The following is a 57,004-nucleotide window of genomic DNA, read 5'->3' on the forward strand; positions in this document are numbered from 1 at the left end:
ACCCCGGCGCCTGGATGAGCCAGCAGTTCCAGAACCCGGCGAACCCCGGCGCGCACGCGCGCGCCACGGGCCTCGAGATCCTCGAGCAGACCGGCGGCGACATCGCGGCGTTCGTCGCCGGCGTGGGCACCGGCGGCACCCTGACCGGCTGCGGGCGCGTGCTCCGGGATCGGCTCGGCAGCGCGGTCCGCATCTGCGCCGTCGAGCCGGCGAAGAGCGCCGTGCTCTCGGGCCGCGGGCCCGGCGCCCACGGCATCCAGGGCCTCGGCCCCGGCTTCGTGCCGGCGATCCTCGAGCGCTCGCTGATCGACGAGATCCTCACCGTGACCGAGGCGGCCGCGTCCCGCATGGGGCGGCGGCTCGCCCGCGAGGAGGGCCTCCTCGTCGGGCCGAGCTCGGGCGCCAACGTCCACGCCGCCGTGGAGATCGCGCGCAAGGTGCACGGCACGATCGTGACCGTCCTGCCCGACTCGGGGGAGCGCTACCTGCTCTGAGCCACGCCCGGCGCCGGCGCGCGCTGCGCGCCCGCGAGGCCCGCCCCCGCGGACGCGGAGCCCAGGCCAGAATCGGCGACGGCGCGGCGGCTCGCCGCCGCCGAGGCGCGCGCCGCCGCGGCGTGGGCGACGCCGTGGAGGACCTTGTCGACCATCGGCTCGTGCAGCGCGAGCAGCCGCCCCGGCGCTACGCCGAGCACCACGGTGAGCGCCACCGTCGCCAGCAAGAACGCCCGCTCGCGGAACAGGAGCGCCTCCACCGAAGCGCCCTGCAGGTGGCGCCGCAGCGGGCCGAGGAAGGCGCGCTGGAACGCGCGGAACAGCGTGATCCCGTTGAGCGCCGCCGCCGTCAGCGCCAGCACCGAGAGCACGGGGTGGACGTGCAAGATGCCGTGCAGGAGCAGGTCCTCGCTCACGAACGAGAGCGCCCCCGGCATGCCGATCGCCGCGCACGCGAGCAGGAAGAAGAAGGCGGCCATGCGCGGCGTCCGGGCCACGAGGCCGCCGAGCGCCCGCGTGTCGGCCGTGCCGGCGCGCGCCTCCAGCGCTCCGATGACCATCGCGAGCCCGGTGAGCGCGATCGACGAGGCGACGCTCTGGAGGAGCGCGCCGCTCACGCTCTCCCGGCTCAGCGAGGCGAGCCCGAGGAGCACGAGCCCCTTCTGGCTCGCCACGAGGTAGCCGAGCATCCGGCGCAGATCGGTCTGGACGAGCGCGAGCACGGCGCCGTGCAGGGCGCTGACCAGGCCGAGGACGGCGAGGATGGGCATGCCCTCGGCGCAGCCCGCGGGCAGGAGCGCCGCCCCGACGCGCAGGAGCACGCAGACGCCGACCTGCATCTCGGCGAGCAGGACGGTGACGCCGAGCGGCCCGCGCTCGAGCAGCACGGGCAGCCAGCCGTGGAACGGCACGGCGGCCATGCGCATCAGCACGGCGATCCCGACGAGCGCGAAGAGCGGCGACTGCCACGCCTCGGGGACGCCGGCGCGGGCGATCTCCTCGATGTCGAACGGCAGGGCCGCGCCGCGGCGCGCGGCGAGCGCGGCCATCGCGCCGATCGCGAGGGCGAGCGGCGCCGTGCCGCCCAGCAGGAAGATGCGGCAGGTGCGCCGGAGGAGCGGGTCCAGGGCGCCGCCCTTCCTGGCGATCAGGCGCTCGATCGGCACGAGCGCGGCGATCCACGCAACCGCGAGCACCGCGAGGTCGAGCGCGCAGAAGACGCCGAGGATGGCGCTCCCGGTGGCGAGCAGCGCGGTGGCGGCCGGCCGATCGACCGCGGCGCGCGGGCCCGCGGCGACCAGGGCGAGCAGGACGAAGCCGAGCAGCGGGAGCAGGGCGATGGTGTAGCCGTCGACGCCGAGCCGGAGGCGCGCGCCGAGGAGCGGCAGGGCGGGCCCCCCGGCGGCGAGCGCGACGCCGGCGCGCGAGAGCGCGAGCGGCGCGAGCGAGAGGAGCAGGGTGAGCGCCGCGCCGACGACGGCCGCGCGGCGCGCGCCCTCGTCGCTGCGCGCCCGTGAGGCGAAGAGCGCCGCGACCGCCGGCGTGAGGACGAGCGCCACGAGGAGCGGAAAGGCGCTCACGTCCGCGCCCCCTTCCGGTCGCTCGCGGCGGGCTCGAAGGCCATCGCGCGCTCGGGTGCGCCGGGCGCGTCCGGCTCCCCCGGCTCGACGGCGGCGCGCTCGGGCCAGCCGCTCAGCGCCGCCACCCACCGCCGCTCGAGCCGGTCGAGCACGCGCCCGAGGCGCATCAGCGGCGCGGCGACGAGCCGCTCCTGCAGCGCCTCGAGGTGGAAGCGATCGAGCGCGAGCCAGTACGCGCGCCGCACGAGCGCCGCCGGCAGCACGCGGGCGGCGAGCCCGAGGGGCGGCAGCGGCTCGCCAGCGTGCGCGGCCCGGATCTCCTGCGCGTCGCGGAGCGCCGACGGGGCGCGCAGCATCTGGAGGCAGCGCAGGCACGCGTGCGCGAACAGGTGGACGAGCGCGAGCCAGTAGAGCCCGAGCCCGATCTCCACGAACATGAGCCCCACCTGCGTCATCGTCGCGTGCGCCAGGGCGCTCTTCACGTCGGCCTGCACGCGCCCCACCGTCGTGCCGTAGACGGCCGTCGCCGCCCCGACGCAGGCGATCACCGCGCTCGCGGCCGGCGAGCGCTGGAGCAGCGGGGCCACGCGCAGCATCAGGTACACCCCCGCGTGCACCGAGATCGCGCCGTAGAAGAGCGCGCTCGACGGCGTCGGCCCCTCCATGGCCCGCGGCAGCCAGCTCCCCAGCGGGAACTGCGCGCTCTTGCCCATGGCGGCGAGGAACAGGCACAGCGCGAGCGCCGTGGCCGCGCCGGGGCCGAGCGACGCCGCGGCCCCGGGCCAGGGGGCGCCGCCGAACACCTCGCCCCACTGCGAGGAGTGGGCGAGATCGTGCATGAGCACCGCGCCCCCGAGCAGCCCGACGTCGCAGAGCCGGTAGGTGATGTAGACGCGCACCGCGGCCCGCGGCGGCGCCTCGCGCTCGTGGAAGAAGGCCACGAGCAGCACGCTCGTCGCGCCGACGAGCTCCCAGCCGGCGAAGAGCAGATCGACGGTGCCCGCCGACACGAGCGCCAGCATGCCCGTCGAGAACAGCGCGAGGAGCAGGAAGAACCGCGCGAACCCCGGCTCGCGGTGCAGGTACGCCACCGAGAACCGGCCGACCGTGAGCGCGATCAGCGAGACGAGCACCATCATCGTCGCCGACAGCCGATCGACGAGCAGGACGAGCTCGAACGCGTAGCTCCTGGTCGCGAACCAGTGGCCGAGCTTCACCGGGACGAACGCGTAGGGCGCCGCGACGGCCGAGCCCCAGATCGCCAGCGACGCCGCGAGCGAGACCGAGAGCGCGGACAGCACGGCGCGCGAGACGACGCGCTCGCTCGGCGTGCGGAGGAGCAGCAGGTAGGCCCCGAGCGCGGCGAAGGCCGCCGCCGGGGAGAGCACAGCAAGCGCGGCGAGCTCGCCGAGCAGCACGTCAGACAGCATGGTGGGCGACCTCGCGTGGCCGCGTGGACGCGGCGCGGATGAGCGCAGGCGGGACGAAGCCGGACCGCCCGGCGTACCAGTCGGCGGAGCGCTGGACCTCGGGCAAAGGGTCGTCCGGGGGCGAGAACGGCGCGAAGCCGTCCCCCGTGAAATGGGCGATCCGGCGCGTGTCCGGATCGACGCAGGCGAGCTGGATCCAGCCGTTGCAGATGAGCTCGCGGAGGGCCGGCTGCCGCGCGCAGAGCGCGGCGGCCGTCTCCGTGCTCGCCTCCACGACGACGAGCAGGCGCACCGGCTCGTGGATCTCGATCATCTGCTTCGGCAGCCCGGTGCGCAGGTCGCTCAGCGATCCCTCCATGACCCCGAGCAGCGAGACCAGGTTGTGCGGCAGCTTGGTGCCGGCGCCATAGCGGCGGTTGTCGACGCAGGAGAAGTAGTACTCGAGGTTGATCCCCGCCCCGACCGGGCCGACCGCGAGCAGGATGCGCTCGAGGATCGCGCCGCTCGGGTCCTGGGTCGGGTCGTACGAGACGAGGAACGCCCTGCGATCCAGGAACAGCCCGCGGGTGAGCGCGCGGCGGCCGACCACGCAGACGGCGTTGGTCACGTGCCCGAGCTCGGGCCGGGCCTCGCTGAGGTCGGCGGCGCGCGACTCGACGTGCGCGAGCGCCCGCGCGGGGCCGCCCTCGGCCGGCGCCGACGCGAAGCGACGGCAGCGCTCGTGCGCGTGCAGCGCGCGCGCCGCGTCCAGGGCGCCGGAGAGCGCCGCGAGCTCGGCGCGGTGCGACGCCGGCGCGAGGTGCTGGTCGTAGAGGACGATCTCGTCCGTCGTCGTGTTGTTCATGCCGCCGACGAAGAAGGTCCCGTCCGGGATGTCGATCCCCCGGCCGCGGAGCAGGGCGCGGACCTCCGGGTCGTTCGCCATGGACGCGAACAGCCGCGCGTTCGGGCCGCCGTGACGGCCGCCGCAGGCGCCGCAGTCGTACGCCGACTGGTGCGGGTTGTTCACGCTGGTCGATCCGTGGCCGAGCACCGCCACGATCGGCGCGAAGCCGCGGGTGAGCCCCATGTTCTCCAGCGTGACGGCCACCCGGGCCGCCTTCTCGGCGGCGGTGAACGGCCGCCCCGCGCCGGCCGCGGCGGAGCCGGCCGCGGCGGAGCCCTCGTCGTGCGGGCTGAGGAGCCGCGTCGGCACGGCCGGGAGCAGGCGCCGCTCGAGCGCGCGGCGCAGCCGCGCCGTCGCCCGAGGGAACAGGATGCGTCCGACGAGCGGGATCGTGGAGAGCAGGCCGAGGGTCGGCGTGAGGAGCACGCCGCGCGCCAGGGTGCGCGAGCCGCGCCCGAGCGTGTGCAGGAGCCGCGCCCAGCGCCTGCGGCGGGCCTGCCGTCGGCGGCCCGCCTCCTCCTCGTGCGGCCGCTCGACGATCTCGTGCGCCGGCTCCACCCCGACCGGGCAGAGGCTCGCGTGGCCGGCGTCGTCGAGCCCGCGGTAGCGGATCGGCACGCCGAAGAACCCGGCCACGCCGAGGGTCTCGTGCCGCGGAGAGAGCTCCTCGAAATGGCGCCGGAGCCCCTCGCAGCGATCGTCGATGCAGAAGGCGACCTGGAAGCGGGGCTCCTTCACCGCGCGCTCCTCCTCCGGGCGGCGCAGGCTCACGGCGATCCCGTGCAGCGCCTCGACCCGGTGGTGATGCTCGTAGGCCTCGTGCAGGACGCGGCGCCGCGCGATCGCGTCGAACGCCTCGAGCGCCGACAGCGCCCAGACGCGATCCGCCACGGGCAGCGGCGCGATCTCGGCGGCCGACAGGCCGGCGAGCTGCGCGAGCTGAAACAGGCGGAACGGCCGATCGTGGTCGGGCGAGCAGGGCGGCGGCGCCGGCGGCCGCGCGGTGCGCCGGGCGTGCTCGACGAGCCCGGCGAGGGGCCCCGCGTACCCGAGCCGCCGGCGCGCGACGTCGCGCAACGCGTACCGGGCGAGGGTCAGGCGGACGGCGAGGTACTCGACCAGCGACGCGGGCGGCGATCCCGGCGGACGATCGTCCGGGGTGTGCTCGAGGCGGTGGATCATGCCGGCCCAGCCCGGGAGCTCGAGCAGCACGCGGGTCACGTATCCCTCCCAGCGATCCTCGGGCACCCCGAGCTCTTCGAGGGCGCGGACGGCGATCGCGGGCGGCGGGAGCCCTGCCGCGTCGAGCAGGCGGAGCTCCTCGTCGAGCCCCCGGAAAGCCGGGGCAGCGAGCCGCGCGCCCTCGAGCGCCATGTCGCGGAAGCAGCGCCACAGCCCCTGCGCTCGATCGGGCATCACCCAGTGCGCGACGCCCTCGTCGAGGTAAGCGGCGAGGAGCCGGATCAGGAGCGGATCGACGAGCTCGGCCGGATCCTCGCCGGCCAGCGCGAGCAGCAGATCGCGGTGCGACCGGCCTTCGCCCACGCGGTCGACGAGCGGCGGCTCCGCGGGCGGGGCGGGCGGCAGCTGCACGGCGCGGCACGCGTCCCAGAGCGCGAGCGCGGCGCGCGACTCCGGATCGAGGCCGCCCTGGTCGCGGAGGCGCGCCGCGGTCTCGGGGCGCGCCTCGAGCCAGCGCTCCGTGCTCTCCAGGATGCGCCAGCGCCGCTCGGCGGGGACGTCGGCCCGGAGCCGCCGCGTCTCTCCCGCCTCGGCGATGCGCCACGCGAGGCCCGCCGCGGTCTCCGCCTCGATCGGATAGCGCAGCGCGATCCGCTCGATCTCGTGCCGGGACAGCGGGCCTCGCCGCTCGTCCGGGAGCGCGGAGAAGCGCGCCGCGAGGGCCGCCTCGAGGTCCTCGCCGTCGATCCGCCCCGAGGCGATGTGCGCGCGATAATCCGCCTCCGAGAGGTACGGCTCGGCCTCGAAGATGGCGCTCGCCGCGGCGAGCGCGTCGTGGAACGGCAGGTGCTGGAAGGCGTGCAGCGTGTTGTGGTGGACGAACACGCCGATGGGCCCCTGCGCTGGCAGGAAGTGCCCGGCGTGCTCGACCACGTCGCAGAGGCGCGCCTGTCGCGCGGCGCTCGCGCGGAGATCCTGAGAGAGCTCGCTGTCCATGGCGATCCCGGAGGTAAGGTGGTTCCTGGGGCGTCACCCGCGACGCGCGGCCGCGGCGGCCGTGCATCGCCTCGGCTCAGCGCTGGGCGACGGGGCTGATGATGGTCCTCTTCCTCGCCGAGAGCGGATGGGACGACAGCTGGAAGTGATCGCCGAGGCCCGAGAGGGTCAATGTCCGCCCGTCTCGCTTCATCACGGCCTCCAGCTCGTGCAGGTTGGACATGACCGTGTGATCGACGAGGCGGGCCTCGGCGAAGTCGATCTCGATGCTGGAGGCGCTCGCGTGGCTCGCGAGCTTCCGCTGGATGCTGAGATAGTTGCTGAAGACCGCTGCGTGCTTGACGCGCAGCACGACGCGCCCTCCCTCGGCGCGCTCCTCCACGTCGGGCCGGAAGAGGACGCGCAGCGGCGCGCCGTTGATCACGTGGATGAGCATCTTCACGGCGACGCCGGCCGCGACCCCGACGAGCAGATCGGAGGCGATGCAGAACGCGGCCGTGGTGCCGAAGATGATGAGCTGCTCCCTGCCGATGCGGAGCGTCCTCACGAACTCCTTGGGGGACGCGAGGCGGATGCCCGTGAACGTGAGCATGGCGGCGAGCGCGGCGAGGGGGATCCGGTGGATCAGCCCCGGCGCGAAGGCGACGAAGAGCAGGAGGAAGGTGCCGTGGAAGAAGTTCGACAGGCGGCTCCTCGCGCCGTAGCCGATGTTGGCGGAGCTGCGGACGATCTCGGAGATCATCGGCAGCCCGCCGAGCAGGCCCGCGATGAGGTTGCCGACGCCCGTGGCGAGCAGGTCCCGGTCGAGATCGGAGCGGCGCTTCGCGGGATCGAGCGAGTCGACGGCCTTCGCCGAGAGCAGCGACTCGATGCTGCCCACCAGCGAGAACATCACGATGTATTTGATTGACGCGGGCGTGCCGACGTGGCTGAAGTCGGGGAAGACGATCGCCTGGAGGAGGTTGCCCGGCAGGTTGACCAGAAAATTCGGCCCGATCGCGTACGTCGTGTGGGTCGCCGCGAGCGTGTAGGTGTGCTCGTGCTCGAGATCGAAGACGTACGCGAGCGGCACGGACAGCGCCAGCACCAGCATCGGCGCAGGGATCTTCTGCAGAAAGCGCGATCTCTTAGCGATCGCCGGATAGCCGAAGAGGATGACCAGCGAGAGGACGCCGATCAGGGCGATCTCGGGGTTCAGCCGGGACAGGCTGCGCGGGATCTCCAGGATCAGGTGGAACGGCTCTTTCGCCGCGGGCGTGACGCCGACGAGCGTGTGGATCTGTTTCGAGCAGATGATGATCCCGATGGCCGCCAGCATGCCGTGCACCACCGAGACGGGGAAGAAGTCGCCGAGCTTGCCGGCGCGCGCCAGCGCGAAGGCGATCTGTGTCAGCGCGGCGACAGCGATGCACGCGAGCGCGCGGCGGTATCCGACCGCGTTGTCGCCGCCGCCGAGCTCCTGCACGGCGCCCAGGGCGATGACGATGAGGCCCGCCGCCGGTCCCTTGATGGTCAGCGGCGCGCTGCCGAGCCAGGTGGCGACCATCCCGCCGACGACGGCGGTGAGCACGCCGGCGATGGGCGGGAACCCGCTCGCCATGGCGATGCCGAGGCAGAGCGGCAGGGCGATCAGGAAGACGAGGAAGCCTGAGACGAGGTCGTTCTTCCACGAGGCGGACGCGGGCGCCTGCGCCGGCGCGCCTGAAGAAATTATCGGGTTGGACATGGGGTGGTCGGCCCTCGGAGACGCGGGTACCCTGTGGGCCCGCTGTTCGTCAGAACACGCCCCAGGACGGGACCACTCGCCCCCAGGTTCCCGACGGGGGTGACGATTTCATGCGATGTGCAGGAACCTGCGCGGGGGCCCGTTCCGTCCTAGGGGGCGTCGATGTACAGCGCTCCCCTGCTCGAGGCGCCGCTGCTCGCCCCGCCGTGGCGCGAGCGGCGGGCTCTTCCCCGCCGTCCATTCCACGCTAGAGTTCCGGGCCTCGACGCTCCAGGCGCTCGAACGGCCCTCATGACCGAATCGCGACCCCTCCTCGGCGAATCGCGCGCGCAGTTCGAGTCGGCCGTGCGCCCGGTGCTCCCGCGCCTCTACCGATTTTGCATTTCCCTCTGCGGCACCCGGGATCAGGCGGACGATCTGTTCCAGAATGCGTTGCTCAAGGCGTACCTGAACGCGGCGTCGTTCGAGGGGCGCGCGGATCTCGGGGTGTGGCTCTGCGGGATCGCTCGGCACGAGTACCTGGAGGCCTACCGGACCGAGGCGCGGCGCCGCGGCCTGCTCGAGCGGCTCGTCGACGTCTGCACCGACGCGCTCGGCATCCTGCCTCGCGCCGATGCTTCGAGCCCGGAGGCGGCCGCGATCCTGAGCCAGGACACGGAGGTGCTCCTCGCGTGCCTTCAGGAGCTGCCCGAGGAATTCCGCACCGTGGTGGTGCTATGCGACATCGAGGAGCTCGGTTATGACAGTGTGGCCGAGCTCCTCGGAATCCCCAAGGGGACGGCGAAGAGCCGCCACGCCCGGGGGCGCGCGCGGCTGCGCGATGCATACGAGCGCGTGGCGGCGCAACTCGTCGTCGCGGCGCGAGAGGGGTCGACGTGAGCGGACAGGACCACGATGTGCCTCCGATTCCGCAGGATCTCGCGGCGAGCATGCGGGCGCTGCGCGCGATGGGCCCCCCCGAGGCGCTCGTCGAGCGCGCGCTCGGCAAGCTCCCCGAGCGGCCGGAGCGCCCGGGGGCGGAGGGCGGCAAGCGATCGCAGCGGGCGCGGAGCCCCTGGCGATGGGGAGCGATCATCGCCGCGCCGGCGCTCGCCGCGCTGGCGGCCGCCGTCGTTCTGGCGGGCGGCGGGGGCGGCGTGAGCTCTCCCGCGATCGAGCGCTCCGAGGAGCGCGCCGTCGCGTTGCCGGACGACGGTCACGCGTGGATGCACCTCGATCTGTGGACGCACCGCCACGCCGAGGAGCCGGCGGTGGTTCACCTCGAGGTCCCGGAGCACGTGCGCGTGCGGCTGCCCGACGGCGAGGGCGGGGCGCTGGAGGAGCACTGCCAGCAGGAGCGCTGCTCGCATCGGCTCACGCGCTACCGCGGCGACGCGCCGCTCAGCGTGGCCGTCGCCCAGCCGGGCCGTTACGAGATCCACGTCCTTCACGAGTCGAACGAGGCGCGCGTGCGGGAGCGCTTCGTGCTGACCGCGGTGCGTGACTGAGCCCGGGCGCGCCCGAGAGCCTGCTCGCGCAGGCTCCGCGCCGACGGGGTTGAGCTCGACGGCTTGTGGGAGCGTGTTTGTGCGGCCGCCGCGCGACCGCCGCCCGACCGGGGTTGGGCTCGACGCCAACGGCCGCCGCCCGACCCCGCCGCCACCCGGCCGCCGCCGCCCGACCGGGGTTGGGCTCGACGCCCATAGCCGCCGCCCGACCGGCGACCGGCCGCCGCCGCCCGACCGGGGTTGAGCTCGACGCCCATGGCCGCCGCCCGACCGGCCGCCGCCCGACCGGGGTTGGGCTCGACGCCCATGGCCGCCGCCCGACCGGGGTTAAGCTCGCCCCCGCCCAACCGAGGTTGAGCTCGACGCCGCGCTCAGGTCCGCCGCTCGCCGCGCTTGGCCTCGTCCCAGTAGCCGTCGAGCTCTTCCAGCGTCAGGGTGTCGTCCGACGCCTTGGCGGGCCAGCCGCCGTGCCGCTCGATGACCCGCCGCTCGACGTGCTCGAAGCGCCGGGTGAACTTGTCGATCGTGCGGCGCAGCGCCCCCTCCGCGTCGACGCCGGCGTGGCGCGCCAGGTTCCCGAGCGCGAAGAGCACGTCGCCGAGCTCCTCCTCGACGGCGGCGGGGTCGCCGCTTTCGAAGGCCCGATCCAGCTCTCCGAGCTCCTCCTCGACCTTCGCGCGCGAGCCTTGCGCGTCGGGCCAGTCGAAGCCGACGCGCGCGACCTTCTCGCCGACCCGCTGCGCCCGGGTCAGCGCCGGCAAGCTGCGGGGAACGCCGCCGAGCACCCCGCGATCATTGCCCTGCCGGGCCCGCTCCGCCGCCTTGATGCGCTCCCAGTTCTGAAGCACCTCGTCCGCGTTCTCGGCGCTCTCGTCCGCGAAGACGTGGGGGTGGCGCCGCACGAGCTTCTCGCAGATCGCGGCGACCACATCGTCGGGGCCGAACGCCCCCTCGGCCCGGGCGAGCTCGGCCTGGAAGACGACTTGGAGCAGGAGATCCCCGAGCTCGGCGCACAGCTCCTTGCGGTCGCCGCCGTCGATGGCATCGATGACCTCGCAGGCCTCCTCGAGCACGTAGCGCCGCAGCGTCGCGAAGCTCTGCTCGCGGTCCCACGGGCATCCATCGGGCGCAAGGAGCCGCTGCATCAGCTCAACGAGGCGCGGAAACGTACGGCCGGCCTGCTGCGGAAGCGGCGGCGCCTCCACAGAATCGAAGGGGCGAGGCATGCAGTGCTACTAGCGCAAACCGCCCCCGCCGCGAAAGAGCAGGCGAAGCGACGTTACGCAATGCGTCATTGTGGATTCGCGGGCGGTGCCGTGAGAAAAGTACAAACGTCGTCGAGGTTTCGGCGGCGAGGACGACCATGAAGAGCGCAGGCTATGTGGTGCTGTTCACGATCGCCGGGTGCTCGCAGGGGGTGTGTCGGAGTGTCGGGAGCGCTCTGGGCCCGGCGCCGAGTCCGGCGGCCTCTGCGGTGGGGACCGTGGGGGTGCCGACGGAGGTGCCGACCGTGGTTGAGGTCCAGGCGGCCGACGGGGGGGAGAGGGAAGCGCTTGACGAGCAGATTGCCCCGTTGCGCAAGGGCGGGCGCCACCTCATCGCAGAGCCCCCCAACGACGTGGAAGAGGCCGCTTACATCATGTGGATCGCAGCGGCGGGGGTCGCCGCCCAGAACCGGCAGCCACCTCCGGCGGCCCCACCCGGGTTCGCGCTGCGGGCGGTCCCCGGGCGCGACCTCTGGGTGCTATCCGAGAACGACTCGCGCCATCGGGGCGCGGCCGCGGTGGTGCTGCGCACAGGAGCAGCAGCGCCGCTCATCGTGGAGGCGCCGCACACCTTCTTCGACCAGGGGACGCTGCCCATCGCGCTCGCCATCTTCGAGGCGCAGCGAGCGCGGGCGCTGATCGTCAACACGTCGCACCGGTACGGCGGCGGCCCTAAGCCAAGCAACGCCGTCGGAGACGACGAAGGCGAAGGAACGGGCGGCGCCAGCGCGGATGAGGCGGCCGCCGAAACGCAGGCAACGGGGGACGGCGCTCGGACGGCGGGCAGCGGGCTGGCCGGGTCCGGCGTCACAGGCGCGGGCGGCGGCGATGGCGTCCAGGGCGCAGGCGGCGGCGCGCGGGGGGACATCGTTGCCGCCCGCGGGCGGCCGGCTGCGACGCTTGCCTTCGCAGACGTGGCGCATGCCGAGCGCTCGTTTTTCCTGTCGGCCCACCGGGCGCTGCTCCAGAGCTTCCCCGGCGTGCCGGCGGTGCAACTGCACGGTTTTCAGGACAGCTCGGCGCCAGACGCCGCCGCCATCGCAAGCGCCGTGGGGCACGGCGCCAACCTTGAGCGGCTGCTCGCCCCGTTGCGGGCGGTCGTCAGTGACGGGAAGGTCCTCGCCTACCCCGCCGACATCAAGAAGCTCGGCGGTGCCACCAACGTGCAGGCTCGGTGGTCGCGCCAGATGGGCGCGCCATTCTACCACCTCGAGCTGTCGCGAGCGTTGCGCGACAAGCTGCTCACGGACGAGGATTTGCGGCGCCGCTTCGCGGCGGCCTTCGCGGGCATCGTGGCCGGAAAAGGCCAGGAGGAGACCCGACCCGGGTTGTCGCCGTAATGGTCTTCCCGCGGATCGGGTCATTGGTTTCCAACCTGGGTTGGGTTCGTGAGTTCAACCTGGGCCGGGTTGGTAGCTGCTTGGGCCCGCAGTCATGTCGCGGAAACGACGCCCGTCACGCTGGCGCCGTGAAACGTATATATCCACCACGTTCCTGCAGGGAATAAAACGCTGCGTACGCCTGCGCGCCATCGCTCGAGCGCCGCGCGGTATGACGCGCGAAATGCCCGCACAGCTGCACCTGCCATTCGCCATGCATCACCCTGCTCACGACCGACCGCAAAAGTAGGATTGCGTTCGCGTAGCGCTTCGAAGCTTGTAGCACGTACGTAAGGGGAAATCTTACGGGCTCGCTCCGCCCCCAGAAACTTACGGCCAAGCTGCTGCATCTGCGCATGAGCCTGCGCCTCCTGCTGCTTGAGCTCGGCGGCGACCTGTTGACGAAAGCCCTCCGCGTCGTGCTCGATCGCCGGCGGCAACGAGAGCGGAAGCGTCACTTCCTCGGGCCAATGCGGGTTTTCCGGATCGAGATACGCGGAGGGGCGCGTCGCGCTCAGCACGCCTCGGCCGATCTCGTCCACCTCCACCTTGGCGCCCGGCCACTCACGCGCATGCCGTACGAGGCCAGCAGCAACCGGATTGGCGAGGACGTAGGCGATCTTCTCCACCACCGCCGCGGGCGTCAGCAGCCGCACCACGCTCGGGGCCTCGTGGTCCCACACTGGTCCTTCCCATGCGCGGATCACCTTCGTCCCGAGCGCGACGATGCGATGATAGAACTGCAGGAAGCGCGGCAATACGCCCCTCACGTCGGTCACGATCAAGTGTAGATGCGTCGACATCGCGCAGAGCGCATGGACCTGGACGCCGTAACGGCGGGCGGAGATCGCTAGGGCATAGATCAGAAGCTGATTGATGACCGCATCAGGTCGGAGGAGCAGGTGCCGACGCACGATGCGACGGGTGATCAGATACGTCGCGCCAGGAGCGATCTCGCGAGGCTGGCTCATGGTCATCGCACAAAACAAACGTCGTGCCAGGATCGTGATGAATGATTTCGATGAGTTACCACCCTCTCAGGGGTGGCGGCCGCGTTCCGCGGGTGGCGGCCGCCAGGTCCCGCGGTGACCTCAACCTGGGTCGCGTCTCCAACCTCAACGTGGGTCACCGCCGGGTGACCTCAACCTGGGTCGCGTCTCCAACCTCAACGTGGGTCGGATCGCTGGTCGCTCAACCCCGGTCCGAGGTCCCCGCAACCCGGGTCGGGTCACTGGGCCCCGCAACCCGGGTCTCCCCGCAACCCGGGTCAGGTCGCGCCAACCAAACCCGGGTCGGGTCGCCGTCGTCGCCGCCAACCCAACCCGGGTCGGGTCGCCGCCACGGGTCGGGTCGCCGCGGGTCGCCAACCCGGGTCGGGTCGCCGCGGGTCGCCGCCGCCCCCGCTACCGCGCGCCGCCCCCGTCTTCCGGCGCCGCCGCCCCCTCACCCACGCTCCACGACGGCCGGCCGTTGAGCTCCTCGACGTCGGTTCCGACCATCCTCGTGTAGCCGCGGCTCATCTCCTCCAGCTCCTCGCCGCTCAGCACGTCCTCGATCCGCACAAAACCCGCGGGCGCTCGCTGCTCCACCAGCGCGATGACCCGCTCGGCGCCCATCGCCCGGTTCGCGAGGACGAGCGCGCTCGTGGGTGGCCGGCGCGCGGCCTCATACGCGGACAGCGCCGCTTCCGGATCGCTCGCCCGGGCGAGGTGCCAGGCCAGCACGCGCGCGTCGAGGATCGCCTGGGAAGCCCCGTTGGAGCCGACCGGGAACATCGGATGAGCGGCGTCGCCGAGCAGGGTGACCCGGCCAGCGCCCCACCACGGCAGCGGGTCGCGATCGACCATCGGATATTCGAACAGGACCGGCGCCGCGGCGATGAGCGCCGGGACGTCGAGCCAAGAGAAGCGCCACGCGGCGAAATGGGGCAGCACGTCCTCCAGGCGACCTCGCCGGTCCCAGCTCGCGGGCGCGACCGTCGCCCCCTCATGCAAGCGCACCTCCGCCACCCAGTTGACCGCGGCCCGGCCGCGGAGCTCCGCGCCGCGCGAGATCGGATATGCGACGAACTTTGCGGCCCGGTTGCTGCCCGCCATGATCATGCTGCGCCCCGTGAGGAACGGCTCGGCCTCGGTCACGCCCCGCCACATGTGAATGCCGTTCCACCGCGGCGGCCCCTCCGCCGGGTGGAGCTGCGCGCGGACCGCCGAGTGAATGCCGTCCGCCCCGACGAGCACGTCCGCGGAGACCACCTCGAGCTCGCCGCTCCGCCGATCCCGCAGCGAGACCCGCACCTCCGCCCCCGTCTGCTCGAACCGCTCGACCGCGAGCCCGGTGCGCACGCCGGCGTCCCCGAGCCGCTGCCGCGCCGCCGCGAGCAGGATCGCCTGGAGCTCGCCGCGGTGGATCGAGATCTGAGGCCAGCGATACCCGGCGGCAATGCCCCGCGGCTGGGCCCAGATCCGGCCGCCGAACCGATCGTAATGCACCAGCTCGGCCGTGGGGATCCCCGTCGCCGTCAGCGCGTCCGCGAAGCCCAGCTCGGCCAGCTCTCGCACCGCATGCGGGAGCAGGTTGATGCCGACGCCCAGCGGCTTGATCTCGCGCGCTCCCTCGACGACGAACGCCTCCACGCCGGCCGATTGCAGGCTCAATGCCGCCGTCAGACCGCCGATCCCGCCGCCGGCAATCATGACACGCATGGCGCCACGGTCGCACGCCGCGAAGGACGCGGCAAGCGCGCTCGCGGGGGCAGCGACGGCGGGGCCGAACGCGGGTAAGATCCTCGAACGAGGTTGAAGCCATGAGATTGCTTGTCTCGATCGACGCTTGGGGTGCGAGGTTGCTCTCGGTGCTGGCGATCGCGCCCGCCCTGAGCTGCGGCGGCGACGTCACGGCCGAAGAGGGCTCTGGCGGCAGCGGTGGAACAGGCTCGAACGCGAGCACGGCGAGCGCGAGCACGGGGGAGGGCCCGGCCGCGAGCTCTGGCGCGGGCCCCGCGGGGAGCACGGGAAGCGGGCCGCCGGGAGGGTTCCCGTTCGCGTGCGACGATCCCGAGCCCATCCTCGTCGCAGGCCAGAACACCGGGTACGTGCGCTGTGCCGGCGGCTGGATGCACCGCGCCGAGGTCATCGCCTGCCCGAGCCCGCTCCCGCGCCCCGAGGCGTGCAAGGACACGGGCGGCGGCGCCGGCAGCTGCTCCTCGGACGCCGACTGCACCGAGCAGCCGCACGGCTTCTGCAGCCCCGGCCTCGGAGGCGAGGCGCCCCCAGGGTGCTTCTGCCACTACGGATGCACGACCGACGCCGAATGCAACGAGGGGCAGATCTGCCTGTGCGGCGATCCCGTCGGGCAGTGCGTGCAGGCGCGGTGCACCAGCGATCAGGATTGCGGCAGGGTGCTCTGCTCCAGCTATGTCCTCAACCCGGGTTGCGGCGGGACCGGCTTCGCCTGCCAGACGGCCACCGACGAGTGCGCCGGGGACGGCGACTGCCCGGGGGACCAGCAGTGCACGCTCACGGCGCTGCGCCACGCCTGCGCGGAGCCGCTCTGCGTGATCGGCCGGCCGTTCCTCGTGGCCGGGGTCGAGCGCACCGCCGAGCCCGCCGCGCGCGACGACTGGGCCGCCTCGCCGGGAGCGCCGCCTCGCCGCGACACGCTTTCGGCCGAGCAGCAGGCGGCGCTCGCCGAGCACTGGACCCGCGTCGCCCTCCTCGAGCACGCGTCGATCGCCGCGTTCGCCCGCTTCACGCTCCAGCTCCTCTCGCTCGGCGCCCCGCCGGAGCTCGTCGGCGCGGCCCAGGCGGCCATGGGCGACGAGGCCGAGCACGCGCGCCTGTGCTTCGCCCTGGCCAGCGCGTTCGCCGGACGCGGCGTCGGCCCCGGGCCTCTCGCCATCGACGGCGCCCTCGGCGGCGAAGGCGCCCGCGAGATCCTCGTGACCACCCTCCGCGAGGGGTGCATCGGCGAGACCATCGCCGCGATCGAGGCGGCAGAAGCCGCCCTCCACGCGACCGATCCCGCGGTCCGGCGCGCCCTCGAGACGATCGCCGAGGACGAGACGCGGCACGCCGAGCTCGCCTTCCGGTTCGCCGCCTGGGCCATCGAGCGCGACCCCTCCCTGGCGAGCGCGGTCGCCGACGAGCTCGCCGCCGCCGCCGCGGAGCCGGCCCCCGCAACCCCGGACGACGCCGCGCGCAGCGGCCTGCTCGGCTTCGGCGTGCTGTCTCCGGCGCACCGGCGGACGCTCCGGGAGCGCGCGCTCGCCCAGGTCGTCGCGCCGTGCGCGCGGGCGCTGCTCGCGCGCGGCGGCGAGCGCAGCGGCCCGCGCCCCGCGGCCGGCCCTCAGCGCGACGAGACCGAGAGCTTGGCGACGAACAGCTGACCGTCCTCTTCCTCGACCTTGCAGTTCAGGAGCGCGAAGTCGGCGCTGGAGGTGCCCGCCAGGTAGACGTCCGTCCCGGAGATCGCGAGCGCCTGGACCCGCTGGAGCCCGGGGCCGCCGAGCGCGCCGAGCCACTCGGTCTCGCCGCCGGAGGCCCCGAGCCGCGCGAGGAAGATGTCCCCCTCGCCGGCGTCCCCGGCGACCTCGGCGTCGTCGGTCATCAGCTGCTGCCGGAAGTGCCCGGCCACGATGACCCGCCCGAACGCGTCGACCCCGACGACCTGCGCCGACTGATCCCCGCTGCCGCCGAGGTGCTTGGCCCACGTGGCGACGCCCCGCCGGTCGAGGTGCGCGGCGAAGCCGTCCTCCTCCGTGGCGACGAGCTCGCCGGCGAGATCGATCTGCCCGTCGAACGAGCCGGCCAGGATGACGCCGGCGCCGTTCACCGCGATGGCGCCGGCGCGCTGGTCCCCGGGGAGGGAAGCGTAGTGTCGGTACCAGAGGCCGGCGCCCTCGGCGCTCGCTCCATCGCAGATCCAGGACGCCGGGAACGAGGCGAGGACGGCGTCGGTCCCCTCCGCGACCGCGTCGCCGGGCGGCAGCCCGCGCTCGGAGCCGGGGAATCCGACGTTCACGCGGCCCTCGAAATCGGCGACCACGAAGGCCTCCCCGGAGGACACGCGGAGCGCCCGGGGCCGGTAGCGCGCGCCCTGGAGACCCGAGAAGACACCGCTGCACGCGTTCGCGAGGGTCTGTCCATCGTAGCTGGAGAACCCCATGTCCGCCCCGCCCTGGAGCGACGTCAGGACGAAGACGCGATCGCCCTCCGCGGCCACCGCCCTCGCCTCGTCGGGGCCGCGCGACCCGTGCACCACGCACGCCGCGACCCCGCCCGGATCGTGCCTGTCGAGCCGCGCCACGAACGCGTCGCCGGCCCCGCCGTCCGCGGGCGCCGCGCAGTCCGCGCCGAACGACAGGCTGCCCGTGAAGTCGCCCGCGACATAGACGCTGCCCTCGCCGAGGGCGATCGACGTCGCTTGGTGCGTGTGCGTCGCGGCGTCGTTCTCCGCGTTCCCGAAGCGCTCGCTCCAGATGTGATTGCCGTCGTGCGCGAGGTGCGCCACGAAGACGTCCTTGCCGGCGCCCCCCGCCGTGAGCGCGCCGCCGGCGACGGTGAGGTCGCCCTTGAAGCCGCCCGCCAGCCACAAGGTGCCGTCGCTGTCAGCCACGAGCCCGCCGAGCGTGGTGTCGGCGTCGCCGAACGACGTCACCCACTGGCACGTGTAGCCGGGCTCGCTGAACGTCCCGCCCCCGACGCCCTGCTCGGAGATCGCCTGGATGCCGGCGATCTCCGCGCAGCCCGCGCCGCCCGCCGCGAGGAGGGCGCTCGCCAGCCAGCGCCGCGCACGCCGTTCGAGCGTCATCAGAACACCCCGAGGACAGCGCCGCCGAGGACGCCCGGCGCGATCTGCACGCCCGCGCTCGCGCGCGGGCCGTCCGGGGGCAGCGTCAGCCAGAGGACGGCCGTGCCGGCGAGCGCCGCGCCCGCGGCGATGAAGGAGAAATCGGAGACGGTCGCGTACGACATCGCCCTGCTGGCCAGATCGGGCACCGGCTGCGCGCAGTCCAGGTAACGCTCCGCGTTCCTGCACGCCGTCCCGGCGCTGTTCTCGACCTTGTCCCACGTGGAGATCGCCAGGCCCCCGAAGGTGCTCCCGAGCGCGATGCCCGCGAGCGCGAGCCCGCCCGTCACCCACATCAGGTTCCGGTGGATCGGATCCGGCCTCGGGCCGTACGGCGTCGGCCGGCGCCGCTCCAGGTCGGCGGCAGCGGGCGCCGGCGCGGCCGCGCGCGGATCGAGCGCCGTGATGCGGACCTCGACGATCTCGCCCGGCTGCCGCGCCTCGACCTCGCGCGAGAACGCCTGCCGGCCGGACGCGGTCGCGGTGACCCGGTGCTTCCCCGGCTCGACGGGGCGGGCCACCCCGACCCCCCGCGCCGCCGCGCCGTCGAGCGCCACCTCGAGCCCCGGCAGCGCCTTCACCTCGTCGGACACGAGGATCGCGAGCCTCGGCAGCCTCTGCGCGATCGCCGCCCCGCGCTCGCGCGCCTCGGCGCCCTGCTTCGCGTCGCCGCCCGCCGCCTCGACGTCGGCGTAGAGCGCCCACGCGCTGGCGAGGCGGCCGGTGCGCTCGTGGCACCGCGCCAGCTCGAGCTTCGTCTCGGTCGACGGGCGCAGCCGCTCGCTCTCCTCGAGCTTCGGACAGGCCGCGTCCGGCCGGTCGCTCGCCAGCAGCTCCTGCGCCTCCCGGCGCAGCGCGTCGGCCCGCGCGCGCTCCGCGATGGTCGGCTCGGCCCAGGCCGGGGCCGCCGCCGCCGACGCGGCCAGCGCCGCGAGGAGCCCGAGCGGGGCGCGGCCGAGGCCCCGCCGCGCCGCGCGCCGCGCGCCGCCGGCGCAGCGGCGGGGTCCTCTGCAGATCTCTTCAGGCATCGAGTCCCCTGGGCGGCCGGCGAGCAGCACCTGCGTCAGGTCCGCGCGCTGGACCGCGACGACCGATAACAGGGCACCGCGAGGAGCGCCAGGCCGAAAGGCCCGCGCTCGGGCGCCGCCGCGCCGCCGCGCCGCCGCGCCGCCGCGCCGCCGCGCCGCCGCGCCGCCGCGCGATGCCCGAGGCCCGAGCGCGGGTCCGGCGAGGCAGCCGCTCGCCCGCGTTCCGCTTCGACCCCCGCGGCCTTTGCGCTAGCTTTCCGCCTTCGATTCCGGTCTCGCCCCTGGCTCTCGCGTCATCGAGCGTACCGGCTGGAGCGCTCCCGCGAACAGGTGCCCTGATGTCCTCCGTGCCCGCCCCCAAGAAGAAGCGGTCCAAGAAGCGCGCGCCCTCCCTGCCCCGCCGGGACGAGGAGTGGATCGGCGGCTTCTTCTCCCTGCGCGCGTTCGTGCACGAGGGAGACGAGGCGTACCGCCCCGAGGCGGTCGTCTGGATGACCGAACGCGGCTTCGTGCTGAGCTGCGCCGCCCTGCGCCCCGGCGACGTCGTTGCGGGCGCGGTCGACAGCTTCGAGGCCGCCGCCACCGGCCCGCTGGAGGGGAAGCCGCGCCTGCCCGAGCGCGTGCGCGTGGCCTCGCCCGCGCTCGCGGACGCGCTGCGGGCGCGGCTCGACCCGGCCATCGAGGTCCGCGTCGCGCCGACGCCGGAGATCGACGTCGTGGCCGAGGACCTCGAGGCGCACCTCGGCGCGCGGGACGGCCGCCTGACCCCGAGCTTCCTCGGCGGCGGCATCGAGGCGCCCGCGATGGCGTCGTTCTTCCGCGCGGCGGCCGCGCTTTACCGCGCCACGCCCTGGAAGGCCGTGCCCACCGACGCGGACATCATGGCGCTGTCGATCCCGTCGCTCGGCGCGCGCGACCTCGCGCTGTGCGTCGTCGGGCAGGCCGGCCAGAGCCACGGCGTGCTCCTGTTCGAGAGCGCGCGCGGGTTCGAGCTCTACCTGGCCGAGACCGCGAAGCTCCCGGACGCGCCGCCCGCGTCGCTGCCGGCGAGCTTCTTCTCGCTGAGCTTCGACCGCGCGAGCGACCTGCACCCCGCGCTGCGCGACGAGGTCGCCGAGCAGCGCTGGGAGCTGGCCGGCCCGGACGCCTACCCCACGCTCGCGATGGTCGACGAGGACCTGATCGGCCGCAAGCCGACGCCGAAGGAGCTCACCGCCTCGGAGGCGCTCGCCCTCGGCCTCGTCGAGCTGATGAAGCGGCGCAAGGAGATCACGAGGGCCTTCCGCGGCGGCGCCCCGGTGGACGCGAGCTACGTGGTGGAGACGCACGCGGGCCCGGTGGAGGTGCTGTTCCGCGCGCCCCACCCGGAGCGGAGCTGAGCCGGCGGCCGCGCCGCGGGCGAGCGGGGGCCGGAGGGGCCCGGCGTCAGCGCGCGACGAGCCGGTAGAGATCGGCGTTCAGGATGAACTCGCAGACGACGTTGCCGAACTGGAGGATGTCGCCGCTGCGGAGCGGGGCGCCGTCCCCGGCCGGCGTGAGGAGCCGGTCGTTCAGGAACGTGCCGTTGGTGCTCTTCCTCGCGTGGAGCATCGGGGTGTCCGCGACGACGGCCGAGATGTGCGCGTGGGCCTTTGATACGGAGGGGTCGCGCAGGACGATATCGCTGTTCGGGGCGCGCCCGATGGTGATGCGATCCTGCCAGGGGCTCTCCGGGCGCTTCGTCACCGGCAGGAGCTCGCAGCCGTGGGACGCGACGCTCATCGCCGACGAGATGCGGTGACGGACCAGGGCCGGTTGGCTGTGCGAGCCGGGCGACGTGCCGGCAAAGACGGTCTTGAACGACGGAGGGGGCTGGTCCTCGGGGCCGAGCTCCCGGAGCAGCCACGCGTGCGGGTACCTCCGGTCGAAGGCCATCCGTGAGAGCGCCCGGCTCTGGGCACAAAGCGTCGCGAATGTCAACATGACAAGATCTTCCCCGGGTTCCGTGCTGTTCGAGCAGGCGGCGCCCGGCCGAGCGACGCACCGCCCGCCCGTCGGGTCCCGATAGGCCTTTATACATCAGTCCACGACGGGATCACCGGGCGCCACGCCGCGCCCCTGATTGGGACCTCCGGCGCCGCGCGGACTACACCGTCGGGGCTCGCCACACCCGTGGGCGGGACGCGCATCGACGCGGCGCCGACCACGAATCGGTGTTTCTGCGACACGACGCCTCTCGTCAAGAACCGATATCCGGGTCGAGGCGACCTCCGGCGCAACCATCTTGTGCCGGACAGGAGGACGACGCCGGCGGCGCACCGCGTTCCGCTCCAGCGAGCACCGCGTCGCGAGCCAGCGCCCCAGGCCCGACGTCTGCTCCACACCGCAGTGCCCCCCCTCCCCCCTGTCCCGCGCGCCACCCCGGCGGCGGCGCGGCCTCGCCGCCGCCGTCCGGGCCCGGGCAGCCGCCGGAGCGCCGCCCCACCTCGGCGCGCCCGCCGGGTGGTACGGAGCGACCTTTGCGACGGCGCCGCACACCGCCTCCACAGGCTCCCTCCGCGAGCGCGCTTCCCGGGAGCGCTCGGCGAGGCGGTTACGGTATGTTGCCGCCGTGACCTCCTCCTACAATGTCCAGCACGCGCCGGTCGGCGCCTTTGCCTCCTTCACGCTCGGCAGCTTCAACCGCCGGGGCGGGTTCGCCTCCCAGGTGGGCCGCCCGGGAGAGTCGAACCTCTACATCGGCTACCGCGAGGGCGACGGGGACTTCCTCTGCCTGCCCTACTTCGAGAGCCAGCGCGGCCCGGACGTCCCGTTCGGCGTCACCTTGAGCAACGACACGCGGATGCGCCGCGTCTTCGGCGATAAAGACATCCGCCGCGAGCTCGGGTGGGCGAGCGACACGATCCGCGCCGGGCGCCTGACGCTCGCGATCTACTCGCCGTTCGGCCCCATCCCCGACCCGCGCACGGCGCCGCCCGCCGAGGTCGCCGCGCGCTCGTGCCCGGCGCTCATCGCCCGCCTCGAGCTTGACAACACCGGCAGCGACAAGCCCCTGACGGGCCTCTTCGCGCTCGACGCGCCGAGCCTGCGCGACCTCGAGACCGAGAGCGACGGCCGCCTCGTCGGCGTCGCGCACGGCCGGCGCTGGGGCTTCGCCTGCCGCCCGGAGCCGGGCCTCCGCGCCTTCCAGGCCTTCACGCCCGAGCACGCGTTCGACGGCAGCGCCGACCGGCTGTTCCGCCTCGGCAAGACCGGCGGCCTGGTCATCGAGGTCCCGGCGGGGCAAAAGCGCGAGGTCTGGATCGCGCTCGGCTTCCACGACGCCGGCGCCATCACGACCGGCGTCGAGGCGCGCTACGCCTACACCCGCTACTTCCGCCGGCTCGAGGACGTCCTCGCCTCCGCGCTCGACCGCCGCGAGGCGCTCGTCCGCGAGGCGGCCCAGCGCGACGCGGAGCTCGCGCAGTCGGCGCTCAGCCCCGCGCAGAAGTGGCTGCTCGCCCAGGCGACGCACGGCTACTTCGGGTCGACCGAGTGGCTGGACACGGCGCTCGACGACGCCTCGCCGCCCGCGCCGCTGTGGGTCGTGAACGAGGGCGAGTACGAGATGATGAACACCTTCGATCTCGCGATCGATCACCTCTTCTTCGAGCTGCGTTACGCGCCCTGGGCCGTGCGCAACATCCTCGACCTCTACGTCGATCGCTACAGCTACCGCGACCAGGTGAAGCGCCCCGGCGCGGGCGGCGAGCTCCTGCCCGGCGGGGTGTCGTTCACGCACGACATGGGCGTCAGCAACCACTTCTCGCCGGCCGGCGACTCCAGCTACGAGCGCCCCAACCTCGACGCCATCTGCTTCAGCTTCATGACGCACGAGCAGCTCACGAACTGGATCTGCTGCGCCGGCGTGTACGTCGCGCGCACCGGCGACAAGGGCTTCCTCGAGCGCCACCGGGGCCTCTTCGCCGAGCTGCTCGCGAGCCTGCTCCACCGCGACGCGCCGGAGCCGGGCGCGCGGACCGGCGTCATGGCGCTCGACAGCAGCCGCTGCGGCACCGGCGCCGAGATCACCACCTACGACTCGCTCGATCACTCGCTCGGCCGCGCGCGCGGCAACCTCTACCTGGCCGGCAAGACGTGGGCGTCGTACGTCGTGCTCGCCCACCTCCTCGAGCGCTGCGGGGACGCCCCCCTCGCCGCCGAGGCCAAGGCGGCGGGCCGCAAGGCGGCGCGCGCGATCGTGTCGGCCTTCCACGAGCCGTCGGGCTACATCCCCGCCCTGCTCGACCGCAGCTCGACGAGCGCGATCATCCCCGCGATCGAGGGGCTCCTCTACCCGCACGTCATGGGCTTGCTCGACGAGGCCGAGCACGGCGAGCTCGTCCGGGTGCTCCGCCGCCACCTCCACGCCATCCTGAAGCCCGGGCTGTGCCTGTTCCCCGAGGGCGGCTGGAAGCTCTCGAGCAGCAGCGACAACTCCTGGGCGAGCAAGATCGCGCTCTGCCAGCACATCGCGCGCGCGATCTTGAAGGCCGATCTCCCCGACCCCGAGCGCCACGAGGAGGCCCACGTCCGCTGGCAGATCGAGGGCTCCGGCTACTGGGCCTACTCCGACCAGATGCAGCGGGGCGTGCCCGTCGGCAGCCGCTACTACCCGCGCGGCGTGACGGCCATCCTCTGGCTGGACGAGCCCGCGGCGGGGGCGGGGCGGAAGGCCGAGGGGTAGTCATGAGGGTCCTCATCGTCGGCGGCACCGGCCTCATCTCGACGGCCATCGTGCAGCAGCTCCTCGAGCGGGGCGATCGCGTCACCCTCTACAACCGCGGCGTGACGGCGCGGCGGTTCGAGGGGGACGTCGAGGTCATCGCCGGCGATCGCTGGAAATACGCCGAGTTCGAGCGCGAGATGCAGCAGCGCACGTTCGACGCCGTGATCGACATGGTCGCCTTCGCCCCGGAGAACGCCGACTCGCTGCTCCGGGCGTTCTCGGGCCGCGCGGGCCACCTGGTCGTCTGCTCGACCGTGTGCGTCTACGGCGGCCCGCTCACGCGCTCGCCGGCGACCGACGACGAGCCGCACCGCCCGGTGACGAAGTATGGCCAGAACAAGTCGCGCATCGAGTCGACGCTGCTCGCGGCGAACGGCCAGAGCGGGCTCAAGACCACGATCTTGCGCCCGTCGTTCACGACCGGCGAGGGGCACACCGCGCTCGGCGCGCTCTATTTCGACGACTCGATGGCCGATCGCGCCCGGCGCGGCCTCCCGCTCATCGTCCACGACGACGGCACGACGCCGTGGGCCATCGCGCACGTCTCCGACGTGGCCCGCGGGTTCGTGAACGCGCTCGGCAACGACAAGGCCTATGGGCAGGCGTACCACCTCACGAGCGACGAGCACACCACGTGGGGCGGCGTCTTCGCCGCGCAAGGAGGCCGCCGGCGGCAAGTCCCCTGTCGTCTCGATCCCGACCGACTGGCTCTACGAGGTCGCGCCGCGCCGCATGGTGGGCGTCAAGTTCATCTACCAGTACGGGTCGATCTTCGACAACGGCAAGGCGGCGCGCGACCTCGGCTTCCGGACCACGGTGCCGCTGGTCGAGACCTTCCGCCGCCAGATCGCCTGGTCGGAGCGCGCGGGGACCTACCGGCGCGCGGACGAAGAGCCGCTCCAGGACGTCCTGCTCGACGCGTTCACCCGGGGCCAGAAGCCCGCGCCGGGGCAGGTGCACGACTTCAACCCGTGGGGCAACGAGCCCGAGTCCTGATCCCTGCTGCCGCCGTCGTCCGACAGGCCGCCTCGCCGCCTCGCGGAGCCTCCCACGCGAGCTTTCGGGTGGGAGCGCTCCGGTAGCGCGGGCGCGGCCCCGGGCGGCGCTCCGGCGGGCGCCACGCCGGCCGGGGCGCCGCGCCGGCCGCCGGACGGCCCGCGTCAGGGCAGGTTCTCGAGGGGATCGATCTTGCCGACGCCCGCGTGCGCGAGGACGATCGCCTTGACGTCGGCCGACCTGTCGAGCGGGTAGTCGTACGGCGCCGCCCAGGTGCAGTCCGCGCCGGACGCCTGCGTCCCCGTGGTCTCCTCGAAGAGGTTGTCCTTGCGATCCGTGCCGCCGGCGTCGCTGTCCAGCGTGGTGATGGGGTTCTTCACCTTGTAGAAGTGGTTGCCCTCGACCCGCAGGCAGGCGCCGACGCGCGAGTTGACCCCCGACGTGGGGACGTTCTCGAAGTAGTTGTTGAACACGTGCCCGTTGCCGCCGCGATAGCTCGGGAGGCGGGAGTTCACGTTGTTGATATGGTTATGATGGAACGTGATGCGGCGATCGCTGTCGTCGTTGTCCGACGAGCCGACGAGCATGCCCTTCCAGTGATCGTGCAGGTAGGTCCACGAGATCGTGATGTTCGAGGATTCGTGGGTCACGTCGATGAGGCCGTCGTACTTGTCCTTGTCGGAGTTCACGGCGGGCGAGTCCGCCCAGAGCTCGCAGTGGTCGATCCAGACGTTGTGGCTCTCGTCCAGGTGGATGCCGTCGCCGTTGACGCTGCTGGCCAGCACGTGGTGGATCTTCAGGTTGCGGATGATGATGTTGGACGATCTCCTCAGGTTGAGCCCGATCCCCTGTATCTCTCCGCTCGACCCGACCCCCACGATGGTCTTGTTGGAGGCGACGTCCACGTCGTCGCCGCTGCCGCTGATCTTGCCGGTGATCTGGATGATCAGGGCCTCGTCCTTCGCGACCTCGGTCCGGAGCGCGTCGAGCGAGCTCACGGAGACGACCGCTCCGCCCTTGCCGCCGGTGGTGCCGCCGTCGGTCGTGGCGTAGCCGTAGAGCCTGAAGTCGGCGCCGCCGGGGCTGCTGCCGCCGGTGCCGCTGCCGCCCTCGCCGCTGCCGGAGCCGCCCTCGCCGCTGCCGGAGCCGCCCTCGCCGCTGCCCGAGCCGCCCTCGCCGCCGGAGCCGCCCTGGCCGCTGCCGGCGCCGCCCGTGCCGCTGCCGGCGCCGATCCCGCCGGAGCTGGCGCTGGTGGTGGAGCCGACGCTCCCGCTGCTCGTCGGCTGACCGTCGCTCTCTTCCGGATCCGACGCATCGGAGCCGCACCCTGCCGTTGAGAGGCCAGTGATGCCGAGCGCGATCATCGCAGCCCAAGCGACTCGAGAATCGAACTTCATGCGCAAGTTACCTTTCCGTGATGAGCCAAGCAGCGCGCGCGACGCGGTGGAGAAGCCGGACAGCGCACGGGCCGTTCGCGGGAGCTTCTCAGCAACGCATGTGCCATCAGCGCACGACGACTCGAGGCCGCCCGGATCACGACCCTTCACGGCATTTTTCCGCCGCGACAACGGCAGCGCGCTTCCGCTTCTCCGGCGGCATCCACAACGCCGCAACGAGCCTGTCAACCGCGGGTTGACACCGTGGACACGTGAGGCACCGCGTCATCGACCCTGGCGCTGACAGACGCGGTGACGCCGGGCGCCTCGTGCGCCACCCGGGCTCGCTGCCGCGGCGCTCCTCGCGGGTCTCAGGGGCCGATTGGTACGAGCTCGATCCAGTCGAGCTTGGACGCGTCCTCGCGGCACGCGAACGTGACGACGTGCATCCCGGGAGCGAGCGCGAACTCGAGCAGCGCCCCTGTATCGTCTTGCGAGTCGCGCACGTAATCTTCGTGGAAATCGGTGCCGCTGAAGTCGTACCTGTATGCGGGGTCCGGCTCGTTGTCCACGCTGACCCAGAACGAGTTGTCCACGCCGTCGGCGGGCCCCTCGGCGACCCTGGCCCTGATCCGGTAGGTGCCGGCCTCGCTGATCTCGAAGGAGCAGTCGACCCGGGAGGACTTGCAATCCTTCTCGGTCTCGGGGACGGCCACGTACTGCCCGCCGCTCGCCAGCGGGTCCTCCACACGCACGAAGAGGCCGGAGAGCTCGCATAGCGCATCGTCCTCGGCCTCGACCGTGATCCTGGGGTAGCCGCCGTCGCCGCCCCCGGTGGAGGACGACGATGTGTCCCACGCCACGGACAGCCCCTCGAGCGAACAGCCGCAGATCAGCACCGGCAAGAGCGCAACCCAGCGTCGCCACCGCGATGGACGCGCGTCGACGACCGTCGCGCGCGCGGGGGAAGCTCTCCCCACGTCACCGGCCGCACGACGTCTCGACTCCGCCCGAGGCTCCGAGATCGCTTTCACCTCCGACGACTCTAGCAACACACGTACCGCGAGCGCGACACAATCTTTCGCGCCGGGGCGCTCAGGGCGCCTCAGCGCGCGGCGGGACGCGCGTAGTCCTGCGCTCGGAACAGCACGCCGTGGACCTCGCCGTCGACCAGCCCCGGCACGAGCGCGCCGGGCAGGACGGACTCCACGTCGTTCGGCGCCTTGGGCCCGCCGAGATCGGTGCGCAGCCAGCCCGGGTCGAGGAGGTTCATCAGCACGCCTGTGCCGCGCAGCGAAGGGACCGTGTCGCGCACGAACTTGTCGAGCGCGGCCTTCGACGCCGCATAGGCCATGAGCTCCGGCTGGTCCTGGATCCCGGAGGTCACCTGGATGATGCGGCCCCAGCGGCGCTCCAGCATCGTCGGCAGCAGCCGGTACGTGATCCGGATCGGGCTGATGACGTTCACCTCGAAGCTGAGCCGGTAGTCCTCCGCCGGCGTCTCCGTGGGCGAGGTGCGGAACGGCGTCATGATGGCGGCGTTGTTGAACAGGATGTCGATCCCGCCCGACGCGGCGATGGCCCCGTCGAGGATCCGGTCGACCGCCGCCTGGTCCGACAGCTCCCCCGAGACGGCGCTCACCCGGATCCCCTTGCCGGCGAGCTCGCCCTGGAGCTCCCGCGTGTGCGCCGCGTCGCGGCTGTGCAGCACGAGGTTGCAGCCGAGGCCGGCCAGGCCCCGCGCGATCTGCTTCCCGATCCCGCGGCTCGCGCCGGTGACCAGCGCCCACTTTCCACGAATTTCCACCGTCATGGCGGCGGCTTATGGCAGAGCCGAGCTCGCCTGGCACCTCAAAAGCGGGGCGGCCCACCCGCACGGGCGCGCCCGCGCCGCGTCCGCCCGAGCCGCGCGGTCCACTGCTGCTCCAGCAGCACTCTTTGCGGATCGCGTGCTGCTGGAGCAGCAGCGCCCGCCGGCCTCCGCCGGGGCGACATGCCTGTAACCGCGCGAAAGGCAACGGTTTCCTGCGTGGCACGGCGGCTGCCAGGGGCCTGCGGTTGCATCCCGGTGCGTTCGTCTCGCCGGCGCCTCGGCACCTGGAATCGGCCAGCGCTGTCCAGGCGCGCCGGAAGGCGCCCGGAAGAACCTCCCATGATCAGGCACACCCCCTTCACGAGGCTCCGCTCCGGGCTGCTCGGCTGCGCTGCGCTGGCGTGCGCCCTGTTCGGCTGCGACCGCGGCGGCGGTGAGCCGGGCGCCGCGCTCGCACCCGATGCCGCCGCTCCGGCGCCGGTGCAGGACCGGCGCGAGGCCGGCGTCGTCCGCCTCGGCTACCAGAAGATCGGCACCCCGTATCTCCTCAAGGACCGCGCCGACCGCCTGAAGAAGGCGCTCGAGGCGAAGAACGCCCGCGCCGAGTGGATCGAGTTCCCGGCCGGGCCTCCGCTGCTCGAGGCGATGCGCGCCGGCGCCGTGGACGTCGGCCACGTCGGCGAGACGCCCCCGGTCTTCGCGCAGGCGGGCGGCGTGCCGTTCGTGTACGTCGCCACCGACCCGCCGGCCCCGAAGGCCGAGGCGATCGTCGTCCCGAAGGACTCCCCGATCACCAGCGTCGCGGGCCTCAAGGGCAAGCGCGTCGCGGTCAACCGCGGCTCCAACGTGCACTACCTCCTGGTCCGGGCCGTCGAGGGCGCCGGGCTGACGCTCGACGATCTCCAGATCTCGTTCCTCGCGCCGGCGGACGCGCGGAGCGCGTTCGAGAGCGGCAAGGTCGACGCCTGGGTGATCTGGGATCCATTCCTCGCCGCGGCGGAGCTCGCCGGCGCGCGCGTCCTCCAGAGCGGCGAGGGGCTCGTCGACAACCACCTCTTCTACGTCGCCCGGCGCGAGTTCGCCGAGCAGCAGCCGGAGCTCCTGCGGCTCGTGCTCGAGGAGTACCAGGCCCTGAGCGCGTGGGAGCGCGAGCACACCGAGGAGACCGCGCAGATCCTCGCGCAGTCGTCGGGCGTCGCCTACGAGGCGTTCCTCACCTCCGAGCGCCGGCGCGCGTTCGGCCTCCTGCCGATCACGCCCGAGATCCTGAAGAAGCAGCAGGGCATCGCCGACACGCTCCACAAGCTCGAGGTCATCCCGCGCGCCGTCCGCGTGGAGGACGCGTTCCTGCCGGCGGCCGCGTACGGGGGCGTTCGATGACGGCCGGCCGCGCGCCGGGCGCGCTCGGCCGGAGCCTGGCCCCCTGGATCGCCCCGCTCGCGCTGGTGCTCGTCTGGGAGGCCCTGTCCCGGCTGCAGGTCATCCCGAAGAGCCTGCTGCCCTCGCCCTCGGAGGTGGTGCTTGCCGCGGTGCACGCCACGAAGAGCGGCGGCCTCCCGGCGCACCTCGGCGTCAGCGCGCTGCGCGCGCTCGGCGGGCTCGTGATCGGCGCCGGCATCGGGCTCGTGCTCGGCCTCGCCACGGGGCTCTCGCGCGCGCTCCAGCTCGTCGTCGACGGGCCCCTCCAGATGCTCCGCGCCATCCCCGCGCTGGCGCTCGTGCCGCTCGTCATCCTGTGGTTCGGGCTGGGCGAGACGGCCAAGCTCTTCATCGTCGCGGTGACAGTGCTCTTCCCCGTCTACCTGAACACCTTCCACGGCGTGCGCAGCGTCGACCCGCACATCATCGAGATGGCGCGCGTCTACGACGTCCGCGGGCTCGCGCTCTACCGCGAGGTCATCCTCCCCGGCGCGCTCCCGTCGATCCTGGTGGGCCTCCGCTTCGCGCTCGGGCTCTCGTGGCTCGTGCTGATCGTCGCCGAGACGATCGGCGCCACGCAGGGCCTCGGCTACGTCGCGATGAACGCGCGGGAGTTCATGCAGATGGACCTGCTCGTGCTCACGATCGTGCTCTGGGCGCTCCTCGGCAAGCTGGCCGACTCCCTGGCGCGCTGGGCCGAGCGCCAGCTCTTGCCCTGGCAGCCCCGACTGCAACGCATGGACGCGGGGTGAACATGCGCGTGTCGAAGGAACACCACAGCGGCGCCCGGGTCCTCCTCGAAGGGCTCGAGAAGCGGTTCGGCGACAAGGCTGTCCTCTCGGGCATCGACCTCGACGTCCAGCCTGGCGAGCTCCTGACCATCGTCGGGCGTAGCGGATCGGGCAAGAGCACCCTGCTCCGCATCCTGTGCGGCCTCGAGCAGCCCACGGGCGGCGCGGCGCGCGTCCTTTCGCCGGAGGGCGTCACGGGCGCCGCGGCCGTGCGCGTCGTCTTCCAGGAGCCCCGGCTGATGCCTTGGCGCACGGTCCTCCAGAACGTCTGCATCGGCCTGCCGAAGGACCGCCGCGAGCGCGCGCGCGACGTCCTCGCCCGGGTCGGCCTGCTCGACCGCCAGAACGACTACCCCGGCGTGCTCTCGGGCGGCCAGCGGCAGCGCGTCGCCCTCGCGCGCGCGCTCGTCCACGACCCCAAGGTCCTGCTCCTCGACGAGCCGTTCGGGGCGCTCGACGCGCTCACGCGGATCGGCGCGCAGCGCCTCGTCGAGTCGCTGTGGGCCCAGCACGGCTTCACGGCCATCCTGGTGACCCACGACGTCCAGGAGGCGGTCCTGCTCGGCGATCGCGTGCTGGTGGTCGACGAGGGCCGCATCGCCGAGAGCGTCGCGGTCGACCTGCCGCGGCCCCGCGCCCGGGAGCTCCCGGAGGTCGGTCGCCTCACCGGCGCGCTGCTCCGGACGATCCTCGCTTCAGGCGAGGGCCCGCCCACGCCGCCCCGCTCGCGCGCGGACCTCCCGCCGCCCGTGGCGGCGCCCCTCCTCGCCGGCGCGGAGTGAGCGCGGCGCGGGGTCAGGCGAAGCACCCCTTCAGGCGCGGATCGGTCCGGAGGATCGCCTCGACCTCGGACACGCAGTCGCGGGACGAGAGGACCGTGTAGTAGCCGGGCTTGATCTCCGGCGCGACGCGGACCGCCTCGAGCCACTCGTCGAGCGAGAACGGGTCGGCCCGGATCGTATCCCAGAAGCCCGTCGCGTCGAGGACGGCGGCGATGAGGTCCGTGTCCCGCCCCTGGAGCTGAGTGACCACGTAGGCGGCCGTGCCGACCTGGAGGCCGTGGAGCCGCGGCCGCCCGGATGTCTGGTCGAGCGCGTGCGAGATGAGGTGCTCGCTGCCGCTCGCGGGCCGGGACGACCCGGCGATCTCCATGGCGATGCCGTTCAGCATGAGCGCCGTCGCGAGCAGGCGCATGCCCTCGAGGTCGCGCCGGGGGCGCGCCATGAACTGGAACACCGTCGCGTCCGAGAGCAGGGCGGCGAAGTCGTTGACCGGCTCGCCGCGCGCGTGGAACGCGAGCTTCCAGTCGTGGACCGCGGTCACCTTGGCCGCGAGATCGCCCACGCCGGAGAGCCACAGCACCTCCGGCGCGCGCAGGCAGACCTCGGTGTCGACCACCACGCCGAACGGCACCGCGCACGGGAGCGAGCGGCGCCTGCCGCCGACCGTGAGGCTGGCCGAGGGGCTGCAAAAGCCGTCGTTCGAGAGCGAGGTGGGCACGGCGAGGAACGGCAGCCGGGCGAGGGACGCGAGGTATTTGGCCGTGTCGAGGGCGCGGCCGCCGCCGAGCCCGACGATCGCGTCGCACCGCGGAGGGAGCGCGGGCAGGAGCGCCGAGGCCTCCTCGACGCTGGCCGAGGCGACCTCGCGCCGGGCCACGACCTCGATCGCCTGCGCGTCCAGGCCCTCGCGCATCGCCGCCTCGATGGCGGCCGGCGTCCCCTCGCTCGCCAGCAGCAGCACGTGGCGGCGCCCCGCCCGCGCGAGGTAGAGCCCGCTGCGCGGGAGCGCCCCGGGCTTGATGCGCACCAGCGTGGGGATGCCGATCTGGGTGGCAGCGGGCATGCGCGGGTCTCCTAGGCGCGCCGCGGCGCGCCGGCCAGTTCCGCGGCTCAGAACTCCCGCCAGGGCTCTGCCTCACGAGCGATAGAGAAATAAACGCAAAGGCGCAAAGGCGCAAAGGCGCAAAACTACGAATCTTTTTTGCGTCCTTGCGCCTTTGCGCCTTTGCGTTGAACTCTCGCTCCGCATCCCTGGCCGGCCTTCTGGCGGGCGGAGCTAGGCCCGCCGCCGCGCCGCAGCGCGCTTGCGGCCGACCTCCAGGCCGCGGCCGAGGCTGCGCAGGACGAGCAGGTCCTCGCCGAGGTCGACGTCCACGAGCGCGCGGGCGACCTCCGGGCGGACGCCGGTCAGGATCGGCCGCGAGCCGAGCAGCTGGATCGCCCGCGCCAGCTGCTCCAGGGCGGCGGCGCCGTCCGGATCCAGCGCGTCGGCGCCGGTGACGTCGAGGACCACGTACGACGCCCGCTGCGCCACGATCGCGGGCAGGAGCCGCTCGCCGAGCTCGCTGGCGCGCTCGGCGTCGAGGCGCCCGATGAGCGGCACGGCGAGCGTGCCCCGGCCGACGTCGAGGATCGGCGCCGAGAGCGTGAGGATCTGCCGCCGCTGCTCCTCCACGAGGGCGAGCGAGCGGTTCAGCTCGTCGATGAGCCGGCCCTGCTGCTCGATCTGCCCCTCGGCGCGCCGCTGCGCCGTGACGTCGAGCTGCTGGACGAGCACCGCGCGGCCGCCGGTCACGGGATCGGTCGTGGGGCGCGCCTCCACCCGGTGCCACCGCTCGCCCTCGGTCGTGAGGACCTTGAGCTCCCCCGACCAGGGCGCCTCGGCGTCGATCGCCCCGCGGATCGCCGCGCCCGCCTCCTCGTCCGGGAACACCGCGTCGATCTGCGGCGCGTCGCCGAGGGCGCGCAGGGCCGCGGGGTTGTGGAAGAGCGCCTTCCCCGCGCGGTCGACGAGGCTGACCAGCACCGACGAGTGCCGCACCGCCTCCACGCCGCGGACCATGGAGGCGTCGACGTCGGAGGACTGCGGCAGCGCCTGGAACAGGACGGCGAGCCGCCCGTCGTCGAGGCGGATCGCCTGGCCGTGGAGCGTCACCGTGGCGGGCGTCCCGCGCGGGTAGAGCGTCCAGTCCTCCACGACGGTGCCGCCCTCGGCGACGGCGCGCACGTAGCCATCGAGCCGCGCGCGGACGGCCGGCGACAGGTCCGAGAGATCGCGGGCGTAGAGCTCGGTGCGATCGGCCGCGCGCCAGAACTGCACGGCCTTGGCGTTGGCCCAGGGGAAGCGGTACCGGTCGTGGTCGTAGACCCAGGTCGGCAGGATGGACAGCTCGAGGGCCGACAGGCGCTGGTCGAGGGACGTCATGTCGTGGCGGCACGTCATACGACGCCCTCGACCGTCCTGCACGCAGCATCAGTGATGCGGCTGGTTCACGTACGGGTCGCTCCCCGCCGCTGCATAGCCGGCCACGGACTGGCTGCTCGAGTCGACGGCCAGCTTGCACGGGCTCCGGTGGGTCACGTTGGAGTTGTAGAACTGCACCGCCTTGATGTCGGGATACCGCTTCAGGGCGTCGACGATGCCGCGCATCCACTGGCCCTTGCGGTTCGGGTCGGCCGGGTCCTCGTGGCTGGAGAACTCGCTCAGGATGTACGGTTTTTCGCCGTGCCAGGCCATCTGCGCGGGCGCGTGCATCCAGTCGTAGTGGCTCCCGAACGTGGTCGCGGGATCTTTCCACCCCGATCCGTTGCACTCGTAGAAGTTGTACGGATCGTATCCGATCCAGTCGACGTAGGTGTCTCCGGGGTAGAGCGCGGGGAGCCGGGCGCGGGTGCCGCTCCAGCCCATCGGGGTCCAGACCCACACCACGTTGGTCGCGCCCGCCGCGCGGAACATGTCGACGATGCGCCGGTACGCGGCGACGTAGTCGGCGTCCGGGCCGTCGGCGCTGTGGACGTCGGTGTTGTCCATCTCGTGGTCGAACGCGATCATGAATTTCCCGGGCGCGTTCTTGGCGCGCTCCGCGGCGGCCCGGATGACGGCGTCCTGCGAGCCGTTCGCGATCTCGGTCCACGTGACGTTCTGGCCCGCGGAGTAGCGGCGCGACTCCCAGGACAGGTGGACGATGTACCCTTCGTTCATCTGCGCCGCCTCGAACCTGTCCGGGAAGACGCCGTTATCGGTGGTCCCCCAGTCGTGGTAGCGATACACGATGTCGAGCTTGCGGCCGGCCTTCGCCTCGAAGTCCTTGATCGCGAGGCCCCAGTCCCAGCCATAGCTCCTCGACGAGTTGTACGCGCCCCACCAGGCGCCGTTCCTCGGCACGAGCTTGTCCGACACGGCGGGCTCCTCGTCCGGGGGCGTACCGCCGCCGTCGTCGTCCGGCGTCGTGACGTCGATCCAGACGATCGAGGAGACAAGCGAGCCTGCGCCGGCGGTGTTCTGGAAGACGAGCTCGGTCCGCAGCCGGTCGCCGTTCGCGACGGCGAGGCCGCCGAACGTCTCGCTCAGGTTCTGCTGGCTCGCGCTGAGCGCGCGCGCCGGGCCGGAGCCGAGCAGGGTGTCACCGTCGTAGAGGTGGACGCGCACGGTGCCCGCGCCGCCGTTGATCGCCCAGGCCTGGTAATTGACGACGACCTGGCGCGCGCCGCCCGCCGGGGCGCCCGAGTAGCCGAGCGTGAGCGACGCCGTGGCGGCGCCTGGCGCGCTCCGCGCGAACGTGCCCCCGCCGTCGCTCGCCGCGAACGAGGTGCCGTCGTCGACGAGCTTGAAGATGGGCGCCGTGCCGCCCCCACCCCAGATCTTGTCGAGCGCGACGTCGCTCGTCGGCGCGAGGCTCGCCGTCTGGGCCACGGCCGACGCGAGCTGCTCCGACGGCTCCGTTCCGGCGAGCTCTCCCGAGCTGCAGGCGGCGAGGAGCGCGGGCGCCGCGCAGAGGAGGAGTCTCACATCGAGCAAGGCAAAGCGGGTCCGAGAAGTCATCATAGGAAAATAGAGAAAGCACATATCGATCGACGGGCAAGACTTTGATTGAATTTCGCGCCTTCTCCAGCCACGCTGCACGCAGAGAGCTCAATAGGATGCCTTGTCGGACATCGCGCTCACCGCGCCTGGCGGCGCCAATCCCTGGGGCTTTCGCGCAGCGCCTCCTGCGACATGCGCAAACGCCCGCTGGACTGTTAAATAGTGTGATGATCAGGAGAAGAGTTGTAGCCGCCGCGCCGGCGGCGCTCCGGGCGTGTGCGGGCCTCTCGTCCGTCGTCCGCCGCCCCTCGCCGGCGGCGTGTCGTCGGGCGCCGTGGGCCCCGCTCAGCCGGAGATCCGCGACAGGAGCTCGAGCAGCTCCTTCACCGCGTCCAGCCGGGCTTTCCGGGCGTCCCAGGACGAGGCCATCGTGGCGACGCTCGTCCGCCGCGCCGTCTCCCTGGCGATCTCCGCCTGCCGGCGCGAGCGCGCCTCGTCCTCGATCTGCTGCTGGCGCGCCCTCGCGGTGCCGCCGGCCTCGGCGAAGGCGAGGAGCTGCGGGAGCTCGCCCCGGTCGAACCAGGTGCCGTGTTCCCTGCAGATGTCGACGATGATGCCGCTCTTTCCGGCGAAGTTCTTGCGGTTCATCGGCTGGCCGCAGGCCGGGCAGCGGACGTAGCGCACGCGGACGTCGACGTGCTCCGGGCGCCGCGGCGGCCTCGGCGCGGCCGCGCCGTAGCTCTCCCGGCGCTCCAGGAGGTCGCGCAGGAGCGCGTGGTCGACGAGCTGGCCGCCGCATCGGCCGCAGTCGCGCAAGAGGCCAGTCGCGGCGCGGAACGCGGAGAAGGGCACGCCGCAATCGGAGCAGAGGAGCGCGTCGGGCTCCGCGATCGGCTCCAGGCCGAGCTCGTGCCCGCATCCGTCGCAGCGCTCGGCGTCGGGCAGGTTCAGCAGGTAGCAGCCGCCGCAGCGCACGGTGGCGAGCGGCCCTGCGCACCCGGGATAGCAGCGCCCCTCGGCGTTGATGAGGAGGCCGCAGCGCGGACACGTGCGCATCGCCCCGATGCTAGGCGAAGGCCGCGCTCGCGAGAAGCGGCGCCGCGGGCTCAGCGCACCCGGAGGGGGCGCGCCGAGGGGCGGGAGCTCCGGTCTCGGCCGCCGGGCGGCGTGCTGGAGCGGCGCACCACCTTCCGGAGCTCCTCGACGAGGTACCCCAGGGCGACGTCCTCGTCGTGGAGCACGACGACACTGTCGTTGTGCTCCTCACGCAGGAGCCGGTTCACCTGCAAGGCGCCCACGGCGGTCCTGACCACGATGGCGACGGCGGCGAACTCCTGGACGAGCATGCTGCGGGTGCGCATCGTCGCGGCCTCGAACGACGGATCGTTGTTCATGGGGGGCCGGCGGAGGTCGATGAGGTGACCGAGGCTCGGGCGCTCGAGCGATTCGTAGACCTGGAGCGCCTCGGTGTGGATGCGGATGAACTCGTCGGGGGACGCGTACGGGTGCTCGGAACGGGTGCTCCGGACGATCGAGCGCTCCTGATCGAGCGAGACCGTCAGGTAGTCGTTCTGCAGCAGCGCCGTCATGCCCAGGAAAGGATAGCGGGCCGGCGGCGCGCTGGCACTGAAAAGCTCTGCCGGGATGGAGGCGCAGCGGCGGGGACTGGGCTGCCACACCGTGGTCAAGCTGAGGCACCACAATCCACCGCTGCCGCAACGTGGAGCCTTGCGAGCTCATCTGTAGCGACCGCCGGGACGTCCTCACTCGGCCGAACGGCGCCGGGGACCAGGAGCTCAGCGCGCTGGCGCTGCGCTCCTCGGCGGGCGCGCTCATTCGCCGCAATGAGCCCCGTGCTCGCAGGGATCGCACGCGGCGGGCAGGCAGTAGCCCGTGACCACGATGTTATTCGCGCAGAGCGCGTCCAGCACGTCGCCGAAGGAGCTTTCTCCGGGGTTCCCCGCGATCGAGACCCGCGCGCAGCGGTCGAACTCGATGTCGTTCAGCAGGGACGCGTCCTCGATCAGGTTGTCCGACAGATCCAGCGTGTGGACGCGCGGTACGCCCACGAGCGGCGAGAGGTCGGTGATGGAGTCGGAGCTCGCCTCGATCCACATGAGGTTCGTGAGCCCCGTGACCCAGCTCAGATCCGCGCCGCTCGGTCCGATGTCGCCGATCTGAACCACCGTCAGCTGCGGGTGGCTGGCGAGCGGGGTCGTATCCGTCAGCGGATTGCCGGCGAGCCCCAGGCTGTTCAGGCGGGGCACGTTCGCGGGATCGATCCCTGCAATCGACGCGATGCGATTGTCGCTGAGCATCAGGACCTCGAGGAACGGAAGAGCCGCTACGATGCTCGCGTCCTCGACCTCGGCGCCCTCCAGATAGAGCATCGTCAGGGAGTGGTGGCTCGGCAGCGTCGCGAGGCTCGTCACCTTGGTATCGGTGAAGTACGCGTTGTTCAGCGCCGGAAACTTGGAGAGGCTCGAGAGGTCAGCGACGGGGGTCCGTTCGACCGAGAGATGGTACAGGGCGTCCAGGCCGTCCAGCCCTTCGAGGGACTCGAGCGGATTTCCCGACAAGGTCAGGTTCTGAAGCTCCGGGAGGTCGTTCAGGTCGCTCGTCGACGACACAAGGTTGTCTCTCGCGTACAGCGTCATGAGCCCTTGGTGCCCGGAGAGCGCGCCCAGCGAGACGATCCGGTTCGCGTCCAGGTGCAGGTTGTAGAGCCGCGGCAGGCCCGCCAGGATCGAGATGTCCTCGATCCGATTGCCCTGGAGGAACAGCTGCTCGACCGACGTGGCACACTCGAGGCCGCTCAGGTTCTCGATGCCGAGGTTGTCGAGGGAGAGCGATTCAGGCACGGCGAGCGCCGCCCCGGGGATCGGCTCGTCGGCATCCAGGCCGAGCTGCTCTCGCAAGCCCGCGGCGAGCGCTGGATCCGGCACTTCCAGGTAGCCGCTGCAGCCTTCCGGGGCCGGCTTGGGGTCGACGCTCGCAGGGTCCCCCGTGCCGCCGGAAGGACCGCTCGTGGTCCCATCGTCGACGGTGACATGGCAGCCGAAGAGGGAAAGGCACGTGGCCAAGGCGAAGCAGCCCTGCAATCTGGTGAGCATACGGTGGCTGCTCAGCAAACCCGGTGCCGTCGCGGAATACCGCCGATTCGCGAGGATTTCGCTCAGCGCCGTGCTCGATGAGCCAACCTGCGCCACGCCGCTGTGCCACTCTTCCCGCCGGCCTCCGATGGGAAGGACCGGACATCTCGTCATGAGCAGCTCGCCGCGCACGAGCCGGTGCATGACGTGGTTGTCGTCCGCCCGGACCGTCGAGATGTCCGGTTTATCCAATCGAAGGCCGCGGGCGCGTGCCATGAACATCCCATGACCCACGTTGACGCCACGATGAACCGCTCCCCCGTCCGATCGACTCCGCTGGGCAAGACCGGGCCCAGCGTCTTTCCCGTCGGCCTCGGCTGCATGGCGATGTCCGGCGCCTACGGCCCGGCCGAAGAGGCCGAGAGCGTGGCGACGATCCGCCACGCCATCGAGCGAGGGATCACCCTGATCGACACCGGAGACTTCTACGGCAACGGGCACAACGAGCTCCTCATCCGGCGCGCGATCGAAGGGGTGCGCGACAAGGTCCAGCTCTCGGTGAAGTTCGGCGCGATGCGCGGCCCGGACGGCGCCATGCTGGGCATCGACACCCGCCCGGCGGCCGTGAAGAACTTCGCGGCGTACAGCCTGCAACGGCTGGGCGTGGAGGTCATCGATGTGTACCGCCCCGCGCGCCTCGACCCGCAGGTGCCCATCGAGGACACCGTCGGGGCCATCGCCGACCTGGTCAAGGCCGGCTTCGTCCGGCATATCGGGCTGTCCGAGGTGGGGGTCGAGACCATCCGGCGTGCGAGCGCGGTGCACCCGATCGTGGACCTGCAGATCGAGTACGCGATCGCGACGCGCGCGCCCGAGGCGTCGATCTTCCCTGCCCTCGCGGAGCTCGGGATGAGCGCGACGCTCTACGGGGTCTTTGCGCGGGGGCTGCTCACCGGCAGCAAGCCTTCGGGAAAGGGCGACTTCCGACAGTACATGCCGCGCTTCGCAGGCGAGCAAGGGGCGAAGAACGCGAGCGTCGTCGAGAAGCTCCACGCCTTCGCCGGCGAGCGCGGGATGACGCCGGCTCAGGTGGCGCTCGCGTGGGTGCTGGCGAAGCAGCCCACGCTGGTGCCGGTCATCGGGGCCCGCACGCGAGCCCAGCTCGACGATGCCCTCGTGGCCCTCGACAAGCCGCTGTCGGCGAGCGACGTCGCGACGCTCGAGACCATCGTGCCGGCGGACGCGATCGGCGGCGCGCGCTACGCCGCGCAGCAAATGAAGGTCCTCGACAGCGAGCGGTAGCCGATCGATGCGGGCCCCGCGTCGGCTTGAACGGCCGCAGGAGAGGCGTAAGAGTAACGTACATGGCCGCAGCAATGGAACTCCCCACCCTCGCGCTCCCGCGCTTCGTCGAGGAAGTCCGTGCGGTCGCGCCGCCCCCTGGTCAGGCGCTCGACCTCGAGTGGCTTCCCGACGGCAGAACGACCCTCGTTTTTCGAGCGCTCGAGGGCGCGCGCGAGGGGGATGTGTGGGTCGCGGGCCCCCGAACGCGCGCGCTATTCAAGACCAAGACCGGGGTCGCGCGGACGGTCACGCTTCGGTTCAGGCCAGGCTGGTCGGTTCCGCTGCTCGGCGTGGCGGCGAGCGAGCTCACGGACCGGATGGTTCCGCTGGAGGACGTGTGGGGCCGCGCGGGGCGCGCGCTCGGCGGTGAGCTCCTCGCCGCGAGGAGCCGCGCCGACGTGATGGACCGCGTCGCCCGGGCGCTCGCCCTTCATGCGGGCCAACCCTTCGAGACGGCATCGGGGAAGCTCGCTCGTCGTGCGGTTCGCTTGCTCGAAGAGGGCGAGGTCCGGGTGGAGGGTGTTGCCGACCGGCTCGGCGTCACGGCGCGGCATCTTCGCCGCGCCTTCGCCGAGAACGTCGGCATCGGCCCGAAGGAGTTCGCGCGGACCGTCCGCCTGCAACGCGCGGTGCGAATGGCAGCGACCTCGTGCGACTGGGCACGCATCGCCGCGGACGCGGGTTACTATGACCAAGCGCACCTCATCGCCGAGTTCCGTCAGCTCGTCGGGCTCACACCGGGAGCGTTCTTCAAACGCGCGGGCGGCCGGATGACCCAACCGAAGCTGATCCTGCCGGAGTTTCCTCTGCCTGCCCTGTAGCTCGCTCGGCACGGCGACCGTCATCGACATCGCAACGGCTTTGGTCCTCCCCCGCTTCCATCGGGGGTGTCGACGGAAGCGGGGGAGGACCAAAGTCTCCCGCCGCCTGCTCCGCCGTGGTACATCTGCGCCATGGGCCTCTTGACCTTCGGACTCAACGTGACGCTGGACGGGTGCTACGACCATCGCGAGGGGATCGCGGACGACGAGCTGCACGACTACTTCACGCAGCTGATGGACGCAGCCGGGGCGATGCTGTGGGGGCGCGTCACGTACGAGCTCATGGAGAGCGCCTGGCCGGCGGTGGCGCGCGACGAGAACGCGCCACGCGCGATGCGGGAGTGGGCGCGCAAGCTGGAGGCCAAGCCGAAGTATGTGGTCTCGGCCTCGCGCCGCGACTTCCCGTGGAACAACACCTTCCGCGTCGAGGGGGATTTGCGTGAGGCCGTAACGCAGCTGAAGGAGAAGACCCCGCAAGGCGTGCTCGTGGGCAGTCCCACGCTCGCGGCGGCGCTCGAACGGCTGGGGCTGATCGATGAGTACCGTCTCGTCGTCCACCCCGTCTTCGCCGGCCACGGGCCAACCTTGTTTCAGGGCCTGGAGCCCTCGCGGCGCCTCGAGCTCGTCTCGACGAGCCGCCTGAAGTCCGGCCAGGTCGCGCTGCATTACCGCCGCAAAGAGGGGTGACCCGATCAGGCCGGGCAGCCCTCGTCGTCGCGCGTCACGCGGCCGCCCCCAGCCCCCCGGCTCTCACTCGAACCGCAGCGCCTCCACCGGATCGAGCCGCGCCGCGCGCCGCGCCGGCCCCACGCCGAACGTGATCCCGATCAGGATCGACACCCCGAGCGCCAGCCCCACCGCGTACGGCGGCACGATGGTCGCCCACTCCCCGAACCGCGACAGCAGCACCGCCGCCCCGTACCCGAGGCCCACGCCGGCCACCCCGCCCGCGAGCGACACCACCACGGCCTCGACGAGGAACTGCCGCAGGATGTCCTTCCGCCGCGCCCCGACCGCCATCCGCACGCCGATCTCGCGGGTCCGCTCCCGCACCGACACGAGCATGATGTTCATGATCCCGATGCCGCCCACGATCAGCGACACCGCCGCCACGCTGCCGAGCAGCGTCGTGAACGTGCCCGTGATCTGCCCCATCGTCGCCAGCATCTCCGCCTGCGACCGCACCTCGAAATCGCTCGGCTGATCCGCGCGCAGCCGGTGCCGCAGGCGCAGCAGCTGCTCGAGCTGCGCGATCACCACCTCCGACCGGTCCTCGCTCGCGAGCTGCAGCGAGATCGTCGACAGGTGATCTTGCCCGAACAGGACCGACCGGTGCGTCGACAGCGGCACGAACACCCCGTCGTCCGGCGAGCCCATCCCGGAGCCCTTCTCCGCCAGCACCCCGACCACCCGGAACGCGCTCCCGTTGATCTGGAGCCGCGTCCCGAGCGGCGAGCCCCCCGGATAGAGCTGCCGCGCCACGTTCGCGCCGAGGACCACCACCCGCGCGCGCTGCTGCTCGTCGAGCTCCGAGAACCCGACGCCGCTCGCCACCGACAGCGACCGCACCTCGAGATACGCCGGCGTGATCCCGGTCACGGACGCGTTCAGGTTGCTCGCCATGTACCGGAGCTGCGCGCTGCCGCTCCGCTCCGGCGCCACCGCCGCCACGCCGTCGAGCGCCTTCAGCGCCTCGGCGTCCGCCTCGGTCAGCGTCTTCACCGTGCCCGAGCGCACCCCGCTCGCCGACGCCGACCCCGGCCGCACCATCAGCAGGTTCGCGCCGAGCGACCGGATCCGCCCCTCCACGCTGCTGCGCGCGCCCTCGCCGATGCCGAGCACCGCCACGACCGCCGCCGTCCCGATGATCATGCCGAGCATCGTCAGCAGCGTCCGCAGCCGGTTCGAGGCGAGCGAGCGCCACGCGCTCTTCGCCGTCTCCTTGATCAGCATGCCCCCTCCATCTCGCTCGCGTGGAACGCCGCCACCACGGTGCTCGACGGGCCGTCGGCCACGATGTGGCCGTCCTTCATGTGGATGGCGCGCGCGAGCGCCCGCGCCACGCCGAGGTCGTGCGTCACCATCACCAGCGTCGTCCCGTCCGCGTTCAGCGACATCAAGAGCTCCAGCACGTCGCGCCCCGTCCGGCTGTCGAGCGCGCCCGTCGGCTCGTCGCACAGGAGGATCGACGGCCGCGTCACGATCGCCCGCGCGATCGCCACGCGCTGCCGCTGCCCGCCCGAGAGCTCGGACGGCAGGTGCCGCGCGCGCGCCGCGAGCCCGACGCGCTCGAGCGCGTGCTCCGCGAGCGCCCGGCTGTCCTTGACCGCCCCGTAGAGGAGCGGCAGCTCGACGTTCTCCGCCGCCGTCATCCGCGGCAGCAGGTTGAAGCTCTGGAACACGAACCCGATGTGCTTGTTCCGGAGCGCCGCGAGCTCGTCGTCGTCGAGCTCCGCCACGTCGCGCCCCCCGAGCCGGTACGTGCCCTCGGTCGGCCGATCCAGGCACCCGAGGATGTTCAGCAGGCTCGACTTCCCGCACCCGGACGGCCCGATGATCGCGACCGACTCGCCGCGCCGCACCTCGAACCCGATCCGGTCGACCGCCCGCACCGCGAGGTCCGCGCGATCGGCGTGGTACACCTTGGAGAGGCCGCTCACGAAGACCGGGACGTCCATCTCAGCGGCCCCCCCGGGCGCCCATGCCCATGCCCATCCCGCGCATCGGGTTCTGCCCGCCCCGCTGCCCCTGCCCCCCCTGCTGCGGGCCCGGCGCGCTCACGACCGGCGCGCTCGCGAGGACGTCGTCGCCCTCGCTCAGCCCCTCGACCACCACCATGCTCGTCCCGTCGGTCGCCCCGGTCTTGATCGGCCGCTCCTCGCCGTTCGCGAGCCGCACGAACCGCCGCTTGCCCGACGACTGTACCGCCAGGAGCGGCACGAGCAGCACGTCCTTCTGCTCCGCCGTCACGATCTCCACGTCCGCGCTCATCCCCGACCGGAGCAGCGACGCCTCCTTGTCGTTGACGACGATCTCGACGTCGAAGGTCACGACGCTCGACACCTCCTTGCCGAGCGGGCTCACCCGGTCGACCACGCCCTGGAACACCCGGTCGCCGTAGGCGTCGACGCGGATGTCGACCCGCTGGCCGGGGGCCACGCGGCCGATCTGCGCCTCGTCGATGGCGCCGACGATGCGCAGGTTCGACAGATCGGCGAGCGTCATCACGGCGCTGCCGCCGCTCACGTTGGTGAGCGCCGACGAGACCAGCGTCCCCTTCTCCACCGCCACGTCGAGCACCGTGCCGGCGATCGGCGCGTAGATCTGCATCTCCTTCAGGCGCGTCTCGGCGTCCTGCACCGCGAGCTCGGCCGTCTTGAGCTGCGCCTGGGCCGCTGTCACCTGCGCGCGCCGCAGCGTCATGTTGGCGCTCGCCACCTTCGTCGAGTGCGCCGCCGATCGGGCGGCGTCGGTCGACCCGAGGCCGAGCTCGGCGCTCTTCTCGGCGATCCCCTGGCTCACCTCGTTGTTCTTGCGCTCGAGGTCGGCGACAGCGAGCGACGCCTGCGCCGCGGCGAGGTCGGCCTTCACCCGGTCGCGCGCCACGCGCGCCGCGGCGAGATCGCGCTCCGCGTCTTTCGGATCCAGCTTGACCAGGAGCTGCCCGGCCTCGACCTGGTCGCCCTCCTTCACGAGCACCTCGATGACCTGGCCCGCGGCGCGCGACTTCACCTCGACCTGCACGTCGGGCTCGATCTTCCCGGACGCCGCGGCGGTCTCGGTCAGGCTCCCGCGGCGGATCTCGACCGTGGGCCCGGCGGGCGCCTTCGAGGGCGTCTGATACCAGGCGTACCCGCCGATCGCGAACGTCGCGATGGCCGCCGCGGCCACGCCGGACATCAGGTAGCGTTTCTTGTTCCTGTTCATGACGACCTCCTGGGGAGCACCGAAGCGAAGCGATCGAGGAGCGCGCCCGCGGCGTGCTCCAGCTGGAAGCGCGAGGTGAGCGCCGTGACCAGGGCCCGCAGCTTGCGGAGCTCCGCCTCGCGCAGCGTCTGCTCCGCCTTCACCACGTCCGCCGACGTCGACGTCCCGAGCAGCAGCCGCTGCCGCTCCGCCTCGGCGAGCTCGCCGGCCAGGCGGGCGGTCTCCGTGGCGAGCGCCACCTGCTCGTCCGACGCCTCGAGGGTCACGCGCAGCGAGGTGAGCTCGGCCGCGATCGCCGCGGCGCGCGCCTGGTAGCGCGCCTCCGCGGCCGCGAGCTGCGTGCGCGCGCGCGCCGCGTCGGCCGACGCCCGGCCCCCGCCGAACGGCAGCTCGAGGTCGAGCCCGCCGAGCACGGTGAACGCTGGCCGCCCGCCCAGGAGCGAGACCCCCGACGTGCCGTCGTCCGCCCACGGGGTCCTCACCGAGGCGGTCGTGAACACGTCGAGGCGGACCTGGTCGGCGTCCTCCGCGGCGCTCACCCGCGCGCGCTGCGCCTCGAGATCGGCGCGCAGGGCGGCGAGCTCCTGGGATCGCTCGGCCGCCGCGCGCGTCAGCGCGTCGATCGGGGGGAGCGGCCCGAGCGAGGGCGGCGCGCCGGTCGGCGAGAGCGACGAGGCCTCCCGCGGGGCCATGCCGAGCGCGCGGCCGAGCGCGATGGCGCGCGCCGAGCGCGTCGCGCGCGCCTGCGACAGCGCGTCCGCGATCGACCCGGCCGAGGTCGAGAACTGCAGGACGTCCACCCGCGTGCCGGTGCCGAGCGTCTCGGCGCGGGCCTTGGCGTCGTTCAGCTGCCGCTGCGCGGCCGCGAGCGCCTGCTCCTGCACGCCGATCGCCTGCTCCGCGTACCAGAGCTCCCAGTATGCCTCGAGCACGTCGAGCGCGGTCTGGCTCGCCGCGAGGTCGCGCTCCTGCGCCGCGGCGATCGCCGACGCCTCCGCCTGCGCGATCGGCGCGAGCACGGCGTCGGTCCCGGCGCCCCGGAGCAGCGGCTGCCGCGCGGAGACGTACGCCTCCGCGGTGGTCGTCGGCCGGAGGACGCCGCTCCCCTCCAGGCTGCGGGCCGCGCCGCCCCACGACTTGTTCGCCGACGCGCCCACCTCGAGGCTGGTCCCGACGTCGGTCGTGTACCGGAGGGCCACGTCCGACGCGACGGTCGTGGTGCCCGAGATCCCGCGGCCCCCGTTCCCGAGATCCTCTGCGTATTGACCGGTCACCGAGGCGGACAGCGTGGGCTTGCGGGCGCCTTGCTCGGCGGCGACGGCCTGCCGCGCGGCGGTGGCCTCGAGCAGGGCCGCGCGCAGGGCCGGGTTCTGGGAGGCAGCGCGGCCGACCGCCTGCTCGGCGGTGAGCGTCTCGGCGCGCGCCGCGCTCCCCAGCGTGCACGTGGCGATGACGGCGAGGGACGCCAGCCACGGCAAGGGAACGGAGCGAGTGAGCGTCATGCGGCCCAGGCTAGGAGGCAGTGTCTCAAGAGGTGTCCAGTTCGTGTAAAGATTCGTCAAGAGCCTTTTGACCAGGCCTTACACAGCGCCGTGACGGCCGCGCTACAGTCGCCGACATGGCCGATCCGCCTCAGATCCTGGTCATCGACGACGACGCCGAGCTCTGCGAGCTCCTGGCCGAGCTGCTCGGTCAGGAGGGTTACGCGGTGGAGAGCGCGCGCGACGCGATCTCCGGCCTCGCGCGCGCGCAGGAGAAGCCGTTCACCCTCGTGGTGCTCGACGTGATGCTGCCTGGCCTCAACGGCTTCGAGGTGCTCACGCGGCTCCGGCAGAGCTCCCGGGTGCCGGTCCTGATGCTGACGGCGCGGGGCGAGGACGTCGACCGCATCGTCGGCCTGGAGATGGGCGCCGACGACTACCTGCCGAAGCCGTTCAACCCGCGCGAGCTCGTCGCCCGGGTGCGCGCGCTCCACCGGCGCGCCGCCCACGCGGGCGCGGCCGCGGCGGGGCCGGGCGCCGCCGAGGCGCAGAGCGTCCTCACGGTCGACGATATCGAGGTGTTCCCCGCGGCGCGGCGGGTCCGGGTCCGCGGCGAGGAGGTCCGGCTCACGACGGCCGAGTACGACCTGCTCGAGGTCCTGGTGCGGCAGGCGGGCACGGTGGTCTCGCGCGAGGATCTCGCGCGGCGCGTGCTGGGCCGCCGCCTCGCGGCGTACGACCGCGGCATCGACATGCACGTCTCGAACCTCCGCCGCAAGCTCGGCCCCGGGCCGAGCGGGGGCGAGCGCATCAAGACGGTCCGCAACGCCGGCTACATCCTGGCCCGGGAGCGCCCGTGAGGCGCCTGCCGCGGAGGGCGCTCGCGAGGCGCCGCGGCCTCGGGGGGCGCGCGTGAAGAGCCTCTTCCTGCGCCTCCTGGTCTCGCTGTGGATCGCGATGGCGCTCCTCGTCGGGCTGTTCGCGGTGATCCACGGCTGGGCGTTCTCCGCCGAGTCGAGCTCGCTGCGCCGCCGCCTGAGCACGCGCAGCGTCGAGCTCCGGGCGGAGAGCGCGCTCTTCTGCGCGCGGGACGGGCTCTCCGGCTGCGAGCAGCGCCTCGTGCCGATCGAGCCGCGGGATCAGCGCGTCGCGGTCTACCGGTCCGGCGCGCTCGTGAGCGGCGAGCCCATCGAGGGCGCGCCGCTCGTCGAGGAGCGGGCGCGGCGCTCGGCGGACGGCATCGCCGTCGAGGTGGGCGAGCGGGAGCTCGTCGCGGTCGTCCTGCGCCGCGACCCGTCCTTCGTGGCGGTCGCGACCGGTCCGGTCCGGTCGCCGTGGATGTTCTTCATCGTGCCGGAGACGCTGCCGCTCCGGCTGCTCGCGATCGTGGTCGTGACCGGGCTCGTCGCGGTGGTCCTCGCGCGCTACCTGTCCCGTCCGATCCACATCCTGCGCGGCGCCACGCAGCGGATGGCGGCGGGCGATCTCTCGGTCGGCGTCGCGCAGCAGCTCGCGGGCGCGGACGGCGAGACGCTGGCGCTCGGGCGCGACATGGACCGGATGGCGGAGCGCATCGAGGAGCTCTTGGAGACGCAGCGCCGGCTGCTCCGCGACGTCTCGCACGAGCTCCGGTCGCCGCTCGCGCGGCTCAACATCTCGCTCGAGCTCGTCCGCCGCCGGTCGCCGCCGGACGTGGCGCCGGCGTTCGACCGGATCGAGCGGGAGACGGAGCGGCTCAACGGCATGATCGGCGAGCTGCTCACGCTGAGCCGGCTGGAGTCGGCCCGGGGCATGGAGCGGACCGAGCGGGTCGACCTGACGGCGCTGGTGGAGCAGCTTGTCGAGGACGCCGCGTTCGAGGCGGAGCAGCAGGGGTGCTCGGTCGAGCTCGGGGCGCGCGACGCGTGCTCCCTGGACGGGAACGAGGAGCTGCTCCGGCGGGCGATCGAGAACGTGGTGCGCAACGCGGTGCGCTTCACCGAGGCGGGCACCACGGTCCGCATCGACCTCGCGTGTTCGAGCGGGGTCGCCGAGGTGCGCGTCCGCGATCGTGGGCCGGGCGTGCCCGAGGTGGCGCTCGGGGACATCTTCAAGCCGTTCTACCGGGTCGACGATCACCGGGCGCGCGGCGCGGGCGGCACGGGGATCGGGCTGGCGATCACGCAGCGGGCGGTGCTGCTGCACGGCGGCGAGGTGGAGGCGAGGAACGCCGAGGGCGGCGGGCTCGAGGTCGCGCTGCGGTTGCCGGTGGGCGGCGGGGGCTGAGCGGGGGGCGGACGGCGAGATCGATGGCCGGACGGAGGCCGCTTGCTCGTCCGCCGTGCCGGCGTCGGGCTATAAAGCTCGACGGCCGACGCGCGTGGGCGCGGGCGGGCGGCGGGCGGCGACGACCATGATCCAGCAGGTCTCTTTCACCAACTTCAAATCGCTGCGCAGGGTCGACGCTGGCCTTGGGCGCTTCATGGTGATCGTCGGGCCGAACGGCTCCGGGAAGACGAGCATCCTCGACGGCCTGCACTACCTTGCGCAGGCGACGCGGTGGCCGCTGGCTGGATTGATGCGCGGTGTCTTTGCGCCTTCCAACCTGAAGAGCCGCGGCAGCTCGGGGCCCATACAGCTCGTAGCAACGGGAAGCTTCCATGACGTGACCGCGGAGGTCCGAATCATCGTCGAGGGCAGGGACGACTTGAACGGCAACGCCAGCTGGCGCGGGACAGTCGTTCGTCGGTGGGGCGATGCCGTGGAGGAGACCTCCGAGGCGGAAGAGGGATGGCAGCTCGTCAAGTCCAGCGATCCGCAGCCGACGCCACGACCAGGTGGCAAAAAAGACGTGTTGCGGACCCATGGTCTCCCCGAGATGGCGGAGCTCGCGAAAGAGCTTGGCTCCGCGCGCAAGCTCCGGCTGGATATCGAGGCGCTCGCGGCGGCGTCGTACAGCGATGAGGAGCTGCCTCGCCTCGATACGGACGGTAGCGGCCTGGCTTCGGTGCTGGCAGACGCCGCAGCGCGCACCCCCGAGGTGTTCCAGTCGATCCAGGAGGCCGCGCGCCAGGTCATCCCGACGCTCGAGAGGATCCGCACGCGTCGCGCCAAGGTACAGAGACAGGAGCGTCAGGAGATCACCATCGACGGTGAGGAAGCGATCCAGCGCTCCGTCGACCGATTCTACTGGGGCCAGCAGCTCGTGCTCGATTTCAAGGGCGCGCCGGACGTCCCGGCGCCGCTCGCGAGCGAGGGCACCCTGCTCGTCATCGGTCTGCTGACCGCGCTGTGGATGGAGCCCAGGCCCCGGCTGCTGCTCCTCGACGATATCGACAAGGCGCTGCACCCGCGCGCGCAGGAAGAGCTGGTCACGCAGATTCGTAAGATCTTGGAGATGACGCCCGAGCTCCAGGTGATCGCCACCAGCCACTCGCCGTACCTGCTGGATCACTTCGATGCGCAGGACGTGCTCCTCACCGCGCTCCTGCCCGATGGCTCCACCGCCTGCGCCCGGCTCGCGGACCACCCCGATTTCGATCGATGGAAGAGCACGACGCGCTCCGGCGAGCTCTGGAGCTTCGTCGGCGAGGACTGGGTCGCGCAGCAGGCGAGCGCCGCTCAGGAGCACGGGTGAGCGTGGCCTCTCATCTCCTCGGGATGGTCGTCGAAGGATCGGATGACGCCCGGACGGTGCCTGGTCTCGTCGACCGGGTCGTCGAGGGAGCGGTCCCCGTCCTGAAAGGCAAGCTCGGGCGAGCTCGATCCTTCTGTGGGCTCGATGCCAACACGCCGTTCGTGATGTGGAGCGCGGTCCATCAATACCCGGTACCTCGAAGGCACGGCCACTTCGGCGGAAAGCCGGCGCTCGAGGACGCCCGTACAGCCGTGCTCGCGCTCCGTTGCTTCGTCGCGCGGGATCCGCAGCCCGAGGCCGTCGTCCTGGTGCGCGACAGCGACGGAAAGGAAGCCGAGCGCCGGCAAGGCTTGGAGCAGGCTCGACAGGACTTTGCCTGGCCCTTCGAGGTGCTCCTTGGCGTCGCCCACCCGATGCGGGAGTGCTGGGTGCTCGCCGGCTTCGTCCCAGAGAGCAAGCGAGAGGAGACATCGCTCGCCGCGCTCCGGAAGGAGCTCGGGTTCGACCCTACCGCCCGTTCGCACGAGCTCGACGCATCGAGCAAAGCGGCGAAGAAGAGCCCGAAGCGCGTTCTGGATCGCCTCACCGGCGGCGAAGGCGAGCGTGAGGCGCGGTGCTGGACGGAGCCGGCGCTCGGCCATCTACGCCAGCGAGGCAACGGCAACGGCCTCGCGGCGTTCCTCGGTGAGGTCGAGGCTCGCCTCGTGCCCATCTTCTCGGACGCTGGCATCGGGGACAACGCCGGCGACGAGCTCGGGCCCCCGCAGCCGGCCGCTCCTGAGAGCGACGAGGCCAGCGCCAAAGGTCCCAGCCGCTCCTGATCCCGGCTCCCAGTCCATCGATCTCGATCCCGGATCGACCCGCCCTCGGAAGGTGATATTCGATCGAACGGCCTGAGGGCGGCCTCCCCGCCGCCTCTGCCCGGAGCCTCGCGAGCATGTCGATCGAGACCACGCGCGCCTTCAACCACCTCGTTTCCCCGCACCTGGAGGACCCTTATCCCCTCTTCGAGGAGCTCCGGCGCGAGGCGCCCGTCGTGTTCAACCCGACCTTCGGGATGTGGTTCGTCTCGCGCCACGAGGACGTCGCGGCCGTGGTCAAGGATCCGGTGCGCTTCAGCTCGGCGCAGGTCCTCGCGCCGCTCCAGGAGCCCTCGCCCGAGCTGCTGGCGATCCTGGGCAAGGACGGGAGCGGCGTGTATCCGCTCCTGTCGAACGATCCGCCGGTCCACACGCGGGTGCGCAGCCTCGTGAGCAAGGCGCTCGCGGGGCCGCGCCTCGCGGCGAGGATGGAGCCGTTCGTCCGCGCGATCACCAGCGAGCTCGTGGGCGGGTTCGAGAAGGACGGGCAGGCGGACCTGATGGCGCGCTTCGCCACGCCGCTGCCGATCCGCGTGACCAGCCAGCTCTTCGGGATCCCGCTCTCGGAGATGGATCAGGTCAAGCGGTGGTGCGACGACGAGACCATGTTCCTCATGGCCTTCCTGCCCGACGAGCGGCGCGCGGAGCTGGCGCGCAGCATCGTCGCCTACCGCGATTTCCTGCGCGCGCTCGTCGAGGATCACCGGGCGAGCCCTCGCCCCGATCTGGTGACCGAGCTCATCGAGGCGCGCGCGGAGGGCGAGGGCCCGCTCGACACGCAGGAGCTGGTGGGCACGCTGTGCGTGCTGATCTTCGCGGCGCACGTGACCACGACGAACATGATCGGCAACACGCTCGTGTCGATCCTGCGCGCGCCCGGCGCCTGGCAGACGCTGCGCGACCGGCCGGCGCTGATCCCCGGCGTGCTCGAGGAGGGCATGCGCTTCGATGCGCCCGTGCAGGGGATGACGCGCACCGTGACCGAGGATTGCCGGATCCGCGGGGTGGCCGTGCCGCGCGGCGCGCGGGTGTTCGTGCTGTTCGGGTCCGCCAACCGGGACCTGCCGGGCGTGAAGGACCCCGAGCGGTTCGAGCTCGAGCGCGCGGCCGGGCCGAGCCTCGCGTTCGGGCGCGGCCCGCACTTCTGCGTCGGCGCGCAGCTCGCGCGCCTGGAAGGCGCTATCGCGCTCGAGGAGCTGACGCGACGCCTGCGGGGCGCGCGCCTCGCCGGCGACGCGCGGCTCTCGTACATGCCCAACCTCGTGCACCGCGGCCCGGCCGCGCTGAACGTCGCGTGGGACGCGCCGCCGCCGGGATCGCCCTCACCCGGCTAGAAGGACCAAGCGCTGCCCGCGGCATCGAGCGCGGGCGCGGTGGCTCGAGGCTAGTTCGCCGTGCACGCGAAGGACGCGGCGCTATCCATATCGCCCGAGCCTTTGTACTGGGGCCATGTCGGATAGACACAAAGGGGCCTGGTTCGGCCCGGGACGCCCGTCGTGTCGACGACGATCTGGTCCGTCGCCGGATCCGCCCCCGCTTCGACCCAGCGCTCGAGCGCGGTCAAGTAATCCCACCCCGCGGTGAAGGCCGCGCTCACGGAGTGACCAAACCCGGGAACCTCGTAATATCGAAGGAAAGAGTCGACCTCGTCCGCCCCCATGTCCGCCCGCAAGCGCGAGTAATAGGCCTCCACGGCGCGCGGGCTGACGAGCAGGTCCTCCGTGCCTTGCAGCATCAAGAGCTTCCCGCCCTTCGCGGCGAAGGCGGTCAGATCGGCGTACGCGACGTCCAGCGCCGAGAGCTCGGTCACCCGTGATGCGAAGGCGCCGGCGTTCGACACATCGAACGTCAGGTAGTCGAACGCGGCGTCCCTGGCGACGGCATAGCGGATGAAGCCGTCCGCGAAATGGGCGCCGTACGACATGCTCTCGGTGACCGGGAACCCCGGCGGCGCGCTCCCCAGCCCGATCGCGGCGACGTGCGGCTGGAGCGGCGAGCTGCTCGCCATGCCCAGATCCGAGATGAACGCGTTGAACCCGGGGAAGCTCGCCTCGCCGCTCGCGAGCGGGATATCGAAGGGCACCTCTCCGTTCGCCTTGCCGAGCGCCGTGAGCTGGGCGTCCGACAGGCACGTGTCCCCGGTGTCGACGCCGTCCGGGCACCGGACAGGCACGCCGTCCAGCGACGCGGTCGACGGGTCGAACGTCGCGTTGCACCCCTGGACGTCGCTGATCACCCCGTCGCTCGCGCCGTCGAGCGCGTCGCAGGCGGCCACGGCGGCGCGGTAGAGCACGCCGCGCTCCTCGGGGTCGAGGTAGGCGCCGGGCGCCGCGAACGCCTGGATCATGGCGAGGGCGCCGACCATCGCGGTCGTCACGTTCCGGGCGGGGTAGAGCGCGACGCATCCATCCCAATCTTCTGGCCAGCGACCCGCGACCGCCAGGGCTTGCCGTCCCCCCGTCGAGCTGCCCAGGAAGTACGCCTTGGTCGGGGCCTCGCCGTAGGTCGCCTCGACCACGGCGATGGCCGCGTCGCGCGTCTTCTTCAAGGCGTCGGACACCCAGTTCGCGTACGCCTCCTGGTTCAGGGCGAAGGATCCGTCGAGGGGATTCGATTGATGACCAGCGTCGCTGGCAAACACCGCATAGCCACGCCCGAGCGGCGTCACCGCGTCGGGCGTGGTGTTCAGCGGGTTGCCAGCGACGTCCGGGATGATCCCGCAGAACCCGCCCCCGCCCAGCATGACCGCCTTCGAGTTCCAGCCGGCGGGGAGCGCGACCTGAAACTTGATGTTGGGCGCCGTCGGATCGACAGGCATGATGTCCCCGGACACGAGACAATGCTCGCCGACCGCGCCCTGCGCCGCGTTCATCTGGGTCGACGTGACGACGGCGCCGGTCGTGGGCAACCCGATGGAGTCGCTCGGAATCTGCATGTTCGCGAGCTGCGCGCAGCGGACCGCGAGCGGCGGCGCGGTGTCCGGCGCGGGGCCGCCGTCGTCTCCGCTGCAAGCAGCCAGGCATCCAAAGGCCAGCGCGCTCGCGGTGGCGGTCCATAAGCCGTTCTTCGACGCAAAGGGAATCAATGTGGCCTCCGATCCCATCGAGGCTCTCGTGCTCGGCGCTGTCGTGCCCGCGAGACCGAGCGCCCTCATGCCCGTACGATGCGGTCCCGCGCCCTCTTCGGCAACAAGCAGTCTTGGTAAACCGATCTCCATCCATGCAAAGCCAAGGCGTACCGCTCCGGGACGACCTCCGCGCGCTCCGCCGGCGGCCGGCGGCGCTCAGGCGGCGTCGCGGGCGAGCAGCGCCTCCAGCCGGTTGCCGGCCGCGCGGCGCGCGAGCACCTGCGCGACCCTCTCGACGATCGCGACGCCCGCCTCCGCGGGGGGCAGCCCGCCCGCGTGGATGTTCGCGATCACCGTGTACTCGAAGCCGATCGCCGGGTTGCCGCTGAAGGCGGCGGCGGCCTCCCGGTCCACGCCGGGCGCGAGGCGGTAGGCGAGATAGGCCGAGAGGCTGCGCGAGGCGAGCTCCCCGCTCCCCGGGCGCTCGCCGAGCAGCATGATCACCAGCCGGGCCCCGAGCCCCGCGGCGACGGCCTCGGCGAGCTTCACCCGGCCGTAGCGCGCGAGCAGCGGCTGGCCGACGGTCACGCCGCGCGCCCCGAGCCCGTCCAGGAGGACCGGGAGCAGGTCGGGGAGGTTGTGGTGGACGGCCTCGGCGCTCAGGCCGTCCGACACCACGATCTGCACCTGGGCGCCCTCCGGCTCGAGCCGGGCGGCGCTCTCCGGGGAGAGGCGCGCGCCCGCGTCGGCGGAGCCTAGGTGCTCGTCCTTGCTACGGGCCATCGTGGTGAGGACCCGGAACGCGGCGACGCGCGCCAGCTCGTCCTCGCGCAGCTCGCTCTCGAGCGCCGCCCGCGCGATGGCCTGATCGAGGCGCGCCCGCCGGCTCACCGCGCTCGCCGGGCGCGGGCCGGCCGTGGCGAAGCCGTGGGCCGCGGGCGTGGCCGCGACGAGCGCGGCGAGCTCGGCCTCGTCCGGGCAGAACTGCCGCACGTCGCCGAAGCGCGGCCCGCGGGTGATCGCGCCCGCCGGCGCCTGCCCCTCCCCTTGCTCATTCCCTTGTCCATCCCCCTGTCCCTCCGCCGCGCGCGCCAAAATTCCTCGGTCGAGCGCCCACGCCAGGAACTCGCCGCCGGGCGCGCGGCCGTGGAGCTCGCGCAAGGTCTGCACGTCATGCCCGCTCGTATCGAAATAGGCGAGCATGCGATCGGTGTTGAGACAGACATCCATGTAGAAGCTGGCGCCCGCGGCCGCGAGGAGCTGGGTCGCCATCTGCTGGCCCTCGAGCGTGACGTGGGCGTGGAGGGTGTAACAAGGCGCCATGCCCATGGGCACGCCGAGCAGCTTGCCCATGAAATGGTCCTGGAGGTTCGCGAGGATCATCTCGCGATCGTCGAGGTGCGTCTCCGGGCCGATGAACCCGGTGACGTTGTTCACCATGAACGGGTCCCAGCGGCGGGCGAGGCCGTAACAGAGCGCCTCGGCCGTGGCCATGTCGATGCCGCTGTGCTTGCCGTAGGTCAGCTCGCTGCCCTGGCCGGTCTCGAAATACATGAACTGCTCGGCCTGGCCAGCGAGCGGGCCGCGCGCGGCCATGCGGCGATAGCCCGCGTCGATGAGGTCGACGGTGATGTCGAACTCGGTGACGCAGCAGGCCTCGGTGCCGGCGAGGCTCTGGAAGAGGATCTCCACGGGCGCGCCCTGGTCGAGCGCGGCGAGCTGCACCTTGAGGTGCGACAGGCAGCAGATCTGCGTGGGGACGCCGGTCGCGCGGCGGATGCGGTCGAGGTGGCGGAGGATCGCGGCGGTGGCCTCCACCGTGCCGGCCGCGGGGTTGAGGCCGAGCAGCGCGTCGCCGGCGCCGACGGACAGGCCCCAGTAGGTCAGCAGGGCGATGCCGCGCGGATCGTCGGTGGGGTGGTTCGGTTGGAGGCGCGAGGCGAGCGTGCCGGGCGCGCCGAGGAGCGTGCGCGCGCGGGTGGGGCGGCTGATCTTGCGGGCGATGTAGATGAGCTCGTGCACGTCGCAGAGCTTGGCCAGCGCCGCGGCCATGACCCCGGTCAGCGCGCGGCCGAGGCGCGCCGCCTCCGGGCCCGGGGCGCGGAGCAGCGCGTCCTTGAGCTCGCCGAGGCGCAGCGAGGCGATCCGCGCGAAGGCGCCGCGGTCGATGTCGTAATTGACCCGCATCACCGCGTCGACCTCGCCCCGCTCGTCGGCGAGCGGGTGATCGTGGAGGTGCTCCAGGGTCAGCTCGCCGAGCAGCTCCCGGGCGGCCTCCCGCGCCGCCTCGCTGGGCGCCGAGAGGCCGGCCTTGCGGTCGCCGGCCTTGCTGGCGTCGGCGGCGCCGAGGAGCCGCTTCAGGCCGAGGAACGAGGCGTCGTGGCCGGGCAGGCGGGCCGCGTACCTGGCGTCCGGGCGGACGCGGGGGACCTCGATCCGGTCGAGCGGGATCAACTCCTTCACGGCGCGCGCCTCCCTCCACGGGATATGCCTCGAGGGACGTCACGGCCGCATCCCGCAGAACGAGACCGGCAGTACCCGATCGCGCATGCAGCCAACCTGCACGTGTGTCCGCCCCGGGCGAACACCTCCCCCTCCCGAGGCCCCCCGTTTCGATCGCGAACCGACCCGCACCCCCTCCCGAGGCCCCCCGTTTCGATCGCGAACCGACCCGCACCCCCTCCCGAGGCCGCCGTCTCGATCTCGAACCGACCCACCCCCCTTCCCGAGGCCGCCCGTCTCGATCTCGAACCGACCCGCACCCCCTCCCGAGGCAACGCCGCCACGTCGCGACCTCTCCGCGCCGCCTCCCGAGGCCCCATTTTCCGGTTCCGCATCGACCCGCCCCCCTTCCGAGGCCGCGCCGCCACGTCGCGACCTCTCCGCGCCGCCTCCCGAGGCCCCATGTTTCGGTTCCGCACGTGTCCGGTCCCCCTTCCGAGGCGACGCCGCCACGTCGCGACCTCTCCGCGCCACCCCCGAGGGCCCGTTTTTCGGTTCCGCACCGGCCTCCGGCGCCTCCCCCGGCCACGCCGGCACGCGACGACCGCTCCACGCTCCCCTCCCGACCCACGCTCCTCATCGGCGGCGCTTCACCATGCCTGAAAGAGTCCAGCGCACGCGCGAGCAACGCAAGAAACCAGCGCAGCCCCCGTCTTGACGCAGGTGACCACAGGACTTCCCTTACCTGCTCACCCGCAATGCCACCTCATGCATTGCCCGCATCACCCCATCAGGAGGTGTCTCTCATGTTGAAGCATCTGAATCTCGACGAGATGGTCGCGCTCCTCTCCCCCTGGGTCGACGATCCCAAGCAGCGCAAGCTGTTCCTGTCGATCCCCGAGATCGCGGCGCTCCACCCGCGGGTCGCGGAGGCCCACGAGGCGGTGGTCGCGGTCCAGCCGAGCAGCGGCGCCGGCGCGGCGTCGAAGCTGCGCGCGCTCGTGGACGAGAGCAACGAGGTCGACCGGTGCCACGACCACCTCGCACGGGCCATATCGTACGGTATCGACGCGCACCGCGAGCTCTGCCTCGCCGAGGCGCCGGCC

General features: G+C 72.6%; 45 protein-coding genes and 1 pseudogene (1 of these 46 cut by a window edge). 21 read left to right on the forward strand and 25 right to left on the reverse strand.

The features are described 5' to 3' along the window. Positions 1-494: PLP-dependent cysteine synthase family protein (locus tag WME98_RS00005; protein WP_437949329.1), on the forward strand; the 494-nt coding region annotated here is incomplete at its 5' end. Here the strand turns inward: WME98_RS00005 and WME98_RS00010 are convergent. The 4 genes from WME98_RS00010 to WME98_RS00025 all read right to left on the reverse strand — a co-directional run bounded on the left by WME98_RS00010 (position 482) and on the right by WME98_RS00025 (position 8,294). Beyond that, entirely contained in the window at positions 482-2,074 is a 1,593-nt protein-coding gene (locus WME98_RS00010; protein ID WP_437949330.1) for a complex I subunit 4 family protein, read from the reverse strand. The genes WME98_RS00005 and WME98_RS00010 overlap by 13 nt on opposite strands. After that, positions 2,071-3,504 carry a proton-conducting transporter transmembrane domain-containing protein gene (locus WME98_RS00015; protein WP_437949331.1) on the reverse strand — a complete coding sequence of 478 codons (1,434 nt, stop codon included), beginning with the start codon at positions 3,502-3,504 and terminating at the stop codon, positions 2,071-2,073. Before WME98_RS00015 ends, WME98_RS00010 begins: the two co-directional genes overlap by 4 nt. Further along, positions 3,494-6,568, reverse strand: a complete 3,075-nt coding sequence (locus WME98_RS00020) for a YbcC family protein (protein WP_437949332.1) — start codon at positions 6,566-6,568, stop codon at positions 3,494-3,496. The genes WME98_RS00015 and WME98_RS00020 overlap by 11 nt, the downstream gene beginning before the upstream one ends. A gap of 76 nt (positions 6,569-6,644) precedes the next feature. After that, a complete protein-coding gene (locus WME98_RS00025; protein WP_437949333.1) occupies positions 6,645-8,294 on the reverse strand; it encodes a SulP family inorganic anion transporter in 1,650 nt (549 codons plus the stop codon). Between the two features lie 291 nt (positions 8,295-8,585). On the opposite strand from WME98_RS00025, the gene WME98_RS00030 reads away from it, so the two are divergent. Both WME98_RS00030 and WME98_RS00035 read left to right on the forward strand, forming a co-directional pair. Continuing rightward, positions 8,586-9,173, forward strand: coding sequence for an RNA polymerase sigma factor (locus WME98_RS00030; RefSeq protein WP_437949334.1), 588 nt, complete (start codon positions 8,586-8,588; stop codon positions 9,171-9,173). A gap of 17 nt (positions 9,174-9,190) precedes the next feature. Then, positions 9,191-9,781, forward strand: coding sequence for a hypothetical protein (locus tag WME98_RS00035; RefSeq protein ID WP_437949335.1), 591 nt, complete (start codon positions 9,191-9,193; stop codon positions 9,779-9,781). A gap of 371 nt (positions 9,782-10,152) precedes the next feature. Here WME98_RS00035 and mazG read toward each other — a convergent pair whose 3' ends face one another. Further along, positions 10,153-10,926, reverse strand: coding sequence for a nucleoside triphosphate pyrophosphohydrolase (mazG, locus tag WME98_RS00040; protein ID WP_437949336.1), 774 nt, complete (start codon positions 10,924-10,926; stop codon positions 10,153-10,155). 365 nt (positions 10,927-11,291) lie between these two features. On the opposite strand from mazG, the gene WME98_RS00045 reads away from it, so the two are divergent. After that, positions 11,292-12,386 (forward strand): hypothetical protein, encoded by a 1,095-nt coding sequence (locus WME98_RS00045; protein WP_437949337.1) that lies wholly within the window; start codon positions 11,292-11,294, stop codon positions 12,384-12,386. Positions 12,387-12,478: 92 nt separating this feature from the next. Here WME98_RS00045 and WME98_RS00050 read toward each other — a convergent pair whose 3' ends face one another. Together WME98_RS00050 and WME98_RS00055 are read right to left on the reverse strand one after the other, a co-directional pair. After that, positions 12,479-13,396, reverse strand: coding sequence for a transposase (locus WME98_RS00050; protein WP_437954148.1), 918 nt, complete (start codon positions 13,394-13,396; stop codon positions 12,479-12,481). 432 nt (positions 13,397-13,828) lie between these two features. Next, entirely contained in the window at positions 13,829-15,127 is a 1,299-nt protein-coding gene (locus tag WME98_RS00055; RefSeq protein WP_437949338.1) for a flavin-dependent oxidoreductase, read from the reverse strand. A gap of 101 nt (positions 15,128-15,228) precedes the next feature. Between WME98_RS00055 and WME98_RS00060 the strand changes: the two genes are divergently transcribed. Then, positions 15,229-16,809, forward strand: coding sequence for a ferritin-like domain-containing protein (locus WME98_RS00060; RefSeq protein ID WP_437949339.1), 1,581 nt, complete (start codon positions 15,229-15,231; stop codon positions 16,807-16,809). Here WME98_RS00060 and WME98_RS00065 read toward each other — a convergent pair. Continuing rightward, positions 16,770-18,233, reverse strand: coding sequence for a hypothetical protein (locus tag WME98_RS00065; RefSeq protein WP_437949340.1), 1,464 nt, complete (start codon positions 18,231-18,233; stop codon positions 16,770-16,772). The two genes, WME98_RS00060 and WME98_RS00065, sit on opposite strands and share 40 nt — an antisense overlap. Next, positions 18,233-19,300, reverse strand: coding sequence for a hypothetical protein (locus WME98_RS00070; RefSeq protein WP_437949341.1), 1,068 nt, complete (start codon positions 19,298-19,300; stop codon positions 18,233-18,235). Before WME98_RS00070 ends, WME98_RS00065 begins: the two co-directional genes overlap by 1 nt. A 338-nt stretch (positions 19,301-19,638) precedes the next feature. Between WME98_RS00070 and WME98_RS00075 the strand changes: the two genes are divergently transcribed. Next, on the forward strand, positions 19,639-20,679 hold the full coding sequence (locus WME98_RS00075; RefSeq protein ID WP_437331578.1) for a hypothetical protein: 1,041 nt from the start codon (positions 19,639-19,641) through the stop codon (positions 20,677-20,679). A gap of 46 nt (positions 20,680-20,725) precedes the next feature. Here the strand turns inward: WME98_RS00075 and WME98_RS00080 are convergent, their stop codons facing one another. Further along, positions 20,726-21,262 carry an FHA domain-containing protein gene (locus tag WME98_RS00080; RefSeq protein WP_437949342.1) on the reverse strand — a complete coding sequence of 179 codons (537 nt, stop codon included), beginning with the start codon at positions 21,260-21,262 and terminating at the stop codon, positions 20,726-20,728. A 628-nt stretch (positions 21,263-21,890) separates the two neighbouring features. Here WME98_RS00080 and WME98_RS00085 point away from each other — a divergent pair. The 3 genes and pseudogenes from WME98_RS00085 to WME98_RS00095 all read left to right on the forward strand — a co-directional run bounded on the left by WME98_RS00085 (position 21,891) and on the right by WME98_RS00095 (position 25,043). Further along, positions 21,891-24,005 carry a glycoside hydrolase family 52 protein gene (locus WME98_RS00085; RefSeq protein WP_437949343.1) on the forward strand — a complete coding sequence of 705 codons (2,115 nt, stop codon included), beginning with the start codon at positions 21,891-21,893 and terminating at the stop codon, positions 24,003-24,005. A 2-nt stretch (positions 24,006-24,007) separates the two neighbouring features. After that, a pseudogene (locus WME98_RS00090) lies at positions 24,008-24,628 on the forward strand (NAD-dependent epimerase/dehydratase family protein); the annotation flags it as partial. A 13-nt stretch (positions 24,629-24,641) separates the two neighbouring features. Then, positions 24,642-25,043, forward strand: a complete 402-nt coding sequence (locus WME98_RS00095; RefSeq protein ID WP_437954170.1) for a hypothetical protein — start codon at positions 24,642-24,644, stop codon at positions 25,041-25,043. 164 nt (positions 25,044-25,207) lie between these two features. Here the strand turns inward: WME98_RS00095 and WME98_RS00100 are convergent, their stop codons facing one another. The 3 genes from WME98_RS00100 to WME98_RS00110 all read right to left on the reverse strand — a co-directional run bounded on the left by WME98_RS00100 (position 25,208) and on the right by WME98_RS00110 (position 28,232). Beyond that, positions 25,208-26,440 (reverse strand): pectate lyase family protein, encoded by a 1,233-nt coding sequence (locus WME98_RS00100; RefSeq protein ID WP_437949344.1) that lies wholly within the window; start codon positions 26,438-26,440, stop codon positions 25,208-25,210. Positions 26,441-26,790: 350 nt separating this feature from the next. After that, positions 26,791-27,318 (reverse strand): hypothetical protein, encoded by a 528-nt coding sequence (locus WME98_RS00105; RefSeq protein WP_437954150.1) that lies wholly within the window; start codon positions 27,316-27,318, stop codon positions 26,791-26,793. Positions 27,319-27,524: 206 nt separating this feature from the next. Continuing rightward, positions 27,525-28,232 (reverse strand): SDR family NAD(P)-dependent oxidoreductase, encoded by a 708-nt coding sequence (locus tag WME98_RS00110; RefSeq protein WP_437949345.1) that lies wholly within the window; start codon positions 28,230-28,232, stop codon positions 27,525-27,527. 339 nt (positions 28,233-28,571) lie between these two features. Between WME98_RS00110 and WME98_RS00115 the strand changes: the two genes are divergently transcribed. The 3 genes from WME98_RS00115 to WME98_RS00125 are packed head-to-tail and all read left to right on the forward strand — an operon-like array spanning position 28,572 to position 31,224. Beyond that, a complete protein-coding gene (locus tag WME98_RS00115; RefSeq protein ID WP_437949346.1) occupies positions 28,572-29,612 on the forward strand; it encodes a sulfonate ABC transporter substrate-binding protein in 1,041 nt (346 codons plus the stop codon). Beyond that, positions 29,609-30,403 carry an ABC transporter permease subunit gene (locus tag WME98_RS00120; RefSeq protein WP_437331585.1) on the forward strand — a complete coding sequence of 265 codons (795 nt, stop codon included), beginning with the start codon at positions 29,609-29,611 and terminating at the stop codon, positions 30,401-30,403. The genes WME98_RS00115 and WME98_RS00120 overlap by 4 nt, the downstream gene beginning before the upstream one ends. Positions 30,404-30,405: 2 nt before the next feature. Beyond that, on the forward strand, positions 30,406-31,224 hold the full coding sequence (locus WME98_RS00125; protein WP_437949347.1) for an ABC transporter ATP-binding protein: 819 nt from the start codon (positions 30,406-30,408) through the stop codon (positions 31,222-31,224). Positions 31,225-31,237: 13 nt separating this feature from the next. Here WME98_RS00125 and WME98_RS00130 read toward each other — a convergent pair whose 3' ends face one another. The 6 genes from WME98_RS00130 to WME98_RS00155 form a co-directional block, all read right to left on the reverse strand. Beyond that, positions 31,238-32,287, reverse strand: coding sequence for an iron-containing alcohol dehydrogenase family protein (locus WME98_RS00130; RefSeq protein WP_437949348.1), 1,050 nt, complete (start codon positions 32,285-32,287; stop codon positions 31,238-31,240). 213 nt (positions 32,288-32,500) lie between these two features. Next, entirely contained in the window at positions 32,501-33,649 is a 1,149-nt protein-coding gene (locus WME98_RS00135; protein ID WP_437949349.1) for an STAS domain-containing protein, read from the reverse strand. Between the two features lie 48 nt (positions 33,650-33,697). Then, the gene (locus WME98_RS00140) at positions 33,698-35,233 is read right to left on the reverse strand and encodes a glycoside hydrolase family 26 protein (protein WP_437949350.1); all 1,536 of its coding nucleotides are present in this window, start codon (positions 35,231-35,233) and stop codon (positions 33,698-33,700) included. A 360-nt stretch (positions 35,234-35,593) separates the two neighbouring features. Beyond that, entirely contained in the window at positions 35,594-36,304 is a 711-nt protein-coding gene (locus tag WME98_RS00145) for a zf-TFIIB domain-containing protein (RefSeq protein ID WP_437949351.1), read from the reverse strand. A 50-nt stretch (positions 36,305-36,354) separates the two neighbouring features. Then, positions 36,355-36,837, reverse strand: a complete 483-nt coding sequence (locus WME98_RS00150; protein WP_437949352.1) for a hypothetical protein — start codon at positions 36,835-36,837, stop codon at positions 36,355-36,357. A gap of 243 nt (positions 36,838-37,080) precedes the next feature. Continuing rightward, positions 37,081-38,361 carry a leucine-rich repeat domain-containing protein gene (locus WME98_RS00155; protein WP_437949353.1) on the reverse strand — a complete coding sequence of 427 codons (1,281 nt, stop codon included), beginning with the start codon at positions 38,359-38,361 and terminating at the stop codon, positions 37,081-37,083. A 264-nt stretch (positions 38,362-38,625) separates the two neighbouring features. Between WME98_RS00155 and WME98_RS00160 the strand changes: the two genes are divergently transcribed. From WME98_RS00160 to WME98_RS00170, 3 genes are all read left to right on the forward strand, one after another. Further along, entirely contained in the window at positions 38,626-39,642 is a 1,017-nt protein-coding gene (locus WME98_RS00160) for an aldo/keto reductase (RefSeq protein WP_437949354.1), read from the forward strand. A gap of 62 nt (positions 39,643-39,704) precedes the next feature. Then, a complete protein-coding gene (locus WME98_RS00165) occupies positions 39,705-40,505 on the forward strand; it encodes a helix-turn-helix domain-containing protein (protein ID WP_437949355.1) in 801 nt (266 codons plus the stop codon). Positions 40,506-40,637: 132 nt separating this feature from the next. Further along, positions 40,638-41,192: a dihydrofolate reductase family protein gene (locus WME98_RS00170; RefSeq protein WP_437331595.1), complete on the forward strand. Its 555-nt coding sequence runs from the start codon at positions 40,638-40,640 to the stop codon at positions 41,190-41,192. A gap of 63 nt (positions 41,193-41,255) precedes the next feature. Here WME98_RS00170 and WME98_RS00175 read toward each other — a convergent pair whose 3' ends face one another. Genes WME98_RS00175 through WME98_RS00190 form a run of 4 tightly spaced genes read right to left on the reverse strand, consistent with a single transcriptional unit; the run spans position 41,256 to position 45,934 of the window. Next, the gene (locus tag WME98_RS00175) at positions 41,256-42,458 is read right to left on the reverse strand and encodes an ABC transporter permease (protein ID WP_437331596.1); all 1,203 of its coding nucleotides are present in this window, start codon (positions 42,456-42,458) and stop codon (positions 41,256-41,258) included. Beyond that, positions 42,452-43,183 carry an ABC transporter ATP-binding protein gene (locus WME98_RS00180; RefSeq protein WP_061625645.1) on the reverse strand — a complete coding sequence of 244 codons (732 nt, stop codon included), beginning with the start codon at positions 43,181-43,183 and terminating at the stop codon, positions 42,452-42,454. The genes WME98_RS00175 and WME98_RS00180 overlap by 7 nt, the downstream gene beginning before the upstream one ends. 1 nt (position 43,184) lies before the next feature. Then, complete coding sequence (locus WME98_RS00185; RefSeq protein ID WP_437949356.1) at positions 43,185-44,432, reverse strand: efflux RND transporter periplasmic adaptor subunit; 1,248 nt, start codon at positions 44,430-44,432, stop codon at positions 43,185-43,187. Next, positions 44,429-45,934, reverse strand: a complete 1,506-nt coding sequence (locus WME98_RS00190) for a TolC family protein (protein ID WP_437949357.1) — start codon at positions 45,932-45,934, stop codon at positions 44,429-44,431. Before WME98_RS00190 ends, WME98_RS00185 begins: the two co-directional genes overlap by 4 nt. A 116-nt stretch (positions 45,935-46,050) precedes the next feature. On the opposite strand from WME98_RS00190, the gene WME98_RS00195 reads away from it, so the two are divergent. The 5 genes from WME98_RS00195 (at position 46,051) to WME98_RS00215 (ending at position 51,723) form a co-directional block, all read left to right on the forward strand. Beyond that, entirely contained in the window at positions 46,051-46,773 is a 723-nt protein-coding gene (locus tag WME98_RS00195; RefSeq protein ID WP_437949358.1) for a response regulator transcription factor, read from the forward strand. A 52-nt stretch (positions 46,774-46,825) separates the two neighbouring features. Then, on the forward strand, positions 46,826-48,178 hold the full coding sequence (locus tag WME98_RS00200; RefSeq protein ID WP_437949359.1) for a sensor histidine kinase: 1,353 nt from the start codon (positions 46,826-46,828) through the stop codon (positions 48,176-48,178). 127 nt (positions 48,179-48,305) lie between these two features. Beyond that, positions 48,306-49,529, forward strand: a complete 1,224-nt coding sequence (locus WME98_RS00205) for an AAA family ATPase (RefSeq protein WP_437949360.1) — start codon at positions 48,306-48,308, stop codon at positions 49,527-49,529. A 2-nt stretch (positions 49,530-49,531) separates the two neighbouring features. Next, complete coding sequence (locus WME98_RS00210) at positions 49,532-50,350, forward strand: hypothetical protein (RefSeq protein WP_437949361.1); 819 nt, start codon at positions 49,532-49,534, stop codon at positions 50,348-50,350. A 116-nt stretch (positions 50,351-50,466) separates the two neighbouring features. Further along, positions 50,467-51,723, forward strand: a complete 1,257-nt coding sequence (locus tag WME98_RS00215) for a cytochrome P450 (RefSeq protein WP_437949362.1) — start codon at positions 50,467-50,469, stop codon at positions 51,721-51,723. A gap of 50 nt (positions 51,724-51,773) precedes the next feature. Here WME98_RS00215 and WME98_RS00220 read toward each other — a convergent pair whose 3' ends face one another. Together WME98_RS00220 and eutB are read right to left on the reverse strand one after the other, a co-directional pair. Then, positions 51,774-53,492: a tannase/feruloyl esterase family alpha/beta hydrolase gene (locus WME98_RS00220; RefSeq protein ID WP_437949363.1), complete on the reverse strand. Its 1,719-nt coding sequence runs from the start codon at positions 53,490-53,492 to the stop codon at positions 51,774-51,776. 180 nt (positions 53,493-53,672) lie between these two features. Continuing rightward, positions 53,673-55,919 (reverse strand): ethanolamine ammonia-lyase subunit EutB, encoded by a 2,247-nt coding sequence (eutB, locus tag WME98_RS00225; RefSeq protein ID WP_437949364.1) that lies wholly within the window; start codon positions 55,917-55,919, stop codon positions 53,673-53,675. A gap of 785 nt (positions 55,920-56,704) precedes the next feature. On the opposite strand from eutB, the gene WME98_RS00230 reads away from it, so the two are divergent. Beyond that, positions 56,705-57,004, forward strand: partial view of a hypothetical protein gene (locus WME98_RS00230; protein ID WP_437949365.1) — the start only. Its footprint extends 555 nt past the window's final position; the window shows 300 of its 855 coding nt (coding positions 1-300); the start codon lies at positions 56,705-56,707; its stop codon lies beyond the right edge, outside the window.

This window comes from Sorangium sp. So ce296 (assembly GCF_051529605.1).
GTDB lineage: Bacteria > Myxococcota_A > Polyangia > Polyangiales > Polyangiaceae > Sorangium > Sorangium cellulosum_D.

Excerpts from the sequence above, each read along its gene's own strand:
- WME98_RS00015 (WP_437949331.1), bottom strand. The coding sequence starts at position 3,504 with ATGCTGTCTGACGTGCTGCTCGGCGAGCTCGCCGCGCTTGCTGTGCTC.
- WME98_RS00020 (WP_437949332.1), bottom strand. The coding sequence starts at position 6,568 with ATGGACAGCGAGCTCTCTCAGGATCTCCGCGCGAGCGCCGCGCGACAG.
- WME98_RS00025 (WP_437949333.1), bottom strand. The coding sequence starts at position 8,294 with ATGTCCAACCCGATAATTTCTTCAGGCGCGCCGGCGCAGGCGCCCGCG.
- WME98_RS00030 (WP_437949334.1), top strand. The coding sequence starts at position 8,586 with ATGACCGAATCGCGACCCCTCCTCGGCGAATCGCGCGCGCAGTTCGAG.
- mazG (WP_437949336.1), bottom strand. The coding sequence starts at position 10,926 with ATGCAGCGGCTCCTTGCGCCCGATGGATGCCCGTGGGACCGCGAGCAG.
- WME98_RS00050 (WP_437954148.1), bottom strand. The coding sequence starts at position 13,396 with ATGAGCCAGCCTCGCGAGATCGCTCCTGGCGCGACGTATCTGATCACC.
- WME98_RS00055 (WP_437949338.1), bottom strand. The coding sequence starts at position 15,127 with ATGCGTGTCATGATTGCCGGCGGCGGGATCGGCGGTCTGACGGCGGCA.
- WME98_RS00060 (WP_437949339.1), top strand. The coding sequence starts at position 15,229 with ATGAGATTGCTTGTCTCGATCGACGCTTGGGGTGCGAGGTTGCTCTCG.
- WME98_RS00065 (WP_437949340.1), bottom strand. The coding sequence starts at position 18,233 with ATGACGCTCGAACGGCGTGCGCGGCGCTGGCTGGCGAGCGCCCTCCTC.
- WME98_RS00070 (WP_437949341.1), bottom strand. The coding sequence starts at position 19,300 with ATGCCTGAAGAGATCTGCAGAGGACCCCGCCGCTGCGCCGGCGGCGCG.
- WME98_RS00075 (WP_437331578.1), top strand. The coding sequence starts at position 19,639 with ATGTCCTCCGTGCCCGCCCCCAAGAAGAAGCGGTCCAAGAAGCGCGCG.
- WME98_RS00080 (WP_437949342.1), bottom strand. The coding sequence starts at position 21,262 with ATGTTGACATTCGCGACGCTTTGTGCCCAGAGCCGGGCGCTCTCACGG.
- WME98_RS00095 (WP_437954170.1), top strand. The coding sequence starts at position 24,642 with ATGGGCAGGCGTACCACCTCACGAGCGACGAGCACACCACGTGGGGCG.
- WME98_RS00100 (WP_437949344.1), bottom strand. The coding sequence starts at position 26,440 with ATGAAGTTCGATTCTCGAGTCGCTTGGGCTGCGATGATCGCGCTCGGC.
- WME98_RS00110 (WP_437949345.1), bottom strand. The coding sequence starts at position 28,232 with ATGACGGTGGAAATTCGTGGAAAGTGGGCGCTGGTCACCGGCGCGAGC.
- WME98_RS00115 (WP_437949346.1), top strand. The coding sequence starts at position 28,572 with ATGATCAGGCACACCCCCTTCACGAGGCTCCGCTCCGGGCTGCTCGGC.
- WME98_RS00120 (WP_437331585.1), top strand. The coding sequence starts at position 29,609 with ATGACGGCCGGCCGCGCGCCGGGCGCGCTCGGCCGGAGCCTGGCCCCC.
- WME98_RS00125 (WP_437949347.1), top strand. The coding sequence starts at position 30,406 with ATGCGCGTGTCGAAGGAACACCACAGCGGCGCCCGGGTCCTCCTCGAA.
- WME98_RS00130 (WP_437949348.1), bottom strand. The coding sequence starts at position 32,287 with ATGCCCGCTGCCACCCAGATCGGCATCCCCACGCTGGTGCGCATCAAG.
- WME98_RS00135 (WP_437949349.1), bottom strand. The coding sequence starts at position 33,649 with ATGACGTCCCTCGACCAGCGCCTGTCGGCCCTCGAGCTGTCCATCCTG.
- WME98_RS00145 (WP_437949351.1), bottom strand. The coding sequence starts at position 36,304 with ATGCGCACGTGTCCGCGCTGCGGCCTCCTCATCAACGCCGAGGGGCGC.
- WME98_RS00150 (WP_437949352.1), bottom strand. The coding sequence starts at position 36,837 with ATGACGGCGCTGCTGCAGAACGACTACCTGACGGTCTCGCTCGATCAG.
- WME98_RS00155 (WP_437949353.1), bottom strand. The coding sequence starts at position 38,361 with ATGCTCACCAGATTGCAGGGCTGCTTCGCCTTGGCCACGTGCCTTTCC.
- WME98_RS00160 (WP_437949354.1), top strand. The coding sequence starts at position 38,626 with ATGACCCACGTTGACGCCACGATGAACCGCTCCCCCGTCCGATCGACT.
- WME98_RS00165 (WP_437949355.1), top strand. The coding sequence starts at position 39,705 with ATGGCCGCAGCAATGGAACTCCCCACCCTCGCGCTCCCGCGCTTCGTC.
- WME98_RS00170 (WP_437331595.1), top strand. The coding sequence starts at position 40,638 with ATGGGCCTCTTGACCTTCGGACTCAACGTGACGCTGGACGGGTGCTAC.
- WME98_RS00175 (WP_437331596.1), bottom strand. The coding sequence starts at position 42,458 with ATGCTGATCAAGGAGACGGCGAAGAGCGCGTGGCGCTCGCTCGCCTCG.
- WME98_RS00180 (WP_061625645.1), bottom strand. The coding sequence starts at position 43,183 with ATGGACGTCCCGGTCTTCGTGAGCGGCCTCTCCAAGGTGTACCACGCC.
- WME98_RS00185 (WP_437949356.1), bottom strand. The coding sequence starts at position 44,432 with ATGAACAGGAACAAGAAACGCTACCTGATGTCCGGCGTGGCCGCGGCG.
- WME98_RS00190 (WP_437949357.1), bottom strand. The coding sequence starts at position 45,934 with ATGACGCTCACTCGCTCCGTTCCCTTGCCGTGGCTGGCGTCCCTCGCC.
- WME98_RS00195 (WP_437949358.1), top strand. The coding sequence starts at position 46,051 with ATGGCCGATCCGCCTCAGATCCTGGTCATCGACGACGACGCCGAGCTC.
- WME98_RS00205 (WP_437949360.1), top strand. The coding sequence starts at position 48,306 with ATGATCCAGCAGGTCTCTTTCACCAACTTCAAATCGCTGCGCAGGGTC.
- WME98_RS00215 (WP_437949362.1), top strand. The coding sequence starts at position 50,467 with ATGTCGATCGAGACCACGCGCGCCTTCAACCACCTCGTTTCCCCGCAC.
- WME98_RS00220 (WP_437949363.1), bottom strand. The coding sequence starts at position 53,492 with ATGGGATCGGAGGCCACATTGATTCCCTTTGCGTCGAAGAACGGCTTA.